Here is a 56,290-nt window from a genome sequence, read left to right on the forward strand (position 1 = left end):
ATCGTCCGGGCCCTGGACGGCGCCTGCCCCGACCTGCGCGAGCTGACCGGCCGCTGGAACGGCCGGCCCGACTCGGTGTGGCGCAAGCGGCTGGCCCGGCACATCCGGGGCTGCGGCTACTGCGGCGACCCCCGCGAGTCGGTCGTACCGGCGGAACGCCTCCTGGTCGGCATCGCGCTGGTCCCGCTGCCCGCGGGGTTCACGCTGTCGCTCGCCTTCGGCGGCAAGACCGCCGTGGCCGCCGGCTCCGCCGGGTGGTCCGCCAAACTGCTGGGCGCGCTCACCAAACCGGCCGTCGCGATGACGGCGGGCGCGACGATCGTCGCGGGCGGCGCCTACGTCGTCACCCAGCCTCCCGACACCCCGCCGCCCCGGGCCGAGGCCACGCCCACGGCCGCGGCCACCACCGGACCGCCCTCCCCCTCCGCCCGGCCCACGCCCAAGCCCAAGCCCGGTCCCACCCCGCCACCGTCGAAGAAGGCCGATGTGTACGGCACGGTCGTCGACGCCGTGGACCGCGCCCCCGACCCGGACACCCGGCCCGCCGCCCTGCCCCGCCGCCCCGAGACGGGCGTCACCAGCACCGGCGGACCCAAGGCGGTCATGCAGCACCGCGGCGACAGCGTCACCCTCACCGGCCGGGGCTACGTCCTGGTCCGCTGGCAGATCTCGCCGAAGTCCCGGCCCGGCGCCCTGGTCATGCCGTCCTGGACCGGCCTGAAGGGCAAGCTGTTCCACGTGGCGTCCGGCGGCTGGCGCCGCATGGACGACCCGCTGCCCGGCGCCCCGAACGGCTACGCGACCGGCATGGGCGGACCGGACATCGGCTACGCCGTGCTGCCGCCCGGCACCCAGCAGATGTGGCAGAACGAGTACTTCTACCTCGACGGCACCGTCACCCTCACCCAGAACGAACGGGGCTGCGACTACGGCCTGACCGTCTTCCCCTCGGACCGGCAGACCGTGGACGAGGACATCAACGAGGGCCCCGCCCAGGGCGCCGTCCGCTACGGCCTGGTCCGCGACACCGGCACGGACAGCGCGCCGGTGCCGCAGTACGTCACGCGGTCGACCCCGGCCGATCCGGCGACGGTGCCCCAGCGTTCGCGCGTGTAGCGCACAGCACGTCGACGCGGTTGGTCGTGATCGAGTCCACTCCCGCGTCCAGGAGCCGCCGCATGGAGCGGCGGGTGTCCGGGGTCCACACGGACAGCAGGTAGCCCTCGCGGTGCACGCGCTCGGCGAGGGGCCGGTCCACCAGCGGGAAACGGTAGTTGAGCCAGCGCGGCCGGATCGCCTTCAGCAGGACGGGCCGGGGCGGGGCCAGGGTCGTCCAGGTGAGGGCGATCTCGGTGGCCGGATCCGCCGCCCGCACGGCGAGCATCGCGTCGGCGCCCGCGCAGTAGTAGACGCGGTCCGCCGCCCCGCCCTCCCGTACGACGTCCATGACCCGGCGCACCGCCCGTGCGCCGGGCGAGCCGGGCAGGTCGATCATCACCCGGTGGCCGCCGGTCGCGGCCAGCGCCTCCGCCAGGGCCGGCACCCCGCCGCCGGTCAGCCCGCGCACCTCCGCCCAGGACAGCGCGCGCACCGGCCGCTCGTGCTCCCAGAGCCGCTTCAGCGTCTCGTCGTGCAGCAGTACCGGCACGCCGTCCCGGGTGAGCCGTACGTCGATCTCCACCGCGTCCGCGCCCCGGGCGAGCGCGGACCGCAGCGAGGCGACGGTGTTCTCGCGGACGCGGTAGGGGTCGCCCCGGTGGGCCACCGCGATCACGGGGCGCCCGGGGTGCTCGGGGGAGGGCGTCACCGGTCGAGCCACCGCACGGTGTAGGCGTCGATCTCGTCCCTGATCCGGGTCTTGCCCGCCTCGTCCAGGAAGGACGCCTCGACGGCGTTCTTCGCCAGCTCGGCCAGACCCCGCTCGTCGAGGCCGAGCAGCCGGGCGGCGACCGCGTACTCGTTGTCGAGGTCGGTGCCGAACATCGGCGGGTCGTCGGAGTTGATCGTGACGATGACCCCGGCCTTCACGAACTCCTTGATCGGGTGCTCGTCGAGCGTGGCGACCGCGCGCGTGGCGATGTTCGAGGTCGGGCAGACCTCCAGCGGGATCCGGTGCTCGGCGAGGTGCGCGAGGAGCTTCGGGTCCTGCGCGGAGCTGGTGCCGTGACCGATGCGCTCCGCCCGCAGATGGGTCAGGGCGTCCCACACCGTCTCCGGGCCGGTGGTCTCACCGGCGTGCGGCACGGAGTGCAGCCCGGCCGCGATCGCCCGGTCGAAGTACGGCTTGAACTGCGGCCGCGGCACACCGGCCTCGGGCCCGCCGAGACCGAAGGAGACCAGCCCCTCAGGGCGCAGCCGGTCGTCGGTGGCGAGCCGGACCGTCTCCTCCGCGGACACGAGGCCCGCCTCGCCGGGGATGTCGAAGCACCAGCGCAGCACGGTCCCGAACTCGGCCTCGGCCGCCTTGCGGGCGTCCTCGATCGCGTCCATGAAGGCACGCTCGTCGATGCCGCGGCGGGTGGAGGAGAACGGGGTGATGGTCAGCTCGGCGTACCGCACCTGCTGCCGCGCCAGGTCCCGGGCCACCTCGAAGGTCAGCAGCCTGACGTCCTCCGGGGTGCGGATCAGGTCGACGACCGACAGGTACACCTCGATGAAGTGGGCGAAGTCGGTGAAGGTGAAGTAGTCGACGAGGGCGGCGGGATCGGTCGGAACCTTGGAGTCGGGGTGCCGGGCGGCCAGCTCGGAGACGATCCGGGGAGACGCGGAGCCCACGTGGTGCACATGCAGCTCGGCCTTGGGCAGTCCGGCGACGAACGCCTTGAGGTCGCGCGAGGCGCGGGGATCGACGAGGTGCTCGGTCAAGGGTTCCTCCCCGGAACGGCGCCCAGGCCGGCACGAGGCGGCGGGCGCGGGTGATCGGCTGATCGGGTGACTCGGGTTCATCGTAGGCCGTCGGACAACAGCCCAGGGGCGCGGGGAACCGCGCGACCAGCCCCGACGGACCCGCACTGTGGAGCCTGCCTGACCGCCCCGTAGCATGGCGGCACGATCAACCCAGGGGGGATGCACGATGACGGACGCCACGCAGCCGGACGGTGGCGGCGGCCACGACCCGTGGGCGCCTCCGGAGAACAAGACCTCGCTCGACAAGAACCGGACGCCACAGCCGCCGTCGGTGCACGACCAGCCCACGGTCACGTCGATGCCGGGCTTCACCCCGCCCACCGGTACGCCTCAGTACGACTCGTCCGGTACCGGCACCGGCGCCGTCCCGCCCCCGCCCGCAGCCCCCACCGGCCCCGCCACCGGAGGCTACGGCTACCCCGGTTACCCGCAGAGCGGCTACGGCTGGCCCGGCATGCCCCCGGCCCCCCAGAACGGCATGGGCATAGCGGCGATGGTGCTCGGCATCGTCTCGTGCACGCTCTTCTGCCTGTACGGCGTGGTCTCCCTGATCACCGGCGTCCTCGCCGTGGTCTTCGGCATCAAGGGCCGCAAGCGGGCCGAGGCCGGAGTGGCCACCAACCACGGCCAGGCCCAGGCGGGTCTGATCATGGGCATCATCGGGATCATCCTCGGTATCGCGGTGATCGTCCTGATCGCCGTCGGCATCACGGCCGCCATCAACAGCGACGAGTACGACGGCGACTCGTCCTACGGCGCCCACGGCCCGGTCGCCATCGCCCCGTCCCACCGCTGAAACACCCGCTCTCCACTGCGGACTTGGCCACTACGATGCCCTGGTCTGACAACGGAGGGGAGAACGTCCATGTCCAACACCAATCCCGCACCCGGTGGTTTCGGCCCGCCGTCCCAGCCCCCGCAGCAGCCGCCCGGCACCCCCGGCTACGGCTACCCGCAGCAGCCCCCTGCCGCGCCGGGCTACGGCTACCCCCAGGGCAGCCCGGGCTACCCGGCCGCGCCGCCCGCGGCCTACCCGCAGGCGCCCGGCTACGGGATGCCCGCACAGCCGAGCAACGGCATGGGCACCACGGGACTGGTGCTGGGCATCATCGGCGTGGTGTGCAGCGTGACGTTCATCATGTGGTTCTTCGGAGTGATCCTGGGCATTCTCGCGATCATCTTCGGCGCCATCGGCCGCGGCAGGGCCACCCGCGGTGAGGCCACCAACAAGGGCGCGGCGACCGCCGGCCTGGTCTGCGGCATCATCGCCACGGTGATCCTGCCGCTGCTGGGTTTCCTGCTCTTCGCCAGCATCATGGGCGGGCTCGGCGCGGCTTCCTGAACGAGGCATCCGAGTGCGGGGCCGGTCCGCGGACCGGCCCCGCACCCATGCCCGGGTGCCTCATGCCGTGCGCAGTCGTTCTCGCGCCTCCATCAGCGCGAACCCCAGTAGGTTCGGCCCCCGCCACCGCTCCGGGTCCGCCGCCGCCTCGTCGTCCGCGGCCAGCCCGATGCCCCACACACGGTCCACGGGGCTCGCCTCCACCAGGACCCTTCCGCCGGTATCCAGCAGGAACCGGCGCAGCCCGGGATGCGCGCCGAACTTGTGGAGGCTGCCCTCCACGACGATCCGGAACCGCTCCCGCTCCCATGTCGCCTCGTCGAAACCGCGTACCAGCCGCCCGGCCTTCTTCGCCTCGGCGGGATGCCCGGCGGCCAGCACGGCACGCTCCGCGTCGGCGTCCTGGAACAGCCGGGCCTTGCCCGCCATCATCCAGTGCTCCGCCGTCGCGTACGCCACGCCGTCCACCGTGAACGGCGCGGGCCACCACTGGCTCAGACAGCTCGGGCCGATCCGGCCGTCCGGTCGCGGCCGGTGTCCCCAGAAGTACAGATACTTGATCTTCGCGCCGGCCCGGGCCGCCTCGATCAGGGCGTCCCGGGAGCCGACCGCCCCCGTGATCTTCTGCATGCGGGCGAGTCTGGCACGCACCACTGACACACCGTCCTGTCTTTCTCCGGCCGACTCGACACCTGGTCGACAGATTCCGTTGCGTAACCAAAAATCAACAACGGAATCCCTTGTTGGAGTGGCATACCTCTGTCAGGATCGGCACTCAAATCGAGCCTGAGCCACGCCGGCCCCACCGGGGACACGGAGGAGAGCCACATGCACAACCCGGGCAACGCCACCCCGGACCGATTCCCGGCCGAGGAGCGCTTCGCGGAGGGCGCGCAGTTCATCGCGGGCCGTCCGACCAGGGGCACCTCCGGCCGCACGCACACGGTCGTCGACCCGGCCTCGGGCGAGGAGGTCCTCACCTATGAGCTGGCCGGCACCGCCGACGTCGACCGGGCCGTCGCCGCCGCCCGTGCCGCCTTCCCGGGCTGGGCGGCGACCACGCCCGGCGAGCGTTCCGACGCGCTGCACCGGTTCGCCGCGGTCCTCGCCGACCGGGCCGAGGACTTCGCCCGCGCCGAGTCGCTCCAGTGCGGCAAGCCGCTGAAGCTGAGCCGCGAGTTCGACGTCCCGGGGACCATCGACAACACGGCTTACTTCGCGGGCGCCGCACGGCATCTCCAGGGCCAGTCGGCCGGTGAGTACTCCGGCGACCACACGTCGTACGTCCGGCGCGAGCCCATCGGAGTCGTCGGGTCGATCGCGCCCTGGAACTACCCCCTGCAGATGGCCGCCTGGAAGGTCCTCCCGGCGATCGCGGCGGGCAACACCATCGTGCTCAAGCCCGCCGAGCTCACCCCGCTGACCTCCCTGCTCTTCGCCCAGGCGGCCACGGACGCCGGCATCCCGGACGGCGTGATCAACATCGTCACCGGCACCGGGCGGGAGGCCGGTGAGCACCTCGTCGGCCACCCCGACGTGGCCATGACCTCCTTCACCGGCTCCACCGCCGTCGGCAAGCGCGTCGCGGAGATCGCCACGGCCACCGTCAAACGCCTCCACCTGGAGCTCGGCGGCAAGGCACCCTTCGTGGTCTTCGACGACGCCGACCCGGAGGCCGCCGCCCACGGCGCGGTCGCCGGCGCGCTCATCAACACAGGGCAGGACTGCACGGCCGCCACCCGCGCGTACGTGCAGCGGCCGCTGTACGAGGAGTTCGTCGCCCGGACCGCCGCCCTCATGGAGACCGTCCGGCTCGGCGACCCCTTCGCCCCCGGCACCGACCTCGGCCCGCTCGTCTCGCACGTCCAGCGCGACCGGGTCGCCGGCTTCGTCGACCGCGCGCGGGCCTACGCGCGCGTCGTGACCGGTGGAGAGGCGCCGGAAGGTGAGCTCGCCAAGGGCGCCTACTACCGGCCCACCCTGATCGCCGACGCCGCCCAGGACAGCGAGGTCGTCCGGTCCGAGATCTTCGGCCCGGTCCTGGTCGTGCTGCCGTTCGACACCGACGACGAGGGCATCGCGCTCGCCAACGACACCCCGTACGGGCTCGCCGCCTCCGCCTGGAGCCGGGACGTGTACCGGGCGAACCGCGCCACCCGCGAGATCAAGGCGGGCTGCGTGTGGGTCAACGACCACATCCCGATCATCAGCGAGATGCCGCACGGCGGCTACAAGTCCTCCGGCTACGGCAAGGACATGTCAGCGTACTCGTTCGAGGAGTACACCCAGATCAAGCACGTCATGTTCGACAACACCGCGGTGGCCGCGAAGGACTGGCACCGCACCGTGTTCGGGGACCGATAGCCGTTACGCAGGCCGCCTGACCAACGGCCGTCCACCCTCCGAAAGGGCACCACGCGCATGGAGCAGTACGAGCCCGACCGCCTCTCCCCGGCCCAGGTGGCCGCCATGCGGCGCAGTCTCAGGAACGGCAGGGCCGCCCTCAGCCGGCGGTCCCTGCTGCGCGCCTCCGCGGGCGGGGCGCTCGCGGCCGGCGGACTGGGCACGCTGAGCGCCTGCGGCATCCCGGCGGCGGGCCGGTCGCAGGGCGGCGTCTCGGCGCAGGACCACTCGGCCGCGGAGAAGACCGTCGCCTTCTCCAACTGGACCGAGTACATGGACGTCGACGACAGCGGCAAGCACCACCCGACGCTGGAGCAGTTCACGAAACGCACCGGCGTCAAGGTCAAGTACACCGAGGACATCAACGACAACAACGAGTTCTTCGGCAAGATCAAGCCGCAGCTCGCCGCGGGCCAGGACACCGGCCGCGACCTCATCGTCCTCACCGACTGGCTGGCCGCACGGCTCATCCGCCTCGGCTGGGTGCAGAAGCTCGACCCGAGCAACCTGCCGCACGCCTACGCCAACCTGTCGGCCCAGTTCCGCAGCCCCGACTGGGACCCGGGCCGCGCCTACTCCTACGTCTGGCAGGGCATCTCCACCGTCATCGCGTACAACAAGAAGGCCCTCGACGGCGTCGAGGTGAAGTCGGTCTCCGACCTGCTGGACAATCCCAAGCTCAAAGGCCGGGTCGGCTTCCTGTCGGAGATGCGCGACAGCATCGGCATGACGCTGCTCGACATGGGCAAGGACCCGGCCGACTTCACCGCCGACGACTACGACGCGGCCATCGCCCGGCTGCAGAAGGCCGTCGACAAGGGCCAGATCCGCCGCTTCACCGGCAACGACTACACCTCGGACCTCACCAGCGGCGACTTCGCGGCCTGCGTCGCCTGGGCCGGTGACGTCGTCCAGCTCAAGGCCGACAGCCCCGACATCGACTTCCTCATCCCGGACAGCGGCTACGTCACGTCGACCGACAACCTGCTGATCCCCAACAAGGCCCGGCACAAGACGAACGCCGAGCGGGTCATCGACTTCTACTACGAGCCGAAGCCGGCCGCCGAACTGGCCGCGTACATCAACTACGTGTGTCCCGTCGACGGCGTGAAGCCCGAGCTGGAGAAGATCGACAAGGACGCCGCGAACAACCCGCTGATCATTCCCGACAAGGCCATGGCCGCCAAGTCGCACGCCTTCCGCTCGCTGAGCTCGAAGGAAGAGACCGAGTTCGAAGCGAAGTTCGCGAAGCTGACGGGGGCGTGACCTCGATGACGACCAAGACGACCAAGACGACCCGGACAGACGCCACCGGCGACGTCCGCCTCACGGGCATAGCCAAGTCCTACGGCGCCTTCACCGCCGTCCACCCGCTCGACCTGACCGTGCCGCAGGGCTCCTTCTTCGCCCTGCTCGGCGCCTCCGGCTGCGGCAAGACCACCACCCTGCGCATGATCGCCGGCCTGGAGGAACCCTCCTCCGGGACGGTGTCGCTGGGCGACCAGGACGTGACCGCCCTGCCGCCGTACAAGCGCCCGGTGAACACCGTCTTCCAGTCGTACGCCCTCTTCCCGCACCTCGACATCTTCGAGAACGTCGCCTTCGGACTGCGCCGGCGCGGATGGAAGTCGGTGAAGAAGCAGGTCGAGGACATGCTGGAGCTCGTCCAGCTCGGCGAGCAGGCCCGCAAGAAGCCGCACCAGCTCTCCGGCGGCCAGCAGCAGCGCGTCGCCGTGGCCCGGGCACTCATCAACCACCCCAAGGTGCTGCTCCTCGACGAACCGCTCGGCGCCCTCGACCTCAAGCTGCGCCGCCAGATGCAGCTGGAGCTCAAGCGCATCCAGACCGAGGTCGGCATCACCTTCATCCACGTCACGCACGACCAGGAGGAGGCCATGACCATGGCCGACACGGTCGCCGTGATGAACGCGGGCCGCGTCGAGCAACTCGGCGCGCCGACCGACCTCTACGAGAACCCGCGCACCACCTTCGTCGCGAACTTCCTCGGCACCTCCAACTTCATCGAGGCCGAGATCGACTCCAGGAGCGGCGACGAGATCGTGCTGAAAGCGGGCGGCGGCAAACTCGTTCTGCCCGAGGCCCGGTGCGGGGCGTCCACCACCACCGGCGGCAAGGTACTGGCCGGCGTCCGCCCGGAGAAGATCTCCCTCACCCACGCGGACGACGCCGGCGAGATCCCCGACGGCCGCAACCGCATCACGGGGAAGATCGCCGACTCCAGCTTCATCGGCGTCTCCACGCAGTACGTCGTCGACAGCCCCGTCTGCTCCGACTTCGAGGTCTACGCCCAGAACATCGACCGCGACCCGCGGCTCGTGCCCGGCGCCGAGGTCGTCCTGCACTGGAACCCCGCGCACACCTTCGGCCTGGACGCGAGCCAGGACGCGGACGCCGGAGTGGAAGAGGCGGCCTGATGTCGACACTCACCGAGGCGCCACCGCCGCTCGCACCCGAAGCACCCGAGCCGAAGCCCCCGAAGCGCAGGGGCCGCTGGACGCCGTACTGGCTGCTGCTCCCCGGCATCCTCTGGCTGCTCGTCTTCTTCGCGCTGCCGATGATCTACCAGGCCTCCACGTCCGTGCAGACGGGCTCCCTGGAGGCGGGCTACAAGGTCACCTGGCACTTCGCCACGTACTGGGACGCGCTGTCCGCGTACTGGCCGCAGTTCGTCCGGTCCGTGCTCTACGCGGGCACCGCCACCATCCTGTGCCTGCTGCTCGGCTACCCGCTCGCGTATCTGATCGCCTTCCGCGCGGGCCGCTGGCGGAACCTGATCCTGATCCTGGTGATCGCGCCGTTCTTCACCAGCTTCCTGATCCGCACCCTCGCCTGGAAGACGATCCTCGCGGACGGCGGCCCGCTCGTCGGCGCCCTCGACACGCTGCACATCCTGGACGCCACCAACTGGCTCGGCTGGACCGCGGGCGACCGTGTCCTCGCCACCCCGCTCGCGGTGGTCTGCGGACTGACGTACAACTTCCTGCCGTTCATGATCCTGCCGCTCTACACCTCGCTGGAGCGCATCGACGGCCGGCTCCACGAGGCCGCCGGGGACCTGTACGCGAAACCCTCGACGACCTTCCGCAAGGTCACCTTCCCGCTGTCGATGCCGGGTGTCGTCTCCGGCACGCTGCTGACCTTCATCCCGGCGGCCGGCGACTACGTCAACGCCGACCTCCTCGGCTCCACCGACACCCGCATGGTCGGCAACGTCATCCAGACGCAGTTCCTCAGAGTGCTCGACTATCCGACGGCCGCGGCACTCTCCTTCATCCTCATGGCCGCCATTCTCCTCATGGTCACCCTCTACATTCGCAAGTCCGGGACGGAGGATCTGGTCTGAATGCCTCTCGTCAACTGGCTGAAAAGAAATCTCGTCGTCATCGCGGGACTGCTGACACTCGGCTATCTCCTGCTGCCGAACGTCATCGTGACGGTGTTCTCCTTCAACAAACCGAAGGGACGCTTCAACTACGAGTGGCAGAAATTCTCCCTGGACGCCTGGAAGGACCCGTGCGGCGTCTCGGACCTCTGCGGCTCGCTCTCCGTCAGCCTCCAGATCGCGGTCTGGGCGACCCTCGGCGCCACCCTCCTCGGCACCCTGATCGCCTTCGCACTGGTCCGCTACCGGTTCCGCGCCCGCGGCGCCGTGAACTCGCTGATCTTCCTGCCGATGGCGATGCCCGAGGTCGTCATGGCCGCCTCGCTGCTCACCCTGTTCCTCAACATGGGCGCCCAGCTGGGCTTCTGGACGATCCTCATCGCGCACATCATGTTCTGCCTTAGTTTCGTGGTCACCGCCGTCAAGGCCCGCGTCATGTCGATGGATCCCAAACTGGAGGAGGCGGCACGGGACCTGTACGCGGGACCGTTCCAGACGTTCGTCCGCGTCACCCTGCCGATCGCCGCCCCGGGAATCGCGGCGGGCGCGCTGCTCGCCTTCGCCCTCTCCTTCGACGACTTCATCATCACCAATTTCAACGCCGGCTCGACCGTCACGTTCCCCATGTTCGTCTGGGGCTCGGCGCAGCGCGGAACGCCCGTCCAGATCAATGTCATCGGCACGGCCATGTTCGTCGTCGCCGTACTGTTCGTCCTGACTTCCATGGTTGTCGGCAATCGCCGCAACAGACAAAAGGCATGACCGTAGGGAGTTGACATCATGGCCCCTGGCGCCATGAATCGCTGGACCCGTTCGCTTTCCGACGCCCAGCCGGTGCCGTACTGGCTGGACGACCCCGGCCGGCCCCGCCCCCAACCCGCCCTCACCACCTCCGAGACCTGCGACCTGCTGGTCGTCGGCGGCGGCTACAGCGGACTGTGGACGGCGCTGCTCGCCAAGGAACGCGACCCGGGACGGGACGTGGTGCTGGTGGAGGGCCGCGAGGTGGGCTGGGCCGCCTCGGGCCGCAACGGCGGTTTCTGCGCCGCCTCCCTCACCCACGGCCTGCCCAACGGCCTCGCCCGCTGGCCCGAGGAGATCCACCGGCTCCAGGAGCTCGGCGCCCGCAACCTCGACGCGATCGAGGCGGCGGTCGCCCGGCACTCCATCGACTGCGACTTCGAACGCACCGGCGAGATCGACGTCGCCACCGAGCCGTACCAGGCCAGGGAACTGCGCGACTGGCACGAGGAGACGGTCCGCCGCGGCCTCGCCGAGGACGTCGAGTACCTGGACGCCGAGGCGGTACGGGAGCAGGTGAACTCACCCACCTTCCAGGCCGGCCTGTGGGACCGCAGGGGCGTCGCCATGCTGCACCCGGCGAAGCTCGCCTGGGGCCTGAAACAGGCGTGTGTGAAGCTGGGTGTCCGCGTCCACGAGCACACCCCCGCGCTGACCCTGAAGCCCTACGGCGCCGGCATGGCCGTACGCACCCCCTACGGCCGGATCCGGGCCCGCCAGGTCGCCCTGGGCACCAACATCTTCCCCAGCCTGGTCCGGCGGGTCCGCTCGTACACCGTCCCGGTCTACGACTACGCCCTCATGACCGAGCCGCTCACCGAGGGACAGCTGGCGTCCATCGGCTGGAAGAACCGCCAGGGACTCGGGGACAGCGCCAACCAGTTCCACTACTTCCGGCTGTCCGCCGACAACCGCGTGCTCTGGGGCGGCTACGACGCGGTCTACCCTTACGGCGGCCGGGTCCGCGCCGAGTACGACGACCGGCCGGAGACCTACGCCAAGCTCGCCGGGCACTTCTTCACCTGCTTCCCGCAGCTGGAGGGCGTCCGCTTCACCCACGCCTGGGGCGGGGCGATCGACACCTGCTCCCGCTTCTCGGCGTTCTTCGGCACCGCCCACCAGGGCAAGGTGGCCTACGCGGCCGGGTACACCGGGCTCGGGGTCGGGGCCACCCGGTTCGGCGCCGACGTGATGCTGGACCTGCTCTCCGGTGAGCGCACCGAGCGCACGGAACTGGACATGGTCCGCAAGAAGCCCCTGCCCTTCCCGCCCGAGCCGTTCGCCTGGACCGGGATCGCCCTCACCAAGTGGTCGCTGGCCCGGGCGGACGCCCAGGGCGGTCGGCGCAACCTGTGGCTGCGCACGATGGACCGGCTGGGCCTGGGCTTCGACAGCTGAACCGGCGGGGTGTGAGCCGGTTCACTCCAACGAGGTGCCGGAACCCGCGTAATGACCACCAGGAGACCTCCTTCTCCCTCGTGACGCGCTGAGCGTGCGCGCGTTTCACGAGAGAAGGGGGTCTTCCCGATGACAGGGACGAACACGGCGGTCGAGTGGCTCGCATCCGTCGCACCCGATCCCGGGGCCTGCCGCCGGGAGTGGGAACGCAGCCCGCTCGGGGTGGCCCTGCTGCCGGCCGGCAGCGCCTGGGACGTGCTCATCCTGCCCGGCGAACTCGGCTACCGCACGCTCGACGTGCTCACCCGCGTCCTCGGCCGGCCGGGCCCCGTGCTCGTCGACTTCGGCGACCAGCGCATGGGGTTCTTCGTGCCGCCGGGCACCGCGAGCCGCTGGCTCGGTACGGGCATCCGCACGGCGGGCGCCGGCACCTGGATCGTCGTGCCGTACCCGGGCCGCGCGTCACCCGGCGGCGTCCGCTGGCTCGTCCCCCCGGACGGCTCGGGCACGCTGACGGACCCGGCCCTGCTGGAGCTGGCGATGCACGAGGCGGCGGCGGGAATGGCCCTGGGGAACGGCGATTAGGGCACCGCCGCGGTGGTGCGGGGGGAGTCGTCCGTCCGAGGGCCGGCCGCCGTTCGCCGGAGGAACAGCCACAAGGACGAGAGCAGCACCGCACACAGGCACCAGCTGGCCACCACGTCCAGTGGCCAGTGGTAGCCGCGGCGGACCAGACCGTAGCTGGTGCCGAGCACGAGGGCGACGCAGCAGGTGACGAGGGCGCGGCGGGCCAAGGCGGTGCGGAGCAGGGGGATCAGGAGCAGGGCGGCGCACCCGTAGGCGATGGCGGCGGTGGCGGTGTGGCCCGAGGGGTAGTAGCCGGTGCCCGGCGGAACGGCCGGGGTGCCCGGACGGTCCGTGAGTCTCTTGAGCGGGATGATCAGCGCCGGGACCAGGGCCATGAGGAGGGCCGCGGCGGTGACGGGCAGCCACCAGCGGGCCGTACGGCGGGTCCGCAGGGCGACGTACCCGAGGGTGATGACGAGGACCGGGACCGCGACCTGGACGTTGCCGAGGTCGGCGAGGAGTTCGGAGCAGCGGTCCGGGTCGATCAGGAGGCGGCTGAGGCGCTCGTCGGCCGCCACGAGCGGACCGTGCACGACCACCTGCCAGGTGACCAGGGCGAAGAGGAGGGCAGGGAAGCCGGCCAGGAGGGCGAGGAGGCCCGGCCGTGACGGCGTGCTCCTGTCCCGCGCGGTGCGGTCGTCGCGTTCCTGGTTCGCGGGGATCGGCATGGGGCACAGCTTGGCACGAGCACAGACGTCCACTCGCGGCCGCTGCGGAGGATCTCGTGAACCACCCGGAAAACGCCGACGGCCTCTTCGACCACTGCCCCTGGCTCTTCGCCGAGCAGGCCTCGGACGCGCAGCGCGCGGCACAGGAACGGAGACAGAAGGAGCTCACCGGGGCCGGTCGGGTGCGACTCGGCGAGAACTGCTTCATCGCCGGGACGGCCGCCGTGCACCCGGACGTCCTGCACCTGGGCGACCGTTCGTACATCGCGGCCCACGCCTATGTCACGGGCGACATACGCCTGGGCGCCGACTGCACGATCAACCCCTTCACGGTGGTGCGCGGCACCGTCACCCTCGGGAACGGGGTGCGCGTCGGCGCCCACAGCTCGCTGCTCGGCTTCAACCACGGGACCGCGCCCGGCCTGCCGGTGCATCAGCAGCCCGTCACCAGCCGCGGGATCACGGTCGGCGACGACGTGTGGATCGGCTCCCACGTGGTCGTGGTGGACGGCGTCACCATCGGCGACCACTGCGTCATCGGCGCCGGCGCGGTCGTCACGAAGGACCTGCCCGCGTGGACGGTGGCGGCCGGCAACCCGGCGCGGCGCATCCGGGACCGGCGGCAGCCACGCGGGGCCGCCGAGACGGGCTCGGCACTCGCCGAGGAACTGTCGGCCTTCGCGGCCACCGCCCGTGCGCAGGCCCCCGCCCTGCTCGACCGCTGCCGGCACCCCGGCACCGGCCGGTACGTCGACCGGCCCGGCGCCGAGCCGACCGTGCGGGCGCACTGCGACGCCGTCGAGATCGCCGACCTGCTCCTCGGGGAGGTGCCGCCCCAGCTGTCCGCGGCCGAGCACGTGGAGCGACTGCGCGCCCTCCAGGACCCGGCCACCGGTCTGGTCCCCGAGTACGGCGAGGCACCGCCGCTCCCCGGACCGGCGGGGATCCCGGACGACGGCGCCTCGGCCTATCACGTGCTGTGCGTCGGCTACGCGCTGGACCTGCTCGGCAGTTCCTTCGCCCACCCGGTCCACGCGGTGCGCACCACCACGGCGGACCGGCTGGTCCGGCAGCTGGCCGAACTGCCCTGGAACGACCGTGCCTGGCACGCGGGGGCGTGGGTCGACTCCTGGGCCACCGCCGCGCACTGGAACCTGCGCCTCGGTGCCGAAGCGGCCGCGCCCGGGGCGCTGGAGGCGCTGTTCGGCTGGCTGCACACGCACGCCGATCCCTGGACCGGGGTGTGGGGCTCACCCACCCCGGAGTCCGGACGCCTGCAGACGGTCAACGGCTACTACCGGCTCACCCGGGGCTCCTTCGCCCAGTTCGGCCTGCCCGTGCCGTACCCGGAGCGCGTGATCGACACGGTCCTCGACCACGCACGCGACCCCCGCTACTTCGCACCGGGCCGGGAGAACGCCTGCAACGTCCTGGACGTGATCCATCCCCTGTGGCTCTGCGGCCGCCAGAGCACCCATCGCGCCGAGGAGGCCCGGGCCTGGGCCACGACCCAGCTCACCGCCGCATGCCGCCGATGGCACCCGCACCAGGGCTTCGCTTTCGGCCCCACCCCCGACGGCACCGGCCCGGGCAGCCGCGTGCCCGGCCTTCAGGGCACGGAGATGTGGCTCGCCATCGTCTGGCTGCTGGCCGATCTCCTGGGCCTCGCCGACGCCCTGGGCCATCGCCCACGCGGCATCCACCGCCCGGACCCAGGCCCTCGGCCCGAATGAACTGTCAGTCCCGGGTGCGAGACTGCGCGGCATGACCGAACCCAACCCGAAAGCGGACCTGCTCCGCTATCTCCAGGACGCCCGTGACGCGCTGCTGTGGAAGCTCGAAGGGCTCTCCGAGTACGACGTCCGCCGCCCGCTCACCCCGACCGGGACCAATCTGCTCGGGCTGGTCAAGCACGTCGCCGGAGTGGAGCTCGGATACTTCGGCGACACGTTCGGACGGCCGTACTTCACCCAGGAACCGCCGCCGTCCTGGTGGTACACGGAGGACGCCGAACCCAACGCGGACATGTGGGCCACCGCCGACGAGTCACGCGAGCAGATCGTCGGGCTCTACCGCCAGGCGTGGCGGCACGCGAACCGCACGATCGAGACACTGCCGCTGGACGCCACCGGTCACGTCCCGTGGTGGCCCGAGGAACGGCGGGAGGTGACGTTGCACCACATCCTGGTGCGGGTCGTCTCCGACACGCAGCGGCACGCCGGGCACGCCGACATCGTGCGCGAACTCATCGACGGGAGCGTCGGCCTGACGAAGGCCACCGGCAGCGTGCCGGAGGGCGACCGGAAGTGGTGGGAGGAGCACCGGGCCCGGCTGGAACAGGTCGCGCGGGAAGCCGGCGACGGCCGGTCCCGCGCGGGTGCGTGAAGAGGAGGAAGAGGGAGGTCGGCCGCCCCGGAACAGGGGGGGGTGGTTCCGGGGCGGCCGATCGGACCGGAACGTCGCGCGCCCCGGGGGGTTTGGGGCGGGCGACCGTCCGATCGGTGAGGAGATCCAGAGCCTCAGGCTCCGTTTGTGTGCGCGAGGGCACGACCAGGTCGAAGCTGGGGAGGCCCCGGCCTGATGTCACCCACAGTCCCCTGTGGGCGGGGTGTATCTCTCATCTGGTTAGAACCTACGACAGGCGCCGGGGCGGAGGACAGGGCCAGGGCCTCCTGTCATCCACCTCGCACACCTTCTTCACACGCTCTGCCCGCGCGGCGAAGGCGTCAGATACGCGCGAATCCCTGTTCGATGATGTCGAGGCCCTCGTTCAGCAGGTCCTCGCCGATCACCAGCGGAGGCAGGAAGCGGAGCACGTTGCCGTAGGTGCCACAGGTCAGGACCAGCAGGCCCTCGGCGTGGCAGGCCTTGGCGAGCGCGGCGGTCGCCTCCGGGTTCGGCTCCTTCGTCGTACGGTCCTTGACCAGCTCGACGGCGATCATGGCGCCACGGCCGCGGACGTCGCCGATGATGTCGAACTTCTCCTGCATGGCGGACAGGCGCGCCTTCATCACGGCCTCGATGTCCTTGGCCCTGGCGTTGAGGTCGAGCTCCTTCATGGTCTCGATCGAGCCGAGCGCACCGGCACACGCGACCGGGTTGCCGCCGTAGGTGCCGCCCAGGCCGCCCGCGTGCGCGGCGTCCATGATCTCGGCACGCCCGGTGACCGCGGCGAGCGGCAGACCACCGGCGATGCCCTTCGCGGTGGTGATGAGATCCGGGACGATGCCCTCGTCCTCACAGGCGAACCACTGTCCCGTGCGGCAGAAGCCGGACTGGATCTCGTCGGCGACGAAGACGATGCCGTTGTCCTCGGTGAACTTGCGGAGCGCCGGCAGGAAGCCCTTGGCCGGCTCGATGAAACCGCCCTCGCCGAGCACCGGCTCGATGATGACGGCGGCGACGTTCTCCGCGCCGACCTGCTTGCTGATCTGGTCGATGGCCTGCGCGGCGGCCTCGGGCCCGGCGTTCTCGGGGCCGGTCGGCCACCGGTAGCCGTACGCCACGGGCACCCGGTAGACCTCGGGCGCGAACGGCCCGAAGCCGTGCTTGTACGGCATGTTCTTCGACGTCAGCGCCATGGTCAGGTTGGTGCGCCCGTGGTAGCCGTGGTCGAAGACCACCACGGCCTGCCGCTTGGTGTACGCCCGGGCGATCTTCACGGCGTTCTCGACGGCCTCGGCGCCGGAGTTGAACAGCGCGCTCTTCTTGGCGTGGTCGCCCGGGGTCAGCTCGGCGAGCGCCTCGGCGACCTCGACGTACCCCTCGTAGGGCGTGACCATGAAACAGGTGTGGGTGAAGTCGGCGAGCTGCGCGGACGCCCGCCGCACGACGGCCTCGGCGGAGGCGCCGACGGAGGTCACGGCGATGCCCGAGCCGAAGTCGATCAGCCGGTTGCCGTCGACGTCCTCGATGATCCCGCCCCCCGCACGCGCCGTGAACACGGGCAGCACGGATCCCACGCCCTGCGCGACCGCGGCGGTACGGCGGGCCTGCAGCTCCTGCGACTTCGGACCGGGAATGGCGGTGACGACGCGACGCTCCTGCGGAAGTGCGCTCATGCGGGGCTCCTGGGGTGGTGCGGACGGGAGTGTGGGGACACTTCGCTTCTTTTCTCGCAGGCTAGGGCGGGGGTAGGGGGATGGTCATGCTCCATGTGGGCGTTGTCGGTGGGACGGCTTGTCCGGGGTGGACATGGCGCTTCCCGTGACCGTGTGTCCCCTACCCGGCCGTGTAAGCGGTGAACTCCCCAGGGGAGGGCGTTAGATTGGCTCGCTGATGGTGGACGCAGCGGCTGGTCAGGGGGCAAGGGCGATGGACAGCGACGGGACGCAGGAGGCGCGGGGTACGCATGCGAATCCCGTGCCGCGTCCGGCGGGACCGCCGGAGGCGCCCGCGGTGCCGCCGAGCGGCCACAACGTGCCCCCCAACGGGCACAGCGCGACGCCGAGCGGGCACAGCGCGACGCCGAGCGGGCACCACGTGCCGCCGAGCGGGCACAGTGCCACGCCCGGCGGCAGGGACGCGTCGTCGGGAGGCTCCGCCGTGCCGCCCCGGCCGGACCGGGCTCCCGGCGTGCCGCCCATGCCCGACGGGTCCTCCTTCCTGACCTGGCTGCGCACCCCCCGCCCCGAGGCGTCGCCCGGCGTGTGGCGCTTCGGGCACCGGCCGCGGCCCGCGGAGGAGCCCGAGCAGATCCCCACCCGGCAGTTGCTCAGCGGAGCCCTGGTCGCCTTCCTGGTGGGGTGGCTGATCTGGTCGCTGCTGCAGAACGGTTACCTCGGCAACTGGTGGTGGGTCCCGTTCGACCTGATCGTTCCCGACGCCTGGCGCGGTGGCGACAGCGGCATCGGCGAGACCGGCACGTTCCTGGTGTACGAGGGGTACGAGCTGCTCGTCGCCCTCGCGATCATGGTCGGGGTGAGCCGGCTCGGCCGCTGGGGCGAGGTGTGGCGCCGGTTCGTCGTTCCCCGCTTCCGCAGGCAGGCGTCCCAGGAGACGCATCCGGCCCCGCAGGACGACCCGGCCGAGTGGAACGAGCTCCGCGCCGCCGGGATGGCGGACGCCGCCGAGCGGCTCTCCGCCGAGGCACGCTCCGGGCTGATGCGGGACGTCGACCACGCCCGGATCCTCCGCGCCTGGCAGGGTGTGCGCTCCGGGCGGCACAGCCTCGCCACCTTCAGCTCCACCGTCCTGCGGGACGGCGCGGCCGCCTGCCTCCACCCCTCCGGGGAGCGTGACCTCCCGTCCCGGCTCGCCCGGCACGACCTGATCACCGGGCAGGTGCGGCTGGGCACCGCCGTGGACGACCCCCGCAACCCGTACACGTACCGGGGAGCGGGGCTCGCCCTCGGGCCCGACCTGCTCGGCACCTCGCTCGTCGCCGTCGGCCCCGCCGGCTCCGGAAAGACCGGTGCCGTCGTGCGGCCGGTCGCCGAGTCGCTGTGTCTGCACGCTCTCGCCGGGCGGGCCGCCGTCGTCGTGGTGGGGGCCGCGGGGGCGGGGCTCGGGCCGGCCGACGCGTACGACGTGGTCGTGCGGATCGGGAACCAGGAGTCCGAGTACGACCTCGATCTGTACGGCGGGACCACCGACCCGGACGAGGCCGCCGCCGTGCTCGCCGAGGCGCTGGTCGGGGACCTCGCCGAACCGCACCCGGGCAGCGACAGCAGGCGTTCGACGACCGTCCTGGCCCAGTTGCTCGGGCCGTTCCGGGCGGTGCACGGGCGTTTCCCGTCCGTGCCGGAGCTGCGCCAGCTGCTGGACGGGTCGCCGGGCCCGTTCGCCGCTCTGCGGCAGGGGCTGCACGACGCCGGGCAGGAGTCGCTGCTGCGGGAACTCGACGCCCGGGAGCGGCAGATGGGGCAGCCCGGTGACGTCGGCGGGGTGCTCGCGGACCGGGTCGCGTTGCTGGACCGCCCGGCCTTCGCCTCGTTCTTCGACACCTCCGGCGCCACCCGGCCCTTCACCCTGAAGGCCCTCGACCACCCCGTCCGAGTGCGGATCGACCTGCCCGAGCGGGGGCACGCCGACGCCTCCCGGATGCTGGCGCGCCTCGTGCTCGCGCAGTTCACGGCGAGTGTCGCGGTCCGTGAGGACCGGTCGTTGTTCGCCTGCCTGGTGCTCGACGACGCGACCGGGGTCGTGACGCCCGAGGCCGTCCGCGGCATCCAGCGGCTGCGGTCCGGCAACGCCGGAGTCGTGCTCACCCTGCGCACCCTGGACGACGTGGCCCGGCCGCTGCGCGGACCGCTGCTCGGCGCCACCGGCTGCCGGATGGCCCTGTCCGGGCTCACCCCGTGGGACGGGCAGGACTTCGCCGAGGTGTGGGGCAAGGAGTGGACGGAGGCCCGGGACGTCACGGACCGGCAGATCATCGCGGAGACGCCTGCGGGCAAGGCCGTGCACATGCTGCGCCGGGTGATCACCGGCAAGGCCCCGACCGCGCGGGCGGTGACCGTGCGGCAGGTCGAGCGGGAGCGCTGGTCCGCGTCCGAGCTGGCGCACGGGGTGCCCGCCGGGCACGCCGTGCTGTCGCTCACCGACGTCAAGGGCGAGCACGCGCCACCGCTGCTGGTGGATCTCCGGGGCTGAGGTCCGCCGGGCGGTACGGGTACGCGGAGAACCGTACGGTGAGGCAGAATCGTCACAGGTCGTTCATACGCAGCGGCCAAAAGAGCACAAAGAACACACAGCCCTGACGTAGACCTGAAGGCCTCATGCCCCCGACGCTCGCCTCGCTCGTCCACCACTCCGCGCTGAAACTGACCGTGCGGGCGGGCGAAGACCGCCTCGACGTGCCGGTCCGCTGGGCGCACGTCAGCGAGCTCGCCGACCCCGTCCCCTACATGGAGGGCGGGGAACTGCTGCTGGTCACCGCGCTGAAACTGGACGCCGAGGACCCGGAGGCCATGCGCCGCTACGTACGGCGGCTGGCCGGGGCCGGGGTGGTCGGTCTCGGCTTCGCCGTCGGCGTCACCTACGAGGAGATCCCCAAGGCTCTCGTCGACGCGGCCGAGGAGGAGGGCCTGCCGCTTCTGGAGGTCCCGCGCCGCACTCCCTTCCTCGCCATAAGCAAGGCCGTGTCCGCCGCGATCGCCGCCGACCAGTACCGCGCCGTCACGGCGGGGTTCGCCGCCCAGCGCGAGCTGACCCGGCAGGCGCAGACGGGCGGGCCGGAGGGGCTGCTGGCCGCGCTGGCCGCCCAGGTCGACGGCTGGGCCGCGCTGTACGACGCCTCGGGCGCCGTCGTCGCCACGGCACCGGAATGGGCGGGGCGGCGGGCCGCTCGGCTCACCGGCGACGTGCAGCGGCTGCGGGACCGGCCCGCGCCCGCCTCGTCGGTGGTCGGCGGCCCCGAGAACGAGGACCGGGTCGAACTGCACACCGTCGGCACCGGCCGGCGCCCCCGGGCGGCCCTGGCCGTGGGCACGGCGGCCGCCCCCGGCACCGCCGAGCGCTACGCCGTCCACTCCGCCATCGCCCTGCTGACCCTGACCACGGAACGCTCCCGGTCCCTCCAGGCGGCCGAGCAGCGGGTCGGCGCGGCGGTGCTGCGGATGCTGCTGGCCGGGGAGCCGGACCACGCGCGTGCGGTCGCCGGGGACCTGTACGGCGGGCTGCTGGACGCGCCGTTCCGCATGCTGGTCGCGGAGCGCGTGCCGGTGTCGACGTCGGCCGCGCTGGCCCGCGCCGAGGCCCGGACGGGCGGTGCCCCGGCCGTCGAGCGGACGTCGGCCGCCGCGCTCGCCGCGGCCGACACGGGCGCGGACCCCCTGGCGGCGCTCACCGACGTGATGGAGTCCGCCGCGGCCCGGGCCGGCGAGGCCGTCCTGGTCGTGCCGGAGGGGGAGCGGCTGGTGGTGCTGGCCGCGGACCGCGGTGCCGCCGCGGCGGCCTGCGGGGAGTACGCGGCCGCCCTGGAGACGGCCCGGGCCGGCATACGCGAGAAGGCGCCCGGCGGCGAGGAGAGCGAGCTGGTCGTGGGTCTGTCGGCGCCGGCCGGGCCCATCGCCGCGTCCGCCGCCTACAAGCAGGCCGAGCAGGCGCTGTCGGTGGCGCGGCGGCGCGGGCGCGTCCTCGTGGAGCACGAGCAGATGGCGGCCGGATCCGTGCTGCCGCTGCTGGCGGACGACGCGGTGCGGGCCTTCGCCGACGGGATGCTGCGGCCGCTGTACGAGCACGACGCCACGGGCCGCGGCGATCTCGTCGCCTCCCTGCGCGCCTGGCTGTCCCGGCACGGCCAGTGGGACGCGGCGGCGGCCGACCTGGGCGTGCACCGCCACACCCTCCGCTACCGCATGCGGCGCGTCGAGGAGATCCTCGGCCGGTCCCTGGACGACGCCGACGCGCGGATGGAGCTCTGGCTCGCCCTGAAGGCCGCCTCCACCGAGTAGCCGAACCGTAGTATCCGCGCCCCGCATTGCTACGGGTTGGACAAACGACCTTCGGCCACCACCGGCCTACCGTGGACCCCGCAGCAACAGGACCACCCCCAACGCCGAAGGGCCGGAACCCGAATGACTTCCACCCACGCCTTCTGGCTCGCCGGCCGCCAGGCCACCGGCGAGGAGACCTTCGACGTCACCTCCCCGTGGGACGGGCGGCTCGTCGGCCAGGTCAGCGTGCCGACGGACGCTCAGGTCGAGGAGGCCGTGGCCGCCGCGCACGCCGTGCTGGACGAGTTCGCCGCCACCCCCGCCCACGTGCGGGCCGCCGCCCTCGACCACGTCAGCAAGCGCCTCGTCGAGCGCACCGAGGAGATCGCCCGGCTGATCTCCGCCGAGAACGGCAAGCCCCTGAAGTGGGCGCGCGGCGAGGTCGGACGGGCCGTGTCCGTGTTCCGGTTCGCGGCCGAGGAGGCCCGGCGCTTCAACGGCGGCGAGGCCCAGCGGCTCGACACCGACCTCGGGGGCCAGGGCCGGCTCGCCCTCACCCGCCGCTTCCCGAAGGGCGTCGTGCTGGGCATCGCGCCCTTCAACTTCCCGCTCAACCTCTGCGCGCACAAGATCGCCCCGGCCATCGCCGCCGGCGCCCCGATCATCCTGAAGCCGGCCCCGGCGACCCCGCTGTCCGGTCTGATCATCGGCGACCTCCTGGCCGAGACCGAGCTGCCCGAGGGCTCCTGGAGCATCCTGCCGGTCGCCAACGACAAGATGCCCGCCCTCGTCCAGGACGAGCGCCTGCCCGTCATCTCCTTCACCGGGTCCGAGAAGGTCGGCTACGCGATCATGGACTCGGTGCCGCGCAAGCACTGCACCCTGGAGCTGGGCGGCAACGGCGCGGCCGTCGTCCTCGCCGACTGGGCGAGCGACGAGGACCTGGACCGGGCGGCGAACCGTATCGCCACCTTCTCCAACTACCAGGGCGGCCAGTCCTGCATCTCCGTCCAGCGGGTCATCGCCGACGCCGCCGTCCACGACCGGCTGCTGCCGCGCATCGTCGCCGCCGTCGAGGCCCAGGTCACCGGCGACCCGTCCGACGACGCGACCGACGTCGGCCCGCTGGTCAGCGAGGACGCCGCCCAGCGCGTAGAGGCGTGGGTCCAGGAGGCCGTCGACGCAGGCGCCACGCTGCTCACCGGCGGCAAGCGCGACGGCGCCTCCTACGCGCCGACCGTCCTGGCCGACGTACCGGCCGGCGTCACCCTCTCCTGCGAGGAGGTCTTCGGACCGGTTCTCACCGTGCAGAAGGTGAACGGCGAGGCCGAGGCCTTCGCCGCGGTCAACGACTCCAAGTACGGCCTCCAGGCGGGCGTCTTCACCCACGACCTCCAGACCGCCTTCCGGGCCCACCGCGCCCTGGAGGTCGGCGGTGTCGTCATCGGTGACGTGCCGTCCTACCGCGCCGACCAGATGCCGTACGGCGGCGTCAAGCAGTCCGGCGTGGGCCGCGAGGGCGTGCGGTTCGCGATGGAGGACTACACGTACGAGCGCGTGCTGGTCCTGACCGGGATCAACCTCTAGTACATGAGAATCATTTTCATGTAGACTGGGTGAAGGGGCCCGGCACCGATGCCTTCCGGTGCCGGGCCCCTTCTGTGTGCCGGCCTGCTCCGGACCCTCAACCGGAGAAGCCGACGTGCGCGAGCCGCAGCGGACCGCGCAGCCTGAGGTGGACGTCGTGCACGCCCGCCGCGACGACGGACGCGCCGAGCGAGACGTAGTCGTACGGCCCTGACGTGGGCGAGGCGGGCGACAGCACCGCGAGGGCCGGGCCGCCGTCGAGGGACAGCTCGACCGACCCCTCGCCGGCCACCTCCACCGTCACCCCGGTGATGCCGCGCCCGAAGTCGCAGCAGCGATACACCAGTTCGCCGTGCACCCCGTCCGCCGGCGTCACCGCGTCGCCCGACACCTTCGTCCGGTCGACGATCTCTGTGCCGGACTGCTCGTCGAAGCCGGCCGCCGCCAGACCGCCCGCGACGACCGCTCGGGGCAGGGTGGGCTCGCCGTCGAGCGTGACGGTCGTACGCAGCCGGACGTCCTCGCTGGACGCCCCGGCCAGCAGCTCGTACCCGCCCGGTTCCACGCGCCACCGGTCCTGGGCCACGTCCCAGAACGCGAAGGCGGCGACCGGGATCTCGAAGTCCAGACCGGCCGACTCTCCGGGCGCGAGGGTGACGCGGCGGTGGTCCAGCAGCTCGCGGCGCGGACGCGGCACGGACGCATCCACGGCCCGGGCGTAGAGCTGGGCGACCTCGTCGGCGGTGACGTCACCCGTGTTGGTGACCGTGAAGGAGACGTGCACCGACCCGCCCTCGGTCCGGGCCGTCAGGCCGCCGTACGAGAACGACGTGTACGACAGGCCGTGCCCGAAGGGGAACAGGGGCGTGCCCTCGAAGTAGAGGTAGGTCTGACGGCTGCCGATCACGTCGTAGTCGAGGAGGCCGGGAAGGTCGGCGTCGTCGGCGTACCAGGTCTGCGGGAGACGGCCGGCGGGGGAGACGTCACCGGCCAGCACACGGGCCAGGGCGGTACCGGCCGCCTGGCCGCCGTGCGCCGTCCACAGCACGGCCGGGAGTTCGGCCGGGTCGACCGCGTACGGGTACGCGGACACCAGCGCCAGCACGGTCGCCGGGTTCGCCGCCCGGGCCGCCCGCAGCAGCCGCTCCTGGTGCTCCGGCAGCCGCAGGGTCGTACGGTCCTCGGTCTCGCGGCCGTTGATGTGCGGGTCGTTCCCCGCGACCACGACGACCACGTCGGCCGCCGCGGCGGCCCGCGCCACCGCCTCCTCGCCGCGCTCGGCGACGACCAGCTCGAACACCTCGGGATCTTCGTCGGCAACCTTCACGCCGTCGGCGGAGACACACACATGGCGACCCGTTCCCAGGTGCTTCAGGAGGTGCCCGTTCCCGTGCGGTTCCAGGCGGAAGGTCTCCTGGACGACCCAGCCGCCCGGCTGGTCGGCGGAGGCCCGGACCCGGCCGTCGCCGGCGACCGACAGGTAGCGGCCGTCGGGCGCGCGCAGGGTCAGCACGCCCTCGCCCCAGTCGGCCAGGGCCAGTTCGGTGCCGGTCGCGTCGGTGGTGAGCGGCGGCAGGTCGGTGCGGCCGGCGAGCAGTGCCGGGTCGAGCGCACCCTCGGCGCCACGCGCCTCGTCGGCGGCCCCCTCGGCCACCGGCACGTGCAGGAACGCACCCGTGGAGGTCCTCAGCCGGACCCGGTCCACGCCCTCCGCGAACTCCACGCGCTCCGCGCCGAACCGCTCGTACAGGCCCTCCAGCGGGGTCGAACGGTGGATCAGCGTGCCGCTGTACCAGTCGAGCTTGCACTCGTCGGCGAGCAGCCCCACCACCGCGACCCGGGTGTCCGGGGCGAGCGGCAGCACCCCGTCGTTCTTGAGCAGCACGACCGCCTGCTCGGCGGCCTCCTGCGCGAGGGCGCGGTGCGCCGGGGTGTCGAACTCGCTGGTGGCGCCGTGCGGGTCGTACTCCGGGTCGAACTCGCCGAGCCGGAAGCGGACCGAGAGCTGACGGCGGACGGCCGTGTCGAGGTCGGCCTCCTTCAGCAGGCCCCGCTCCAGCGCCCCGCGCAGGCGCCCGGTCATCTGGGAGGAGTCCGTGCCGTGGTCGGTGAAGCTGTCGACGCCCGCCACGAGCGAGGCCGCGGTGGCTTCCTCGTGCGTGTCGAAGTAGTGCTCGGAGTCGACCAGGTTGCTCGGCGCCCCCGCGTCCGAGCAGACCAGCAGCTCCTCCTCGGTCCAGGCCCGCAGCTGCTCGCGCAGGTACGGCGAGACGTGGTTCGGGCGGCCGTTGACCAGGTTGTACGCCGGCATCACCCCGGCCACCGCACCGGCCTCGACGGCCTCGCGGAAGGCCCGCAGGTCGTACTCGTGCAGCACGCGGGGGCGCACCGAGCTCGACGTCGTGGACCGGTCCGTCTCGTTGTTGTGGGCCAGCCAGTGCTTCAGCACGGGCGCGGTGCGCCAGTAGGTCGGGTGGTCGCCGCGCAGGCCCCGTGTGTAGGCGGTGGCGATCGCCGAGGTGAGCTTCGGGTCCTCGGAGTAGCCCTCCTCGTTGCGGCCCCACAAGGGGTGGCGCAGCAGGTTGACGGTCGGGGCCCAGACGTTGAGGCCGACCCGGTCGTCCCGGGCGCGCATCGCGCGGATCTCCTTGGACACCGCCTCGCCGACCCGGCGTACGAGGTCGGTGTTCCAGGTCGCGCCGAGACCCACGGCCTGCGGGAAGACCGTCGCCGGGCCCATCCAGGCGACGCCGTGCAGCGCTTCCTGGCCGGTGCGGAAGGCGGCGATGCCGAGCCGCTCCACGGCCGGGGCGAACTGGTGCAGGAAGGAGATCTTCTCGTCGAGGGTGAGCCGCCCCAGCACATCGTCGACGCGCTTCGCGAAGGGCAGCCGCGGATCGCGGAACGGTGGGGTGGGAGGCGTGTGTGCGGTCACGTGGGGATCCCTTGCGGTGGATCGGCGAGGCGCTTTCGAAGCGCTTCGATGCTCATTCGACAAGGGGTCGGGTGTCAAGACACCGACGCCGTCACTTCAAGCGGTGCATGAGGAAAGGTCCTTTCTGGTGCCTAGGAGGAAGTTTGGGGACGACCCTTGTGCACCCTGGGGCGTTCACTTAACCTCACACCAACATCGAAGCGCTTCGACTAGGGAAACCCCGGTTCACGGGTCGAAGTCTCGCTTCAGCTCAGCCAGTTCCACTCGAGACACCGCAGCCGACGGCCCTCCGCCGGGTGTCCTGGTGTGCCATGAAGGGTTGACGCAATGACGCCGAACGCCGCCTCCGCCTCCTCCGGACCGAGCCGGAGATCCTTCCTCGCCTCCACGGCGGTCGCCACCGCCGCGGTGGCCGGGGGAATGCCGCTGCTCGCAGCCTGCGGCGGTTCGGACGGCGGGTCGCGGGACGGCACGACCTCGGGCAAGGACGCCAAGAAGATCCTGCCCAGCTACGTGGCCAGCAGCGTGGTGAAGCCGGACATCCCGTCCAGGAACGGTTCGTCGATGGGCTTCACCACCAAGCTCGACGTCGACACCCTCAAGACCTCGGTCGCGAAGAAGCTCGGCAAGGGCGGCAAGGTCACCGTCATGTCGCCGTTCTGGGGCTCGCCCCCGAAGCAGAACAACCCCTACTACACGTCGATGAACGACCTGATCGGCGTCGACGTCCAGTGGCGGAACCAGGACGGCAACACCTACGACCAGAAGCTCGGCGCGGTCCTCGCCTCCAGCGACGTCCCGGACGTGGTGGTCGTCCCCAGCTGGAACATGATGGGCAAGATACCCAGCGCCATCATCAGCAAGTTCGCCGACCTCGGCCCGTACCTGTCCGGGGACAAGGTCAAGGAGTACCCCAACCTCGCGGCGATCCCCAGCGACGCCTGGCAGCGCTCCATCTTCGGCGGCAAGCTGATGGGCCTGCCGCAGCCCGCCCCGTCCGTCCAGACCATCGTGCCCCTCTACCGCCAGGACCTCTTCGACAAGGAGGGCTACGAAGTCCCGCGGTCCGCGGACGAGTTCATGGCCCTGTGCAAGGAGATCACCAGCCCCAGGGCCAAGCGCTGGGCCTGCGGTGACATGAAGTGGACCGCCATGAACACCTTCGGTGTCCTCGGGGGCGGGGAGAAGCCCCTCTGGTGGAACCTGGTCGACGGCAAGCTGATCAACCGCATCGAGACCCCCGAGTACCTCGAAGCCATCGAGTGGACGCGCAAGCTGTTCGCGGCCGGAGTCGTCCACCCCGACTTCAAGCTGGGCAAGAGCCAAGCGACCGACCCCGCCCCCAAGTTCGCCGCCGGCGAGTTCCTGATCTGGAACAACAACATCGTCAACTGGTACGGCCAGCAGGCCTCCCAGGCCACCCAGAACCCCGACTTCAAGATCTGGGGCATGGACATCTGGAACCACGACGGCGGTGACCCGACGCTGTACGCCCAGAACCCGGCCGGCATCTTCGCCTTCGTCAACAAGAAGGCCTCCGAGTCCGTCATCCGCGACGCCCTGGCGGTCGCCAACGTCACCGCGGCGCCGTACGGCACCAAGGAGTGGATGATGACCAACTACGGCGTGGCGGGCACCCACTACACGATCAAGGACGGCGTCCCCGTCAAGAACGACAAGGGCAACAACGAGGTCATCAACGCCTTCGTCATGGTGGCGAGCCCCGCCGCGACCACCGCACACCCCGACCTCCCGGACTACACCAAGGCCATGGTCGAGTGGGAGCAGCGGATGGGCGGCTTCACCAAGAAGTCGTCGTTCTGGGGCCTGCAGATCACCGAGCCCTCCCGCTGGACCAACCTCGCCAACAACTTCGAGCAGCTCGAGGACGACATCATCCGCGGGCACAAGAAGATCAGCGACATGCAGCAGGCCGTCTCCGACTGGAAGAGCAAGGGCGGCGACAAACTGCGCGACTGGTACAAGAAGCTTCTCGACGAGAACGGCCCGGCGGCGAGCTGACCAGGTTCCGAGGCAAGGAGAACAGCCGTGTCCCACAGCACGGTGCCTCGGAGCAGAACCGAGGCCAGCACGCCGGTCAAGACCCCGGTGGCGTCCGGCGGCGCCCCCGGGGACCGGAAGGAACGAGGCTCGGGCAAGCTGAGCCTGAGGCTCAGGTTCAGACGCGACCGCGCCCTGATCCTCATGACGCTGCCGGCCGTCGTGCTGGTCCTGGTCTTCAACTACCTGCCGATCCTCGGCAACGTCGTCGCCTTCCAGGACTACGACCCCTACATCAGCGACAACGGCATCATCTCCATCCTGAACAGCCCCTTCGTGGGTCTGGAGAACTTCCAGCGGATCTTCGAGGACTCCGCCTTCTGGAACGCCGTCGAGAACACGCTGGTGCTGTTCTTCGTCCAGCTCGTGCTGTTCTTCCCGATCCCGGTGCTGCTCGCGCTGCTCATCAACAGCGTGGTCCGGCCCCGGGTGCGGGCCGTCGCGCAGGCCGTGCTCTACCTGCCGCACTTCTTCTCGTGGGTGCTGGTCGTCGCCGTCTTCCAGCAGATGTTCGGCGGCGCCGGGATGCTGTCCCAGCTGCTGCGCCAGAACGGGTACGACGGCCTCAACATCATGACCAACCCGGACACCTTCCCCTTCCTGATCACCGCGCAGAGCGTGTGGAAGGACGCCGGGTGGGGGATCATCGTCTTCCTCGCCGCCCTGGCCTCGGTCAGCCCGGACCTGTACGAGGCCGCCGCGATGGACGGCGCCGGTCGCTGGCGCCGTATGTGGCACGTCACGCTGCCCGCGCTGCGCCCGGTGATCGCGCTCCTGCTCGTGCTGCGCGTCGGCGACGCCCTGACCGTCGGGTTCGAACAGATCCTGCTGCAACGCGACGGCGTCGGACCGGGCGCGGGCGAGGTCCTCGACACCTTCGTGTGGTGGAACGGCGTACGCAACCAGGACTTCGGCTACGCGGCCGCCGCCGGTCTCGTCAAGGGCGTGGTCAGCATCGGCCTGGTCCTCGCCGCGAACAAGGTGGCCCATCTCATGGGCGAGCAGGGGGTGTACAAGAAGTGACCGCCGTCATCGACGAACCGGCGAGCAAGTCGCGCCCGTGGGCCGCCCCGCCGCGCCCTGCGTGGGAGGAGGAGCCCTCGAAGGCCGGCCTCGCGGGCAAGGGCGTCGCCCTGGCGTTCGCCTGCCTGGCGATCCTCTTCCCGATCTGGATCGTGGTCGTCACGAGCCTCTCCTCGCGGAAGACCATCGACGAGGCGGGTGGCCTGGTGATGGTGCCCAAGGGCATCACCTTCATCGCCTACCGCGAACTGCTCAGCGGCGGCCAGGTCACCCGCGCCGCGATCATCAGCATCCTCGTCACCCTGGTCGGCACGCTGTTCTCGATGGCGGTGTCCGTCCTGTGCGCCTACGGACTGTCCCGCAGCGGGACCCTCGGCCACCGCTGGATCCTGATGACGCTGCTGGCGACCATGTTCTTCAGCGCCGGCCTCATCCCCACGTACCTGCTGGTGCAGTCCCTCGGCCTCACGGACAGCTATCTCGCGCTGATCCTGCCGAGTGCCATCAGCGTCTTCAACATCCTGGTGCTGCGGGGCTTCTTCATGGGGATCTCGCAGGAGCTCATCGACAGCGCGCGCATCGACGGAGCCGGGGACCTCCGGATTCTCTGGCGGATCGTCATGCCGCTGTCGCGGGCGGTGCTCGCGGTGATCACGCTGTTCTACGCCGTCGGGTACTGGAGCGCCTGGTTCAACGCGTCGATCTACCTGAACGACCAGGACATGATGCCGTTGCAGAACGTCATGATCCAGCTCGTGCAGCGGCAGGAGGCGCCGGTGGGTCTGGGGCAGGCCATCAAGACCGGGCAGCTGTCGGGGCTGGCCATTCAGATGGCGGTGATGGTGATGGCGCTGCTGCCGGTGGCCGTTCTGTCGCCGTTCGTCCAGAAGCACTTCAGGAAGGGCATGCTCACCGGAGCCGTCAAGGGCTGACCGTAGGGCTGTCCTTCGATTGTCGTCCGCGGCTGCGTCGTGGCTTGTCGCGCAGTTCCCCGCGCCCCCGAGAGGGCATCTTTCTTCCCCGTCTTTGCAAGAACCGAGGTATGTCATGCGCGCGTTTCGCCTCAGCAGACGTTCTGTGCTCGCCGCCACCGCCGGGGCCGCCGTTCTTCCGGTCGTCCAGGGACGTGCGCAGGCCGCCGTCACCGAGGGGGCCGGGTACCGGTGGCGCAATGTCGTCCAGGGCGGTACGGGGTTCGTCACCGGCGTGCTCTTCCATCCGTCGGTGCGGGGGCTCGCCTACGCCCGGACCGACATCGGGGGTGCCTACCGCTGGGACGACCGCACCGACCGGTGGATCCCGCTGACCGACCACATCGGCTGGGACGACTGGAATCTGCTCGGCGTGGAGGCCATGGCCGTCGACCCGGCCCACCCGGACCGGCTGTACCTCGCCCTCGGTACGTACGCGCAGTCCTGGGCCGGCAACGGGGCCGTGCTGCGGTCCGAGGACCGGGGCGCCACCTGGCGGCGGACCGACCTCACCGTGAAGCTCGGGGCCAACGAGGACGGGCGTGGGTGCGGGGAACGGCTGCTCGTCGACCCCAGGGACAGCGACACCCTGTGGCTCGGCACCCGGCACGACGGGCTGCTCAGGTCGACCGACCGGGGCGCGAGCTGGCAGCCCGTGAGCTTCCCGGCCACCCCCGGAGCCACCGGCCAGGGCATCACCCTCCTGGTCGCGGCGGGGCGTACCGTCTACGCCGGCTGGGGCGACTCCGACGGGACCGCCGGCAAGCCCAACCTGTACCGCACCTCCGACGGCAGGACCTGGGAGGCCGTCCCCGGGCAGCCCACCGGCACGGCCGCCAAGGTGCCGATCCGTGCCGCCTACGACCGGCACACCCGCGAGCTGTACGTGACGTACGCCGACGCCCCAGGACCCAACGGCCAGTCCGACGGCAGCGTGCACAAGCTGCGCACCGGCAGCGGGAAGTGGAGCGAGGTCACCCCGGTGAAGCCGGGCGGCACGACGGCCGGCGGTTCCGCCGACACCTTCGGCTACGGCGGTGCCGCCGTCGACGCCCGCCGCCCCGGCACGCTCGTCGTCTCGACCAACAACCGCTGGGCCGACATCGACACCGTGTACCGCTCCACCGACGGCGGCCGCACCTGGACGTCCCTGAAGGACAAGGCCGTCTTCGACGTCTCCGAGACGCCCTACCTCAAGTGGGGCGCCGACAAGCCCAAGTTCGGCTGGTGGATCCAGGCCTTGGCCCTCGACCCGTTCGACTCCGGGCACGTCGTCTACGGCACCGGCGCGACCCTGTACGGCACGCGTGACCTCAAGCACTGGGCCCCGCAGATCCGCGGCCTGGAGGAGGCGTCCGTACGCCAGCTGGTCTCGCCCCCGACCGGGGAGGCGCATCTGATCAGCGGGTCGGGGGACATCGGCGTGATGTACCACGAGCGGCTCACCGCCTCCCCGTCGCGCGGCATGGCGTCGAACCCGGTGTTCGGCACGTCGACGGGACTCGCGCTGGCCGCGGACAAGCCGTCCTACGTCGTCCGCGCAGGGTGGGGCGACCACGGCAACGGCGCCTGGTCGAACGACGGCGGGAAGACCTGGACGCCCTTCAGGGCCCAGCCGGACGTGGCCAAGTCAGAGCCGGGGCCGATCACCACCAACGCCGACGGCAGCGTGCTGCTCTGGTCCTTCGGCACCGCCAACCCGGGCTACCGCTCGGCGGACAACGGCACCACCTGGTCCGAGATCGCTTCCTTCCCGAAGGGAGCCACCCCGGTGGCGGACCCCAAGGACCCGGCCCGCTTCTACGCCTTCGACACCACCACCGGCACACTCCACGCCAGCACCGACGGCGGCCGCACCTTCACCGCGCGGGCCACCGGCCTCGACTCGGGCGACAGCGAGTTCCAGCTGGCCGTGGCGCCCGGACGCTCCGGCGACCTCTGGCTCAGCTTGAAGTGGAACGGTCTGTACCGCTCGACGGACGGCGGCGCGACCTTCAGCAAGGTGAGCAGCTGCTGGGCCTCGTACACCCTCGGCTTCGGCAAGGCCGCCGAAGGCGCCGGATACCCGGCGCTCTACATGGTCGGCTCCACCGAGAGCATCACCGCCGTGTACCGCTCCGACGACGAGGCGAAGACCTGGACGCGGATCAACGACGACCGGCACCAGTGGGGCTGGATCGGCGCCGCCGTCGCCGGTGACCCGCGCGTGTACGGCCGGGTCTACATCGCGACCAACGGACGCGGCGTGCAGTACGGGGAGCCCACCCGATGACCGGGAGGAAACGGCCCGGCCTGAGCGACGCCACCCGGGGCCGTCTCCTCTTCGGCGGTGACTACAATCCGGAGCAGTGGCCGGAGGAGACCTGGCACGAGGACGTCCGGCTCATGAAGGACGCCGGCGTCAACTCCGTCACCCTCGGGGTGTTCTCCTGGTCGAAGCTCGAACCGGAGCCCGGGGCCCGGGAGTTCGGCTGGCTGGACACGCTGATGGACCTGATGCACGAGAACGGCATCGGCGTCGTCCTCGCCACCCCGACCTCCTCGCCCCCGCCCTGGATGGGCCGGCTGCACCCCGACACCCTGCCCGTCACCGAGGACGGCCGCACCGAGTGGTGGGGCGGCCGCCAGCACTTCTCGCACTCCAGCGCCACCTACCGGCGTTACGCCGCCGCCATCACCGAGGACCTGGCCGCCCGCTACGGCGGCCACCCGGCCCTGACGATGTGGCACATCAACAACGAGTACTGCACCTACGACCACGGCGACGAGGCCGCGGCCGCCTTCCGGCGGTGGCTGCGCGAGAAGTACGGCACGCTCGACGCCCTCAACGAGGCCTGGGGCACCGCCTTCTGGAGCCAGGGCTACGACACCTGGGACGGGATCCTGCCGCCCCGCCTGCCCCACTACCTGCGCAACCCCACCCAGGTCCTGGACTTCCGGCGCTTCACCTCCGACATGCTCCTGGAGTGTTACACCGCCGAACGGGACATCGTCCGGCGGCACACCCCGCACATCCCGGTCACCAGCAACTTCATGCCGCTGTGGTCCGGGCAGGACGCCTGGCGCTGGGCCGCGGAGGAGGACGTCGTCTCCGTCGACCTCTATCCCGACCCGCGTGATCCGCTCGGCGCCCAGAACGGCGCGCTCGTCCAGGACATGACCCGCTCCCAGGCACGCGGTCCGTGGATGCTCATGGAGCAGGCCGCCGGGCCGGTCAACTGGCGGGGCGTGAACCACCCCAAGCCGCGCGGCCTCAACCGGCTGTGGTCCCTCCAGGCCGTGGCCCGGGGCGCCGACGCCGTCTGCTACTTCCAGTGGCGGCAGTCCCGGCAGGGCGCGGAGAAGTTCCACTCCGGCATGGTCAGTCACGCGGGGGAGGAGGGCCGTACCTTCCAGGAGGTGAAGCGGCTCGGCGCGGACCTGGCGCGGATCGCCCCGGAGGTCACCGGCCGGCGCATCACCGCGGACATCGCCGTCCTGCACGACTGGGACGCCTGGTGGGCCGGCGCCCAGGACGGCCGCCCGTCCACCCGGGTGGACTACCCGGACGTCCTGCGCGCCTGGCACCGGGCTCTCTGGCAGGCGCACCTCACCACCGACTTCGCCCACCCCGAGCACGACCTGACGCCGTACCCGATGGTCGTCGTGCCTCAGCTGTACCTGCTCACCGACGCGGCGATCGGCAACCTCCTCGCCTACGTCCGGCAGGGCGGCACCCTGGTCTGCGGCTTCCTGACCGGCGTCGCCGACGAGGACGACCGGGTGCGGCCCGGCGGCATGGATGCCCGGCTGCGGGAGCTGTTCGGCATCCGCACGCTGCACGAGTGGTGGCCGCTGGACACGGGGGAGACCGTCGCGTGCGCGGGCTTCGACGGCACGCTCTGGTCCGAGGAGATCGAGCCCGCCGACCCCGACCACACGACCTGCTACGAGGGCGGCGAGCTGGACGGCATGCCCGCCGTGCTGCGCAAGGGCCGGGCCTGGTACGTCTCCACGCTCCCGGAGCCCGGGGCGCTGCGCGACCTGCTGGCCCGGATCGCCGACGGCGCGGGCGTACGGCCGGTGCTCGACGACCTCCCCGAGCAGGTCGAGGCGGTACGCCGGGGCGAGCTGCTGTTCGTGCTCAACCACGGCCGCGAGCCGGTGACCGTCGAGGTGCCCGGCACCCACCACGACCTGCTGACGGACACGGCCGTCACCGACCGGGTCACCCTCGGCCGCTATGGGACGGCCGTGCTCCGGCCATGACCGGCACCGCACCCCTCCACGGCGCCGACCTCACCGAGACGACCACGTCCTCACCCTGAGGGCGCGGTACCACCCCATCCCCCCACCCATGGAAGGGACACCATGGCATCACGCACCTTGAGCAGGGTGACGAAGGCCCTGCTCGCCCCCGCGCTGGCACTCGGCGTCACCGTCGGACTCGCCTCCGCCCCCGCCTCCGCCGCCGTCTGGAGCTCCTGCGACCAGTGGGGCAACACCAGCCTCAACGGCTACACGCTCTACAACAACATCTGGGGCGGCGGCGCCGGCGCCCAGTGCATCTGGGCCAACTCCGGCACCAACTGGGGCGTCAACGCCAACCACCCCAACACCGGGGGCATCAAGTCCTACCCGAACGCCAAGAAGGTGGTGAACAAGTCCATCACCTCGCTCGGGTCGCTCAACAGCAGCTACAACGTCACCGTCCCGTCCTCGGGCTCGTACAACACCTCGTACGACGTCTGGGACACCGACCACGACTACGAGATCATGCTCTGGGTCAACTACAACGGGGCCGTCGGCGCGCTCGGCAGCTACCAGGAGCGCGTCTCGGTCGGCGGCCACACCTGGGACGTCTACAAGGGCCGGGCCCAGCGGTCCGACGGCACGTACTGGGACGTCTTCTCGTTCCTGCGTACCTCCGACTCCACCTCGGGGTCCGTGCAGATCCTGCCCGTCCTGAAGTGGCTCAAGGACACCAAGCGGTGGATGGGCAACGAGACCATCGGTGACGTCCAGTTCGGCTTCGAGATCACCTCGTCGTCCGGTGGGCTGGACTTCCGCGCCAACAGCATGAGCATCACCAGCAGCTGACCGCGAGGGGTGGCCGGAAGACCTCCATCAGTCCGGCCACCCCTCGACGCGGCTACTCCGCTACGGGCAGCCGCGCCCCGTCCCGCAGAAACAGCGGGATCCGGTCCAGTGGGGCGTCGACCGTCACGGCCTGCCCGCCCTCGTACGTCTCGCCCGTCCACGCGTCCGTCCAGGTCGCCCCCGCCGGCAGGTACGCCGTACGGGCGGTGGCGCCGGCCGTCAGCACCGGGGCGACCAGCAGGTCCGGGCCGAAGAGGTAGGCGTCGTCGACCGACCAGGCCGCCTGGTCGGCCGGGAACTCCAGGAACAGCGGCCGCATCACCGGCAGCCCCTCCTCGTGGGCCGCGCGCATGACGTCCAGCACGTACGGCTTCAGACGCTCGCGCAGCCGCAGGTACTTCTCCAGGATCGCCCCGGCCTCCTCGCCGTACGACCACACCTCGTTCGGGCCGCCCGTCATCTCCGGGCCCAGCGGCATCCCCGGGTCGCGGAAGCCGTGCAGCCGCATCAGCGGGGACAGCGCGCCGAACTGGAACCAGCGGACCATCACCTCCCGGTACGCCGGGTCGTCCGGGTCGCCGCCGTGGAAGCCCCCGATGTCGGTGTTCCACCACGGGATGCCCGACAGGGCCGTGTTGAGTCCGGCCGCGATCTGGCGGCGCAGGGTCGGGAAGTCGGTGCCGATGTCGCCGGACCACAGGGCGGCCCCGTAGCGCTGACTGCCCGCCCACGCCGAGCGGTTGAGGGTGACGATCTCATCCTCGCCGGTGGCGACGAGGCCCTCGTAGAACGTGCGGGCGTTCTCCGCCGGGTAGGCGTTGCCGACCTCCAGGCCCGGGCCCGCCCAGTAGCGCAGGTTCTCCTGGAAGCCCGGCTTCAGCTCCGGCTCGCAGGCGTCCAGCCAGAACGCCGTGATGCCGTACGGGTCGAGGTAGTTCTCCTTCACCTTCGACCACACGAACTCCCGGGCCTCCGGGTTGGTGGCGTCGTAGAAGGCGACCTGGACCGTGGACGCCACCTCCTTGTCGGGCCAGTCGGCGTGCGCCATCGGCCCGTACTGGGTGCCGATGAAGTACCCGCGCTGCTCCATGACCGGGTGGTTCTCGCTCAGCGGCGACACCGAGGGCCAGACGCTCACCACCAGCTTGATGCCGAGCTCCTCCAGCTCGCGCACCATCGCCGCAGGGTCCGGCCACTCCGCCGGGTCGAACTTCCACTCGCCGAGGTGGGTCCAGTGGAAGAAGTCGCAGACGATCGCGGAGATGGGCAGGCCCCGCCGCTTGTACTCCCGGGCCACCGCCATGAGTTCGTCCTGGGTGCGGTAGCGCAGCTTGCACTGCCAGAAGCCCGCAGCCCACTCCGGCAGCATCGGCGTCCGGCCGGTCACCGCGCTGTAGCGGCGCTGGGCGGCGGCCGGGTCGCCCGCCGTGACCCAGTAGTCGATCTGCCGGGCCGAGTCGGCGACCCACCGGGTGCCGTTGTGCGCCAGCTCCACCCGGCCGATCGCCGGGTTGTTCCAGAGCAGCGTGTAGCCGCGGCTGGAGGTCAGCACCGGGATGCCGACCTCGGCGTTGCGCTGCACCAGGTCCAGGACCAGGCCCTTCTGGTCGAAGCGCCCGTGCTGGTGCTGGCCGAGGCCGTACAGCTTCTCGTCGTCGTACGCGGCGAAGCGCTGCTCCAGGCGGTGGTGGCCGTTGCCGACGGCCGTGTAGAGGCGGGAGCCGGGCCACCAGAAATGGGCGCGGTCCTCGGCGAGCAGCTCGGCGGAGTCCTCCGTCCGCAGGAAGCGGACCAGGCCCTCGGCGTTCACCTCGACGGTGAGCGTTCCGACGGTCAGCTGCCCGCGACCGTCCTCGATCTTCACGGTGGACGGCGTCGCGGGAGCCTCGTCGAGGAGCGCGCCCGGGAGCCCGTCGAGCACCGGGCCGCCGAGCCGGGCCCGTACCCGGACCGCGTCCGGACCCCACGGCTCGATCCGTACGGTCTCCTGGCGACCGCTCCACTCCAGCGCGCCGTCCCGCTCGCGGAACGTGCCGACGGTGGGGGAGGACTGCGCCAGGCTCACCTGGGGCTGGGTTTCAGCAGGCTGATTCACGTGGCGGGCTCCTGTGCTCCTGGAGGAGTGCAGACATGGGGGTGCCCTGGGAGGAGGGCGGTGTTCGAGAAGGACGGGGTGAAAAAGGACGGGAGGGGAGGGGGTGCGGGGGTCAGGACCGGCTGGGCGCCGGTCCCGTGCTGGCCCGGACCGTCAGCTCGGGCGCGATCAGCACGACCTCGTCGCTGCCGCGCCCCGCCAGCTTGGCGACCAGGTGTTCCACGGCGTGCCGGCCCATCTCCTGCGCGGGGAGGGCGACCGAGGTGAGCCGCACCGAGGCCTGCGTCGCGACCTGGTCGGGGCAGATCGCGACCACCGACACGTCCTCCGGCACGGCCCGGCCCTGCTGCCGCAGCAGCGCGAGCAGCGGCTCGACCGCCGACTCGTTCTGCACGATGATCCCCGAGGTGTCCGGGCGTTCGTCGAGGATCCGGGCGAGGGTCACCGCCATCGCGTCGTACCCGCCCTCGCACGGCCGGTGCAGCAGCCGCACGCCCAGCTCCCGCGAACGGGACCGGAGCCCGTCGAGGGTGCGCTCGGCGAAGCCGGTGTGGCGTTCGTAGACGGCCGGGGCCTCCCCGATGACGGCGATGTCCTGGTGCCCCTGCTTCGCGAGGTGCTCCACACACAGCGCCCCCGTCGCCCTGAAGTCCAGATCGACGCAGGTCAGACCGGTGGTGTCGGCGGGCAGCCCGATCAGCACGGACGGCTGGTCCGTCGCACGCAGCAACGGCAGCCGCTCGTCGTCGAGTTCGACGTCCATCAGGATCATCCCGTCGGCGAGCCCGCTGCCCGCGACACGGCGCACCGCGTCGGGCCCCTCCTCACCGGTGAGCAGCAGCACGTCGTACCCGTGCGTGCGGGCGGAGGTCGCCACCGCGATGGCGATCTCCATCATCACGGGCACGTACATGTCCGTGCGCAGCGGGACCATCAGCGCGATGATGTTGGACCTGCTGCTGGCCAGGGCACGGGCCCCGGCGTTCGGGTGGTACCCGAGCTCGCGGATGCTCTGCTCGACCCGCTGCCGGGTGTTCGCGGAGATGGACCGCTTGCCGCTGAGGACATAGCTCACCGTGCTCGCCGAGACTCCGGCGTGCTGGGCGACCTCGGCGAGGGTGACCATCCAGCTCTCCAAGCTTTGTGAAGCGCTTCGACAATGCGCGTTGCTGATGCGGGCGGGTGAGGGTGGTTCGACAGTAGCTCCAGCGGGAGTGGGTGTCCATAGGTTGTCGAAGCGCTTCGATACCTATTTCCGCAAGGGGTGGCGCGCTCCGGATCGGCCCTGCGATGCAACACCGCCGTCAGACGCCCGACAAGTCCGGACGCACCCCGTCCCTTCGGCCGAACGGACGCGCGAGGACTGGTGGGGGCGTCCGGTTTCGGGTACCAACGATCCAGTAGCACTGGTCGGTAACGTACAGTCCTCAATAAACCTAGATGCGGCGAGGTGACCCTCATGTCCGCTTCCACCACTCCCTCATCCCGTCCCGCCGTCACCGAGCGGGAGGCACGTGAGGTGGCGGAGGCCGCCCGGGAACAGCACTGGCGCAAGCCCAGCTTCGCCAAGGAGCTGTTCCTCGGCCGCTTCCGGCTCGACCTCATCCACCCCCACCCCCTCCCTGCCGACGAGGCGGCCCAGCGCGGCGAGGAGTTCCTCGCCAAACTCCGCGACTTCGTCGAGACCAAGGTCGACGGGGCCCTCATCGAGCGCGAGGCCCGGATCCCCGACGAGGTGATCGACGGGCTGAAGGAGCTCGGCGCCTTCGGCATGAAGATCGACACCAAGTACGGCGGGCTCGGCCTCGGGCAGGTGTACTACAACAAGGCCCTCGGGCTGGTGGGCTCCGCCAGCCCCGCGATCGGCGTGCTGCTCTCCGCGCACCAGTCGATCGGGGTGCCGCAGCCGCTGAAGCTGTTCGGCACCCAGGAGCAGAAGGAGCGCTTCCTGCCGCGCTGCGCCCGCACGGACATCAGCGCCTTCCTGCTCACCGAGCCCGACGTCGGCTCCGACCCGGCCCGTCTCGCCACCACCGCCGTGCCCGACGGGGACGACTACGTCCTCGACGGGGTGAAGCTGTGGACCACCAACGGTGTCGTCGCCGACCTGCTGGTCGTCATGGCCCGGGTGCCGAAGAGCGAGGGCCACCGGGGCGGCATCACCGCCTTCGTCGTGGAGACCAACTCACCCGGGGTCACCGTCGAGAACCGCAACGCCTTCATGGGCCTGCGGGGCATCGAGAACGGCGTCACCCGCTTCCACCAGGTCCGCGTCCCCGCCGCCAACCGCGTCGGTGAGGAAGGCCAGGGCCTGAAGATCGCCCTGACCACGCTGAACACCGGGCGGCTCTCCCTGCCCGCCTCGTGCGTCGCGGCCGGCAAGTGGTGCCTGAAGATCGCCCGGGAGTGGTCGGCCGCCCGCGAGCAGTGGGGCAAGCCCGTCGCGCACCACGAGGCGGTCGGCTCCAAGATCTCCTTCATCGCCGCCACCACCTTCGCCCTGGAGGCCGTGACGGACCTGGCCTCGCAGATGGCCGACGAGGACCGCAACGACATCCGCATCGAAGGCGCCCTGGCCAAGCTGTACGCCTCCGAGATGGCCTGGACGATGGCCGACGAGCTCGTCCAGATCCGCGGCGGCCGCGGCTTCGAGACCGCCGATTCCCTCCGGGCCCGCGGCGAGCGCGGGGTCCCCGCCGAGCAGCTGCTGCGCGACCTGCGCATCAACCGCATCTTCGAGGGCTCCACCGAGATCATGCACCTCCTCATCGCCCGCGAGGCCGTCGACGCCCACCTGACGGTCGCGGGGGACCTCATCGACCCGGGGAAGTCCCTGGGCGACAAGGCCAAGGCCGGCGCGAACGCGGGCGCCTTCTACGCCAAGTGGCTCCCCAAACTGGTCGCGGGGCCCGGCCAGCTCCCCACCTCCTACGGCCAGTTCAAACACGGCGTGGACCTCTCCGGGCACCTGCGCTACGTCGAACGCACCGCCCGCAAGCTGGCCCGCTCCACCTTCTACGGCATGTCCCGCTGGCAGGGCCGGATGGAGTCCAAGCAGGGCTTCCTCGGCCGGATCGTCGACATCGGGGCCGAGCTGTTCGCCATGAGCGCGGCCTGTGTCCGTGCCGAACTCCTGCGCAGCCAGGGCGACCACGGACGCGAGGCCTACCAGCTCGCCGACGTCTTCTGCCGCCAGGCCCGGATCCGCATCGAGGAACTCTTCAACCGCCTGTGGGCCAACACCGACGACCTCGACCGCAAGGTCGTCAAGGGCGTCCTCTCCGGCACCTACGAGTGGCTGGAGCAGGGCATCGTCGACCCGTCGGGCGACGGCCCCTGGATCGCGGACGCGACGCCGGGACCGTCCCAGCGGGAGAACGTGCACCGGCCGATCCGATAACCCGGCCTCCATGGGGGCGCGAGCCGATCCGGCGCGCGCCCCCCCCCACGAAGGGGATGCGCTGTCCGCACACACGATGCTTACGGCAACAATGGAGGGATGAGCGACAGTCCAGCCCCACTCGCCGACCCGCACCTCGTCTACGACCCACTGGCGGGCGACGGCCCGAAGGACGTGGTGATCCTCGGCTCCACCGGGTCCATCGGCACCCAGGCCATCGACCTCGTGCTGCGCAACCCCGACCGCTTCCGGGTCACCGGCCTGTCCGCCAACGGCGGCCGGGTCGCCCTCCTCGCCGAGCAGGCCTACCGGCTGCGGGCGGGCACGGTGGCGGTCGCCCGCGAGGACGTCGTACCGGCCCTGCGCGAAGCGCTCACCGCGCAGTACGGCACGGGCGAGCCGCTCCCCGAGATCCTCGCCGGCCCGGAGGCGGCCACCCAGCTGGCGGCGTCCGACTGCCACACCGTCCTGAACGGCATCACGGGCTCCATCGGCCTCGCCCCGACCCTGGCCGCCCTGGAGGCGGGCCGCACCCTCGCGCTCGCCAACAAGGAATCGCTCATCGTGGGCGGCCCGCTGGTCAAGGCCCTCGCCAAGCCCGGGCAGATCATCCCGGTCGACTCCGAGCACGCCGCCCTCTTCCAGGCCCTGGCCGCCGGCACCCGCGCCGACGTCCGCAAGCTGGTCGTCACCGCCTCCGGCGGCCCCTTCCGCGGACGCACCAAGGCCGAACTCGCGAGCGTGACCGTCGAGGACGCCCTCGCCCACCCCACCTGGGCCATGGGGCCGGTCATCACGATCAACTCCGCGACCCTCGTCAACAAGGGCCTGGAGGTCATCGAGGCGCACCTCCTCTACGACATTCCCTTCGACCGCATTGAGGTGGTCGTGCATCCCCAGTCGTATGTCCACTCGATGGTTGAGTTCACGGATGGATCGACACTGGCCCAGGCGACCCCGCCCGACATGAGCGGGCCCATCGCCATCGGCATCGGCTGGCCCGAGCGCGTGCCCGACGCGGCGCCCGCCTTCGACTGGAGCAAGGCCACGACCTGGGAGTTCTTCCCGCTCGACAACGAGGCCTTCCCGTCGGTGAACCTCGCCCGGCACGTCGGCGAGCTCGCGGGCACCGCCCCGGCGGTGTTCAATGCGGCCAACGAGGAGTGCGTGGAGGCGTTCCGCCGGGGGGCACTGCCCTTCAACGGAATCATGGACACCGTCACGCGGGTCGTGCACGAGCACGGCACCCCACGCTCGGGAACCTCACTCACCGTGTCGGACGTCCTCGAAGCGGAGACCTGGGCGCGGACCCGGGCCCGGGAACTGGCGGCACAGACGGCGGAGGCCCGTGCATGACGACCCTGATGTTCATCCTCGGCATAGTCCTCTTCGCGGTCGGCCTGCTGTTCTCGATCGCGTGGCACGAGCTGGGACACCTGTCGTTCGCCAAGCTGTTCGGCATCCGCGTGCCGCAGTACATGGTCGGCTTCGGCCCGACGATCTGGTCACGCAAGAAGGGTGAGACCGAGTACGGCGTCAAGGCCATCCCGTTCGGCGGCTACATCCGCATGATCGGCATGTTCCCGCCCGGCCCCGACGGCCGGCTGGAGGCCCGCTCCACCTCACCATGGCGCGGCATGATCGAGGACGCCCGTTCCGCCGCCTACGAGGAACTCGGGCCGGGCGACGAGAAACGCATGTTCTACACGCGCGCGCCCTGGAAGCGCGTGATCGTGATGTTCGCGGGCCCCTTCATGAACCTGGTCCTGGCCGTGGCCCTGTTCCTCAGCATCCTGATGGGCTTCGGCATCACCCAGCAGACCAACACGGTCAGCTCGGTCTCCCAGTGCGTCATCGCCCAGAGCGAGAACCGCGACAAGTGCGAGAAGGGCGACGCGCCCTCCCCGGCCGCGGCCGCCGGCCTCAAGGCGGGCGACAAGATCGTCTCCTTCGACGGCGTGAAGACCGACGACTGGAACAAGCTGTCCGACCTCATCCGCGCCACCCCCGGCAAGGAGGTGCCGATCGTCGTCGAGCGCAAGGGCCAGGACGTCACCCTGCACGCGAAGATCGCCACCAACCAGGTCGCCAAGAAGGACTCCGGCGGACAGATCGTCCAGGGCCAGTACGTCCAGGCCGGCTTCCTCGGCTTCAGCGCCGCCACGGGCGTGGTCAAGCAGGACTTCGGCGAGTCCGTGACCTGGATGGGAGACCGGATCGGCGATGCCGTCGACTCCCTCGCCGACCTCCCCGGCAAGATCCCGGCCCTGTGGAACGCGGCCTTCGACGGCGCCCCGCGCGAGGCCGACTCCCCGATGGGCGTGGTCGGCGCGGCCCGCGTCGGCGGCGAGATCTTCACGCTGGACATCCCGCCGACCCAGCAGCTGGCCATGGCCCTCATGCTGGTCGCCGGCTTCAACCTCTCCCTGTTCCTCTTCAACATGCTCCCGCTGCTGCCGCTCGACGGCGGCCACATCGCGGGCGCCCTGTGGGAGTCGCTGCGCCGCAACATCGCCAAGGTGCTGCGCCGGCCGGACCCGGGCCCCTTCGACGTGGCGAAGCTCATGCCGGTGGCGTACGTGGTCGCCGGGATCTTCATCTGCTTCACGATCCTGGTGCTGATCGCGGACGTGGTGAACCCGGTGAGAATCTCCTAGTCACAAGGAGTCCGAGGCGGCCCGGCACCATGGGGGTCCCCCCGCTCGAGCGAAGCCGAGAGCGGGGGAGTGCCGGGCCGCCTCCCCTTGGGTGGGAATGCGGGCGGGATGTGCCCGGGCCGAGGCACGTGCCGTAATCTCGGAGCTCGGAGCCCGCTGCTCACGGGACCGGACCTTGATCCACGACTTGGGGTTGCACAGCAGATGACTGCGATTTCTCTCGGCATGCCGTCCGTACCGACCAAGCTCGCCGAGCGCCGGAAGAGCCGGCAGATCCAGGTCGGGCCCGTGGCGGTCGGCGGAGACGCCCCCGTCTCGGTGCAGTCGATGACGACGACCCGCACCTCCGACATCGGCGCGACCCTCCAGCAGATCGCCGAACTCACCGCCTCCGGCTGCCAGATCGTCCGCGTCGCCTGCCCGACGCAGGACGACGCCGACGCCCTCGCGACCATCGCCCGCAAGTCGCAGATCCCGGTCATCGCCGACATCCACTTCCAGCCCAAGTACGTCTTCGCCGCGATCGAGGCGGGCTGCGCCGCGGTCCGGGTCAACCCGGGCAACATCAAGCAGTTCGACGACAAGGTCAAGGAGATCGCCAAGGCGGCCCGCGACCACGGCACCCCGATCCGCATCGGCGTCAACGCCGGCTCCCTCGACCGGCGCCTCCTCCAGAAGTACGGCAAGGCCACCCCCGAGGCCCTGGTCGAGTCGGCCCTGTGGGAGGCGTCCCTCTTCGAGGAGCACGACTTCCGGGACATCAAGATCTCCGTCAAGCACAACGACCCGGTCGTGATGATCGAGGCCTACAAGCAGCTCGCCGCGCAGTGCGACTACCCGCTGCACCTCGGCGTGACGGAGGCGGGCCCGGCCTTCCAGGGCACGATCAAGTCGGCGGTCGCCTTCGGCGCGCTCCTCTCCCAGGGCATCGGCGACACCATCCGCGTCTCCCTCTCCGCGCCCCCCGCGGAGGAGGTCAAGGTCGGCATCCAGATCCTGGAGTCCCTGAACCTCAAGGAGCGCGGCCTCGAGATCGTCTCCTGCCCCTCCTGCGGCCGCGCCCAGGTCGACGTCTACAAGCTCGCCGAAGAGGTCACCGCCGGCCTCACCGGCATGGACGTCCCCCTCCGCGTCGCCGTCATGGGCTGCGTCGTCAACGGCCCCGGCGAGGCCCGCGAGGCCGACCTCGGCGTCGCCTCCGGCAACGGCAAGGGCCAGATCTTCGTCAAGGGCGAGGTCATCAAGACCGTCCCCGAGTCGAAGATCGTGGAGACCCTCATCGAGGAGGCCATGAAGCTGGCCGAGCAGATGGAGAAGGACGGCGTGACCTCGGGCGAACCTTCGGTCGCGGTGGCGGGCTGAGCCTTCGCCTTTTCCACGCCATGGGCGGCGGCGGGCGTTTTTTGGGGCGCGGGGAACTGCGCGATCAGCCACAGACCATCCGCAGTCGCCCGCCGGCCAGTACGCCCGAGCTCCGAGGCGCCCCGCACAAACAGCGCAGCTATAGTGCGGGGATCAGCCGACCCCAGTGTGTGAGGCCCCGCACGTGTTGACGCAGACCACCTCCCGGGTCCTCGAACCGGGCGACCTGGACGCCGCGCTCGCCATACTCGACCGCGAGCCGGTCGCGAACGCCTTCGTGGCGTCGCGGGTGCAGATCGCCGGTCTCGACCCGTGGCGGCTCGGCGGAGAAATGTGGGGCTGGTACGAGGACGGCATGCTGACGTCCCTGTGCTACGCCGGTGCCAACCTCGTCCCGATCTGCGCCACTGAGCGCGCCGTGCGCGCCTTCGCCGACCGCGCCCGCCGGGCCGGCCGCCGCTGTTCCTCCATCGTCGGCCCCGCCGAGTCCACCGCCGACCTGTGGCGGCTGCTGGAACCCCAGTGGGGCCCGGCCCGCGAAGTCCGCCGTCACCAGCCGCTCATGGTCGCCGACCGGCTGCCGGACGCCGTCGCCCCCGACCCCTACCTCCGCCGCGTCCGCAAGGACGAGCTGGAGAAGATCATGCCGGCGTGCGTCGCCATGTTCACCGAAGAGGTCGGCGTCTCCCCACTGGCCGGTGACGGCGGCCTCCTCTACCAGGCCCGGGTCGCCGAACTCGTCGGCTCCGGCCGGGCCTTCGCCCGCTTCGACGCGGACGGCAAAGTCGTCTTCAAGGCCGAGATCGGCGCCGCGACGGACCGCGCCTGCCAGATCCAGGGCGTATGGGTGGCCCCCGAGTACCGCGGCACGGGCCTGGCCGCCCCCGGTATGGCGGCCGTGCTGCGCTACGCCCTGGCCGACGTCGCCCCGGTCGCCAGCCTGTACGTCAACGACTTCAACACAGCGGCCCGCAGGGCGTACCAGAGGGTGGGCTTCCAAGAGGTCGGGGCGTTCATGAGCGTGCTGTTCTGAAACGCCCCCCGAAGGGGCGCGGGGAACTGCGCGATCAGCCACATTGATCCCGCGCCCGGCAACGAACTGGGGCCCCCTGTAGGCTCCCCGCATGGACCTCGTGATCGGCCCACTCGACCTCCCCGCCCACGTCGACGAGGCCCTGGCCGTCCAAGCCGTAGCCTTCGGTCTCGGCCCCGACGAAGTCGCAGTCCGCCGCCAGATCGTCCTCCGCCACATGACCTACCCGGGGGCGAGGGCCCTCGGCGCCACCGCCGGCGGCAACCTCGTCGGATTCGTCTACGGCATGCCCAACGACCGCACCCACTGGTGGTCCACCGTCGTGGAGCCGTACCTCAGAGCCAACCGCCACGACGACTGGCTGGACGACTCCTTCGTGATCACCGAACTCCACGTCCACCCCGGCCACCAGAACCGCGGCATCGGCCGCTCCCTGATCACCACGATCACCGACGGCGCCGCCGAACCCCGTTCGATCCTCTCCGCGATCGACACCGAGAGCCCCGCCCGCGCCCTCTACCGCTCCCTCGGCTACCAGGACCTCGCCCGCCAGGTCCTCTTCCCGAGCGCCCCGAAGCCGTACGCCGTGATGGGCGCTCCGCTCCCGCTGCTGCGCCGTTAACGGATTTCCACCGCCCCCCGCCCCCCGGCTAACCTCCTGCCATCACCCACACGTAGCAGGAGCAGAAGAACCATGGCGAACGCACCGGTCCAGCGCATGTCCCAGTTGTTGGCGAAGACGTTGCGCGACGACCCGGCGGACGCCGAGGTCCTCAGCCACAAGCTCCTCGTCCGCGCCGGGTACGTCCGCCGTACCGCCGCCGGCATCTGGAGCTGGCTGCCCCTCGGCAAGAAGGTTCTGGCCAACGTCGAGCGGATCGTCCGCGAGGAGATGGACGCCGTCGGCGCCCAGGAGGTCCTGCTCCCCGCCATCCTGCCGCGCGAGCCCTACGAGGCCACCGGCCGCTGGGAGGAGTACGGCCCCGAGCTGTTCCGCCTCCAGGACCGCAAGGGCGGCGACTACCTCCTCGGCCCCACCCACGAGGAGATCTTCACCCTGCTGGTGAAGGACCAGGCGTCCTCCTACAAGGACCTGCCGGTGATCCTCTACCAGATCCAGAACAAGTACCGTGACGAGGCCCGCCCCCGCGCCGGCATCCTGCGCGGCCGCGAGTTCCTCATGAAGGACTCCTACTCCTTCGACACCGAGGACGAGGGCCTCGCCAAGTCCTACGCCCTGCACCGCGAGGCCTACCAGAAGATCTTCGCGCGCCTCGGCCTCGACTACCGCATCTGCGCGGCGACCGCGGGCGCCATGGGCGGGTCCAAGTCCGAGGAGTTCCTCGCCCCCGCCGAGGCCGGCGAGGACACCTTCGCCGACTGCCCGAACTGCGACTTCGCGGCCAACACCGAGGCGATCACCTACGAGCTGAAGCCCGTCGACGCCTCCGGCGTGCCGGCCGCCGAGGACATCCCGACCCCCGACACCCCGACCATCGAGACCCTCGCCGCCCACCTCGGCGTCCCGGCCTCGGCCACGCTGAAGAACCTCCTCGTGAAGGTCGACGGCGAGATCGTCGCCGTCGGCGTCCCCGGCGACCGCGAGGTCGACATGGACAAGGTCGAGGCGCACTTCGCCCCGGCCACCGTCGAGCTGGTCACCGAGACCGACTTCGCGGCCCGCCCCGACCTGGTCCGCGGCTACGTCGGACCGCAGGGCCTGGACAAGGTCACGTACATCGCCGACCCGCGCGTGGCACCCGGCACGGCGTGGATCACCGGCGCCAACAAGCCGGGCACGCACACCAAGAACGTCGTCGCGGGCCGTGACTTCGAGGTCGACCGGTACGTCGACGTCGTGGTCGTGCAGGAGGGCGACCCCTGCCCGAAGTGCGGCACCGGCCTCGTGCTCGACCGGGCCATCGAGATCGGCCACATCTTCCAGCTGGGCCGCAAGTACGCCGACGCCCTCAAGCTCGACGTCCTCGGCCAGAACGGCAAGCCGGTCCGCGTCACCATGGGCTCCTACGGCATCGGCGTCTCCCGCGCGGTGGCCGCCCTGGCCGAGCAGAGCGCCGACGACAAGGGACTGTGCTGGCCCAAGGAGGTCGCCCCGGCCGACGTCCACGTGGTCGCCGCCGGCAAGGCCCTCCAGACCGAACTGGCCCTCGACATCTCCGGGAAGCTGGCCGCGGCCGGTGTCCGCGTCCTGGTCGACGACCGGGCCGGTGTCTCCCCGGGCGTCAAGTTCACCGACTCCGAGCTGATCGGCGTCCCGCAGATCCTGGTGGCCGGGCGGCGCGCGGCCGACGGCGTGCTGGAACTGAAGGACCGCCGCACCGGCGAGCGCGAGGAACTGACGATCGAGGAGGCCGTCGCCCGCCTCACGGCGTAGCCCTGCGGGGACGCTGCCGCGGACCCCGGCTTGCCCGGCCGTCGGTGTGAGGCGGGGTGCCCGTCCCGCGGACCTGTCCCGCTCGCGGGGTGGTGAGGGCGGCTGTCACGGGACCCTCCCTCCGGCTCCCGGTGTGGGGTCCGCGCGGGCCGTCGGGGCGCGTCCGGCCCCCGGTGTGGTGTTCGGGGGTCGCCGTCGGGGCGCGTCCAGCCCGCGGTGCGATGGCGTAGGAGCCCATAGCGCCCGAGCGCGACCGGCTCACGCATGCGTGGCCCCCGGGGCCGCTACCGCGCGGGCCCGGCCCGTTCCCCGGGCAGGTCTCTCCCGCGCGGCGGCCCCAGGCCCGTGTCCCGTACCGGTCCGCGCGTGAGTGCCACCCCGGCCGCAGCGCTCAGAGCCAGCTCGCGAACTCCAGGAGCAGCTCCGCGTCCCGCGGCCGCCCTACCCGTCGAGCCCGCACGCCCGACTCCACGGCCCGGAACAGCGTCCACCCCCGCAGCCGTTCCTGGTCCACGTCGAGCGACTCCGCGAGCCGTTTGACCCGCCGCCGGGTCGTCGCGGCACCGGACGGCTGGGCGATCAGGTCCTCCACCCGGTCACGGACCAGGCGGGCCAGGTCGAACGCCGGCTCGCCGACCACCGGGTCGGGGCCCACGGCGAGCCACGGCATACGTTCCCCGGACAACACCTTGCTCTGCCGGAACGTGCCGTGCAGCAGCCGGTGGTCGGGCGGCGCGGCCAGCAGCTCCGTACGTGCCCCGAGCGCAAGGTCGACGAGCTGGGCCACCTCCGAGTCGGCCCGCGCGCTCGCCCGCATGGCCTCGGCCTGACGCCCGGTCCGCTCGGCCACGGTCTCGAAGGGGAAGTCGGCGGGCGGCTCGACCCACAGCCGCCGCAACGTCCCCGCCGCCTCCAGCAGCGCCTTCGCCTCCGGCAGCGACCGCACCGACACATCCGGATGCAGCCGCTCCAGCAACAGCACCCCCTCGGCCGACGGGGAAGGCCGGGGAGGCTCCAGCAGCTGAACAGCGCCCCGCCCGCCCCAGTGCGCGAGTGCGGCCCGTTCCGCCCCGGGCCGGGCCCGGCCCGGCGCCAGCTTGAGCACGGCGGGCGTCCCGTCGGCCCTGCGCACCAGCACGACCAGGCTGCTGCGCCCGCCGGGCACCTGCACCCGCTCCACGGTCAACTCGCGCAGCGCGACGGCCTGCCCCGCCGTCTCGGGCAGCTTCTCCAGCCAGCCGTCACCGTCGGGGGTCGTCTCACCGAGCGCCCTGACCAGACGCGTCGGCGGTTCGAAAACCATGCGCGAGTCGTTCCCTTCGTGCTGTCCGCGGTGCGTGCCCGCCCCTGCGCGTCACGCCGTCGGCGCCGCCCGAGGCGGAGCCGTGTCCGCCCGCTCGACGAGCCCAGGGAAGGCTACGCTCTCGCCGCGCCAGCGCACCGCCCGCACCGCCGCCTCCCGCAGCGCCGCGGCGGCCAGGGCCCGCCGCGGGCCGCCCGCCGCGCGCACCAGGTCCGAGTACACCCCGGCCACCCGGTCCTCCAGTTCGGCGGCGAACCGCACGGCCGCCGCCGCGTCCGGCACCGGGAACGGCAGCGCGTACCCGGCGGACGCCGCGACGGGCCTGCCCCCCAGGTCCTTGACCTCACGCACCAGCGCATCCCGGCGCGCCCGGTGCGCGTCGTACGCCGTCCGTGCCTCGGCGCGCCGCCTGTCACCGATCCGCCCGCCGACGACGCCGTATCCGTACACCGCGGCGTGCTCGGCCGCCAGCGCCGCCTGGAGGGCCCGCAGCTCCCGGTCCTTCGCCTGGCTCACGCGCCACCCTCCGTCAGCAGATACACATGGGCCGCCCCGGCCGCCGACACCGAGGCCAGCAGCCGCGCCAGCTCGCCCGGCACGTCGAGCAGCGTCCTGGCCCGCCGGTCGGCCAGCTCCCGCTCCGCCGCAGCCAGCACCGCGAGTGCGTCCTTGTCGTTCCCCGGCACGGCAGCGGCCGAAGAGGAAGCGGGAGAAGCGGGAGAAGCGGAAGGGGAGGACGGGGCAGAAGAGGCAGAGGGGGCTGTGGAGGACGGCGCCTTCCGGCGGTCCTCTCCGAAGACGCGCGCATGCCGCGCGGCCTCCTCACGCAGCGGCCGCAGCAGCCCCGCCAGCGCCGGACGGGCGGCGATCACCGCGTCGTACCGCTCCACCAGCCCCTCGCTGTCCCGCGCCGCACGCGCGCGTGCCCGGCGTTCGGCGGCCGACCGGCCGTCGCTTCCGCCACCGGGGTCCTCGGATCCGGCGGTGCAGCCCGCCAGGGCGAGTGCCGTCGAGCCGACGGCGAGCAGACTCCTTCTGCGCGGCCCCGAACGGGCGCGCGGAGATGAGGGGAACGGCACGTCAGACGTCCTCAGGGTGCTCGAACGAGAAGGAAGCGACTCTCAGGGCTGCACGCCCGTGATCACGGTACCCGGGCTCCGGCCCGGGACCACTCAGCGGCACCGTTCGTCACCGGGTGGACGGCAACACCCCCCGCGACCGGATACCCTTTGACCAGACACGCGCCCCATCCCACAACAGCACACGCGGCCGAGGAGTCACCCGGATGAGCACCACCCAGAGCGAGAGGCTGCGAGAGCTACTGGAACCGCTCGTCAGCTCCCAGGGCCTGGATCTCGAGGAGATCGAGGTGGACTCCGTCGGACGCAAGCGTGTGCTGCGCGTCGTCGTCGACTCGGACACGGGCGCCGACCTGGACCGGATCGCCGATGTGAGCCGCGCGCTCTCGGCGAAGCTCGACGAGACGGACGCGATGGGCGAGGGGGAGTACACCCTCGAGGTCGGCACCCCGGGCGCGGAGCGCCTCCTCACCGAACAGCGGCACTACGTCCGCGCCACGGACCGGCTGGTGAAGTTCCAGCTGGCCGAGGGCGGCGAGCTGGTCGCCAGGATCCTGAAGGTCGACGACGAGGGCGTCGACACCGAGGTGCCCGGGGTGAAGGGGCGCAAGGCCACCGCGCGCAGACTCGCCTTCGACGACATCGTCCGGGCGCGCGTCCAGGTCGAGTTCGCCCGCAAGGACAACAAGGACAACAAGAAGGAAGAGGAGGCGTAGCCGTGGACATCGACATGAGCGCCCTGCGGGGCTTGGTTCGGGAGAAGGAGATCTCCTTCGACCTGCTGGTCGAGGCGATCGAATCGGCCCTCCTCATCGCCTATCACCGCACCGAGGGAAGCCGCCGTCACGCGCGCGTGGAGCTCAACCGGGAGACCGGCCATGTGACCGTGTGGGCGAAGGAGGACCCCGACGACCTCGAGGAGGGCCAGGAGGCCCGCGAGTTCGACGACACCCCCACCGGGTTCGGCCGTATCGCCGCCACCACGGCCAAGCAGGTCATCCTGCAGCGCCTGCGCGACGCCGAGGACGACGCGACGCTCGGCGAGTACGCCGGCCGTGAGGGCGACATCGTCACCGGCGTGGTCCAGCAGGGCCGCGATCCGAAGAACGTGCTCGTGGACATCGGCAAGCTCGAGGCCATCCTGCCGGTGCAGGAGCAGGTGCCGGGCGAGACGTACGGGCACGGCATGCGGCTGCGGTCGTACGTCGTCCGGGTGGCCAAGGGTGTCCGTGGCCCGTCCGTGACGCTCTCCCGGACGCACCCCAACCTGGTGAAGAAGCTCTTCGCCCTGGAGGTGCCGGAGATCGCCGACGGGTCGGTGGAGATCTCCGCGATCGCCCGTGAGGCCGGCCACCGCACGAAGATCGCCGTACGGTCCACCCGGTCCGGCCTGAACGCCAAGGGCGCCTGCATCGGCCCCATGGGCGGCCGGGTGCGCAACGTGATGGGCGAGCTGAACGGTGAGAAGATCGACATCGTCGACTGGTCGGAGGACCCGGCCGAGATGGTGGCGAACGCGCTGTCGCCGGCCCGGGTCTCCAAGGTGGAGATCGTGGACATGGCGACCCGGTCGGCCCGTGTCACGGTCCCCGACTACCAGCTGTCCCTGGCCATCGGCAAGGAGGGGCAGAACGCCCGCCTCGCCGCCCGTCTGACCGGCTGGCGGATCGACATCCGCCCGGACACGGAACCGGCCGGGGAACAGGCCGGGGAGCGGGCCGGGGAATAGATCCAAGCCGCGCGCCGTTCAGATCACGACAGGTTTGGGCGCGGCAACTGTTCGAATCCTGCCCCAAAGGGGTGAGGGGCGTACGGGGAGGTAGACTTAACTGTGTCTGGCCGGACGCGCGCCCGCGCATGCCCTGAACGCACCTGTGTGGGGTGTCGGGAGCGAGCGGTCAAGGCCGATCTGTTGCGGATCGTAGCGATCAAGGACGCATGCGTTCCTGATCCACGCGGTACGCTGCCCGGCCGGGGTGCGTACGTACACCCCTCCCCGGTCTGTCTCGACCAGGCGGTACGCCGCCGGGCGTTCACGAGGGCACTGCGCGCCCCGGGAGCGCTCGACACAAAGGCGTTGCGCCGGTACGTCGAGCAGACGACAGTTGCCGAGCAGGCAACACGGTAAGAACGTGCCGCACGAAACCCCGTGCGGTCTAGGTACCTCGCGAGTCGAAAGCAGGTCGAGATTGCGATGAGCACTCGATGAGTACGCGATGAGTACGCCCATGAACTAGCGACGGTCCGGCTTCACCCGGACCTCAAAGGAGCGAAGTGGCTAAGGTCCGGGTCTACGAACTCGCCAAGGAGTTCGGTGTCGAGAGCAAGGTCGTCATGGCCAAGCTCCAGGAGCTCGGTGAATTCGTCCGTTCGGCGTCTTCGACCATCGAAGCGCCCGTGGTACGCAAGCTGACTGACGCCTTCCAGCAGGGCGGTGGCAACGGCAGGTCCGCCGCGAAGCCCGCAGCCCCCAAGAAGGCCGCCCCCCGTCCCGCCGCGCCTTCTCCGGCGCAGGCTGGGGGCACCTCCCACGGCGTTAAGCCAGGGGGGGAACGTCCGGCCGCGCCCAAGCCGCCGGCCGCACCCACTCCCAAGCCTGCGGCCCAGCAGCCGTCGGCCCCGTCGGCGCCCGCGCCGGCTCCGGGTCCGCGTCCGACGCCGGGCCCCAAGCCCGCGCCGCGTCCGGCTCCGGCCGCGCCCGAGTTCCAGGCGCCGCCCTCGACGCCGTCTCCGGCCGCGCCGAAGCCCGGCGCGCGTCCCGGTGCCCCCAAGCCCGGTGGCCGTCCCTCCGGCGGTCCGGGCCAGGACCGTGGCGGTCAGGGCCAGCGTCCTGGTGGCCAGGGCCCGCGTCCCGGCGCCCCGGCGCCGCGTCAGGGCGGTCGTCCGGCCGGTCCGCGTCCCGGTAACAACCCCTTCACCTCGGGTGGCTCCACCGGTATGGCGCGCCCGCAGGCGCCCCGTCCGCAGGGTGGCCGTCCCGGCCCCGGTGGTCCCGGCGGCGGCGGTCCCCGTCCCCAGGCGCCCGGCGCCCAGGGTGGCGGTCCGCGTCCGCAGGCTCCGGGCGGCAACCGTCCGAACCCGGGTTCGATGCCGCGTCCGCAGGGCGGCGGCCCGCGTCCCGGCGGCGGTTCCGCCGGTCCTCGTCCGAACCCCGGCATGATGCCGCAGCGTCCCGCTGCCGGTCCGCGTCCCGGCCCTGGTGGCGGCGGTCGTGGTCCGGGTGGTGCGGGTCGTCCCGGCGGTGGCGGTCGTCCCGGTGGCGGCGGCTTCGCCGGCCGTCCCGGAGGCGGCGGTGGCGCCGGTCGTCCGGGTGGCGGCGGCGGTTTCGCCGGTCGTCCCGGCGGTGGCGGCGGCTTCGGTGGCGGCGGTGGCCGTCCCGGCTTCGGCGGTCGTCCCGGCGGTCCCGGTGGCCGTGGTGGCACGCAGGGTGCGTTCGGCCGTCCCGGCGGTCCCGCGCGTCGTGGCCGCAAGTCGAAGCGGCAGAGGCGCCAGGAGTACGAGGCCATGCAGGCCCCGTCGGTCGGCGGTGTGATGCTGCCTCGCGGCAACGGCGAGACCGTTCGCCTGTCGCGCGGTGCCTCGCTCACCGACTTCGCTGAGAAGATCAACGCCAACCCGGCGTCGCTCGTCGCGGTCATGATGAACCTCGGCGAGATGGTCACGGCCACGCAGTCCGTCTCCGACGAGACGCTGCAGCTCCTCGCCGACGAGATGAACTACACGGTTCAGATCGTCAGCCCGGAGGAGGAGGACCGCGAGCTCCTCGAGTCCTTCGACATCGAGTTCGGCGAGGACGAGGGCGACGAGGAGGACCTGATGGTCCGCCCGCCGGTCGTCACCGTCATGGGTCACGTCGACCACGGTAAGACCCGGCTCCTCGACGCCATCCGCAAGACGAACGTCATCGCGGGCGAGGCCGGCGGCATCACCCAGCACATCGGTGCCTACCAGGTCGCGACCGAGGTCAACGAAGAAGAGCGCAAGATCACCTTCATCGACACCCCGGGTCACGAGGCGTTCACCGCCATGCGTGCCCGTGGTGCGCGGTCGACGGACATCGCGATCCTGGTCGTCGCGGCCAACGACGGCGTCATGCCGCAGACGGTCGAGGCGCTCAACCACGCCAAGGCGGCCGAGGTCCCGATCGTCGTCGCGGTCAACAAGATCGACGTCGAGGGCGCCGACCCGACCAAGGTGCGCGGTCAGCTGACCGAGTACGGCCTGGTGGCCGAGGAGTACGGCGGCGACACGATGTTCGTCGACATCTCCGCCAAGCAGGGTCTGCACATCGACTCCCTGCTGGAGGCCGTGATCCTCACGGCCGACGCCTCGCTCGACCTGCGGGCCAACCCGAACCAGGACGCGCAGGGCATCTCGATCGAGTCCCGCCTCGACCGCGGCCGTGGCGCCGTGTCGACGGTCCTCGTCCAGCGCGGCACGCTGCGGGTCGGCGACACCATGGTGGTCGGCGACGCGTACGGCCGAGTCCGGGCGATGCACGACGACAACGGCAACAGCGTGGCCGAGGCCGGCCCGTCGACGCCGGTTCAGGTCCTCGGCCTGACCAACGTCCCGGGTGCGGGCGACAACTTCCTGGTGGTGGACGAGGACCGTACGGCCCGTCAGATCGCCGAGAAGCGCGCCGCCCGTGAGCGCAACGCCGCGTTCGCCAAGCGCACGCGCCGCGTGTCGCTGGAGGACCTGGACAAGGTGCTGAAGGCCGGCGAGGTCCAGCAGCTGAACCTGATCATCAAGGGTGACGCTTCCGGATCCGTCGAGGCGCTCGAGTCCTCGCTGCTCCAGCTGGACGTCGGCGAAGAGGTCGACATCCGCGTCCTGCACCGTGGTGTCGGTGCGGTCACGGAGTCCGACATCGACCTGGCCATGGGCTCCGACGCCATCGTCATCGGCTTCAACGTGCGCGCCGCCGGGCGTGCGCAGCAGATGGCCGAGCGCGAGGGTGTCGACGTCCGGTACTACTCGGTCATCTACCAGGCGATCGAGGAGATCGAGGCGGCCCTCAAGGGCATGCTCAAGCCGGAGTTCGAGGAGGTCGAGCTCGGTACGGCGGAGATCCGCGAGGTCTTCAAGTCGTCCAAGCTGGGCAACATCGCGGGTGTTCTCATCCGCTCCGGCGAGGTCAGGCGGAACACCAAGGCCCGCCTGCTGCGCGACGGCAAGGTCGTCGCGGAGAACCTCAACATCGAGGGCCTGCGTCGCTTCAAGGACGACGTCACCGAGATCCGCGAAGGGTTCGAGGGCGGTATCAACCTCGGCAACTTCAACGACATCAAGGTCGACGACGTCATCGCGACGTACGAGATGCGCGAGAAGCCGCGGGTGTAACCCACGGTTCCCCGGTCGGCCGACGCGGCACCCACCG

43 protein-coding genes and 2 pseudogenes (1 of these 45 running past the window's edge) are annotated in these 56,290 nt (G+C 71.4%); 32 read left to right on the forward strand and 13 right to left on the reverse strand.

Annotated elements, in window-relative coordinates:
• Positions 1 to 1,116: the 3' portion of a sigma-70 family RNA polymerase sigma factor gene (locus tag ABZ016_RS24270; RefSeq protein ID WP_356918754.1), read on the forward strand. 531 nt of this gene lie to the left of the window's left edge; 1,116 of the gene's 1,647 nt are visible here — the last part of the coding sequence; its start codon lies off the left edge, out of view; it ends in the stop codon at positions 1,114 to 1,116.
• Here the strand turns inward: ABZ016_RS24270 and ABZ016_RS24275 are convergent.
• A complete protein-coding gene (locus ABZ016_RS24275) occupies positions 1,061 to 1,807 on the reverse strand; it encodes a glycerophosphodiester phosphodiesterase (RefSeq protein ID WP_356918755.1) in 747 nt (248 codons plus the stop codon). The two genes, ABZ016_RS24270 and ABZ016_RS24275, sit on opposite strands and share 56 nt — an antisense overlap.
• Positions 1,804 to 2,971 (reverse strand): annotated as a pseudogene (locus ABZ016_RS24280) (adenosine deaminase). Before ABZ016_RS24280 ends, ABZ016_RS24275 begins: the two are co-directional and overlap by 4 nt.
• Positions 2,972 to 3,073: 102 nt before the next feature.
• On the opposite strand from ABZ016_RS24280, the gene ABZ016_RS24285 reads away from it, so the two are divergent.
• Together ABZ016_RS24285 and ABZ016_RS24290 are read left to right on the forward strand one after the other, a co-directional pair.
• Positions 3,074 to 3,703, forward strand: coding sequence for a DUF4190 domain-containing protein (locus tag ABZ016_RS24285; RefSeq protein WP_356918756.1), 630 nt, complete (start codon positions 3,074 to 3,076; stop codon positions 3,701 to 3,703).
• Positions 3,704 to 3,772: 69 nt separating this feature from the next.
• Positions 3,773 to 4,249 carry a DUF4190 domain-containing protein gene (locus tag ABZ016_RS24290; RefSeq protein ID WP_356918757.1) on the forward strand — a complete coding sequence of 159 codons (477 nt, stop codon included), beginning with the start codon at positions 3,773 to 3,775 and terminating at the stop codon, positions 4,247 to 4,249.
• Positions 4,250 to 4,309: 60 nt separating this feature from the next.
• On the opposite strand, the gene ABZ016_RS24295 is transcribed toward ABZ016_RS24290, so the two are convergent.
• Positions 4,310 to 4,879 carry an NADAR family protein gene (locus ABZ016_RS24295; RefSeq protein WP_356918758.1) on the reverse strand — a complete coding sequence of 190 codons (570 nt, stop codon included), beginning with the start codon at positions 4,877 to 4,879 and terminating at the stop codon, positions 4,310 to 4,312.
• 198 nt (positions 4,880 to 5,077) lie between these two features.
• Between ABZ016_RS24295 and ABZ016_RS24300 the strand changes: the two genes are divergently transcribed.
• The 7 genes from ABZ016_RS24300 (at position 5,078) to ABZ016_RS24330 (ending at position 12,839) form a co-directional block, all read left to right on the forward strand.
• Positions 5,078 to 6,613, forward strand: a complete 1,536-nt coding sequence (locus ABZ016_RS24300; RefSeq protein ID WP_356918759.1) for a gamma-aminobutyraldehyde dehydrogenase — start codon at positions 5,078 to 5,080, stop codon at positions 6,611 to 6,613.
• Between the two features lie 57 nt (positions 6,614 to 6,670).
• A complete protein-coding gene (locus tag ABZ016_RS24305) occupies positions 6,671 to 7,918 on the forward strand; it encodes a spermidine/putrescine ABC transporter substrate-binding protein (RefSeq protein WP_356918760.1) in 1,248 nt (415 codons plus the stop codon).
• Positions 7,919 to 7,923: 5 nt separating this feature from the next.
• Entirely contained in the window at positions 7,924 to 9,087 is a 1,164-nt protein-coding gene (locus ABZ016_RS24310; protein ID WP_356918761.1) for an ABC transporter ATP-binding protein, read from the forward strand.
• On the forward strand, positions 9,087 to 10,016 hold the full coding sequence (locus ABZ016_RS24315) for an ABC transporter permease (protein WP_356918762.1): 930 nt from the start codon (positions 9,087 to 9,089) through the stop codon (positions 10,014 to 10,016). Before ABZ016_RS24310 ends, ABZ016_RS24315 begins: the two co-directional genes overlap by 1 nt.
• Positions 10,017 to 10,817, forward strand: coding sequence for an ABC transporter permease (locus ABZ016_RS24320; protein ID WP_356918763.1), 801 nt, complete (start codon positions 10,017 to 10,019; stop codon positions 10,815 to 10,817).
• An 18-nt stretch (positions 10,818 to 10,835) separates the two neighbouring features.
• Complete coding sequence (locus ABZ016_RS24325) at positions 10,836 to 12,254, forward strand: FAD-dependent oxidoreductase (RefSeq protein ID WP_356918764.1); 1,419 nt, start codon at positions 10,836 to 10,838, stop codon at positions 12,252 to 12,254.
• A 129-nt stretch (positions 12,255 to 12,383) separates the two neighbouring features.
• Positions 12,384 to 12,839: a hypothetical protein gene (locus ABZ016_RS24330; protein WP_356918765.1), complete on the forward strand. Its 456-nt coding sequence runs from the start codon at positions 12,384 to 12,386 to the stop codon at positions 12,837 to 12,839.
• Here the strand turns inward: ABZ016_RS24330 and ABZ016_RS24335 are convergent.
• Positions 12,836 to 13,549 (reverse strand): phosphatase PAP2 family protein, encoded by a 714-nt coding sequence (locus ABZ016_RS24335; RefSeq protein ID WP_356918766.1) that lies wholly within the window; start codon positions 13,547 to 13,549, stop codon positions 12,836 to 12,838. The two genes, ABZ016_RS24330 and ABZ016_RS24335, sit on opposite strands and share 4 nt — an antisense overlap.
• 56 nt (positions 13,550 to 13,605) lie before the next feature.
• On the opposite strand from ABZ016_RS24335, the gene ABZ016_RS24340 reads away from it, so the two are divergent.
• Together ABZ016_RS24340 and ABZ016_RS24345 are read left to right on the forward strand one after the other, a co-directional pair.
• Positions 13,606 to 15,282, forward strand: a complete 1,677-nt coding sequence (locus ABZ016_RS24340) for an acyltransferase (protein ID WP_356918767.1) — start codon at positions 13,606 to 13,608, stop codon at positions 15,280 to 15,282.
• A gap of 31 nt (positions 15,283 to 15,313) precedes the next feature.
• Positions 15,314 to 15,934, forward strand: a complete 621-nt coding sequence (locus tag ABZ016_RS24345) for a DinB family protein (protein WP_356918768.1) — start codon at positions 15,314 to 15,316, stop codon at positions 15,932 to 15,934.
• Positions 15,935 to 15,969: 35 nt separating this feature from the next.
• Here ABZ016_RS24345 and ABZ016_RS24350 read toward each other — a convergent pair.
• From ABZ016_RS24350 to ABZ016_RS24360, 3 genes and pseudogenes are all read right to left on the reverse strand, one after another.
• Positions 15,970 to 16,170: pseudogene (locus ABZ016_RS24350) on the reverse strand (phosphoesterase); the annotation flags it as partial.
• A gap of 105 nt (positions 16,171 to 16,275) precedes the next feature.
• Complete coding sequence (gabT, locus tag ABZ016_RS24355) at positions 16,276 to 17,610, reverse strand: 4-aminobutyrate--2-oxoglutarate transaminase (protein WP_356918769.1); 1,335 nt, start codon at positions 17,608 to 17,610, stop codon at positions 16,276 to 16,278.
• A gap of 237 nt (positions 17,611 to 17,847) precedes the next feature.
• Positions 17,848 to 18,135, reverse strand: a complete 288-nt coding sequence (locus ABZ016_RS24360; protein WP_356918770.1) for a hypothetical protein — start codon at positions 18,133 to 18,135, stop codon at positions 17,848 to 17,850.
• On the opposite strand from ABZ016_RS24360, the gene ABZ016_RS24365 reads away from it, so the two are divergent.
• From ABZ016_RS24365 to ABZ016_RS24375, 3 genes are all read left to right on the forward strand, one after another.
• Complete coding sequence (locus tag ABZ016_RS24365; protein WP_356918771.1) at positions 18,134 to 20,143, forward strand: ATP-binding protein; 2,010 nt, start codon at positions 18,134 to 18,136, stop codon at positions 20,141 to 20,143. The two genes, ABZ016_RS24360 and ABZ016_RS24365, sit on opposite strands and share 2 nt — an antisense overlap.
• A 125-nt stretch (positions 20,144 to 20,268) precedes the next feature.
• Positions 20,269 to 21,945: a PucR family transcriptional regulator gene (locus ABZ016_RS24370; RefSeq protein WP_356918772.1), complete on the forward strand. Its 1,677-nt coding sequence runs from the start codon at positions 20,269 to 20,271 to the stop codon at positions 21,943 to 21,945.
• Positions 21,946 to 22,068: 123 nt separating this feature from the next.
• Positions 22,069 to 23,514 (forward strand): aldehyde dehydrogenase family protein, encoded by a 1,446-nt coding sequence (locus ABZ016_RS24375; RefSeq protein WP_356918773.1) that lies wholly within the window; start codon positions 22,069 to 22,071, stop codon positions 23,512 to 23,514.
• Between the two features lie 97 nt (positions 23,515 to 23,611).
• Here the strand turns inward: ABZ016_RS24375 and ABZ016_RS24380 are convergent, their stop codons facing one another.
• On the reverse strand, positions 23,612 to 26,449 hold the full coding sequence (locus tag ABZ016_RS24380) for a glycoside hydrolase family 3 C-terminal domain-containing protein (RefSeq protein ID WP_356918774.1): 2,838 nt from the start codon (positions 26,447 to 26,449) through the stop codon (positions 23,612 to 23,614).
• A gap of 327 nt (positions 26,450 to 26,776) precedes the next feature.
• On the opposite strand from ABZ016_RS24380, the gene ABZ016_RS24385 reads away from it, so the two are divergent.
• The 6 genes from ABZ016_RS24385 (at position 26,777) to ABZ016_RS24410 (ending at position 35,583) form a co-directional block, all read left to right on the forward strand.
• On the forward strand, positions 26,777 to 28,471 hold the full coding sequence (locus ABZ016_RS24385; protein WP_356918775.1) for an extracellular solute-binding protein: 1,695 nt from the start codon (positions 26,777 to 26,779) through the stop codon (positions 28,469 to 28,471).
• A gap of 27 nt (positions 28,472 to 28,498) precedes the next feature.
• Positions 28,499 to 29,533: an ABC transporter permease subunit gene (locus ABZ016_RS24390; protein WP_356918776.1), complete on the forward strand. Its 1,035-nt coding sequence runs from the start codon at positions 28,499 to 28,501 to the stop codon at positions 29,531 to 29,533.
• Positions 29,530 to 30,465: a carbohydrate ABC transporter permease gene (locus ABZ016_RS24395; protein ID WP_356918777.1), complete on the forward strand. Its 936-nt coding sequence runs from the start codon at positions 29,530 to 29,532 to the stop codon at positions 30,463 to 30,465. Before ABZ016_RS24390 ends, ABZ016_RS24395 begins: the two co-directional genes overlap by 4 nt.
• A gap of 115 nt (positions 30,466 to 30,580) precedes the next feature.
• Positions 30,581 to 32,776: a 1,4-beta-glucanase gene (locus tag ABZ016_RS24400; RefSeq protein ID WP_356918778.1), complete on the forward strand. Its 2,196-nt coding sequence runs from the start codon at positions 30,581 to 30,583 to the stop codon at positions 32,774 to 32,776.
• Complete coding sequence (locus ABZ016_RS24405; protein ID WP_356918779.1) at positions 32,773 to 34,752, forward strand: beta-galactosidase; 1,980 nt, start codon at positions 32,773 to 32,775, stop codon at positions 34,750 to 34,752. The genes ABZ016_RS24400 and ABZ016_RS24405 overlap by 4 nt, the downstream gene beginning before the upstream one ends.
• Positions 34,753 to 34,854: 102 nt before the next feature.
• Entirely contained in the window at positions 34,855 to 35,583 is a 729-nt protein-coding gene (locus ABZ016_RS24410) for a hypothetical protein (protein WP_356918780.1), read from the forward strand.
• 52 nt (positions 35,584 to 35,635) lie between these two features.
• On the opposite strand, the gene ABZ016_RS24415 is transcribed toward ABZ016_RS24410, so the two are convergent.
• The gene (locus ABZ016_RS24415) at positions 35,636 to 37,678 is read right to left on the reverse strand and encodes a glycoside hydrolase family 31 protein (RefSeq protein ID WP_356918781.1); all 2,043 of its coding nucleotides are present in this window, start codon (positions 37,676 to 37,678) and stop codon (positions 35,636 to 35,638) included.
• A 112-nt stretch (positions 37,679 to 37,790) separates the two neighbouring features.
• On the reverse strand, positions 37,791 to 38,804 hold the full coding sequence (locus ABZ016_RS24420; RefSeq protein WP_356918782.1) for a LacI family DNA-binding transcriptional regulator: 1,014 nt from the start codon (positions 38,802 to 38,804) through the stop codon (positions 37,791 to 37,793).
• 333 nt (positions 38,805 to 39,137) lie between these two features.
• Here ABZ016_RS24420 and ABZ016_RS24425 point away from each other — a divergent pair, with 333 nt between their 5' ends.
• The 7 genes from ABZ016_RS24425 (at position 39,138) to ABZ016_RS24455 (ending at position 48,525) form a co-directional block, all read left to right on the forward strand.
• On the forward strand, positions 39,138 to 41,078 hold the full coding sequence (locus ABZ016_RS24425) for an acyl-CoA dehydrogenase family protein (protein ID WP_356918783.1): 1,941 nt from the start codon (positions 39,138 to 39,140) through the stop codon (positions 41,076 to 41,078).
• 99 nt (positions 41,079 to 41,177) lie between these two features.
• On the forward strand, positions 41,178 to 42,434 hold the full coding sequence (dxr, locus tag ABZ016_RS24430; protein WP_356918784.1) for a 1-deoxy-D-xylulose-5-phosphate reductoisomerase: 1,257 nt from the start codon (positions 41,178 to 41,180) through the stop codon (positions 42,432 to 42,434).
• Positions 42,435 to 42,442: 8 nt separating this feature from the next.
• Positions 42,443 to 43,735 carry a site-2 protease family protein gene (locus tag ABZ016_RS24435; protein WP_356918800.1) on the forward strand — a complete coding sequence of 431 codons (1,293 nt, stop codon included), beginning with the start codon at positions 42,443 to 42,445 and terminating at the stop codon, positions 43,733 to 43,735.
• A gap of 204 nt (positions 43,736 to 43,939) precedes the next feature.
• The gene (gene ispG, locus ABZ016_RS24440) at positions 43,940 to 45,097 is read left to right on the forward strand and encodes a flavodoxin-dependent (E)-4-hydroxy-3-methylbut-2-enyl-diphosphate synthase (protein ID WP_356918785.1); all 1,158 of its coding nucleotides are present in this window, start codon (positions 43,940 to 43,942) and stop codon (positions 45,095 to 45,097) included.
• A gap of 184 nt (positions 45,098 to 45,281) precedes the next feature.
• Complete coding sequence (locus tag ABZ016_RS24445; protein ID WP_356918786.1) at positions 45,282 to 46,130, forward strand: GNAT family N-acetyltransferase; 849 nt, start codon at positions 45,282 to 45,284, stop codon at positions 46,128 to 46,130.
• 91 nt (positions 46,131 to 46,221) lie between these two features.
• Positions 46,222 to 46,752, forward strand: coding sequence for a GNAT family N-acetyltransferase (locus ABZ016_RS24450; RefSeq protein ID WP_356918787.1), 531 nt, complete (start codon positions 46,222 to 46,224; stop codon positions 46,750 to 46,752).
• Between the two features lie 72 nt (positions 46,753 to 46,824).
• On the forward strand, positions 46,825 to 48,525 hold the full coding sequence (locus tag ABZ016_RS24455) for a proline--tRNA ligase (protein WP_356918788.1): 1,701 nt from the start codon (positions 46,825 to 46,827) through the stop codon (positions 48,523 to 48,525).
• Between the two features lie 391 nt (positions 48,526 to 48,916).
• Here ABZ016_RS24455 and ABZ016_RS24460 read toward each other — a convergent pair whose 3' ends face one another.
• The 3 genes from ABZ016_RS24460 to ABZ016_RS24470 are packed head-to-tail and all read right to left on the reverse strand — an operon-like array spanning position 48,917 to position 50,907.
• On the reverse strand, positions 48,917 to 49,828 hold the full coding sequence (locus ABZ016_RS24460; RefSeq protein WP_356918789.1) for an aminoglycoside phosphotransferase family protein: 912 nt from the start codon (positions 49,826 to 49,828) through the stop codon (positions 48,917 to 48,919).
• A 51-nt stretch (positions 49,829 to 49,879) separates the two neighbouring features.
• A complete protein-coding gene (locus tag ABZ016_RS24465; protein ID WP_356918790.1) occupies positions 49,880 to 50,344 on the reverse strand; it encodes a ferritin-like domain-containing protein in 465 nt (154 codons plus the stop codon).
• Positions 50,341 to 50,907: a hypothetical protein gene (locus tag ABZ016_RS24470; RefSeq protein ID WP_356918791.1), complete on the reverse strand. Its 567-nt coding sequence runs from the start codon at positions 50,905 to 50,907 to the stop codon at positions 50,341 to 50,343. The genes ABZ016_RS24465 and ABZ016_RS24470 overlap by 4 nt, the downstream gene beginning before the upstream one ends.
• Before the next feature lie 206 nt (positions 50,908 to 51,113).
• Here ABZ016_RS24470 and rimP point away from each other — a divergent pair, with 206 nt between their 5' ends.
• The 4 genes from rimP to infB all read left to right on the forward strand — a co-directional run bounded on the left by rimP (position 51,114) and on the right by infB (position 56,253).
• Positions 51,114 to 51,623 (forward strand): ribosome maturation factor RimP, encoded by a 510-nt coding sequence (gene rimP, locus ABZ016_RS24475; protein ID WP_356918792.1) that lies wholly within the window; start codon positions 51,114 to 51,116, stop codon positions 51,621 to 51,623.
• A gap of 2 nt (positions 51,624 to 51,625) precedes the next feature.
• Positions 51,626 to 52,636 (forward strand): transcription termination factor NusA, encoded by a 1,011-nt coding sequence (gene nusA, locus ABZ016_RS24480; protein WP_356918793.1) that lies wholly within the window; start codon positions 51,626 to 51,628, stop codon positions 52,634 to 52,636.
• A 102-nt stretch (positions 52,637 to 52,738) separates the two neighbouring features.
• Entirely contained in the window at positions 52,739 to 53,035 is a 297-nt protein-coding gene (locus ABZ016_RS24485) for a YlxR family protein (protein ID WP_356918794.1), read from the forward strand.
• Between the two features lie 146 nt (positions 53,036 to 53,181).
• Positions 53,182 to 56,253: a translation initiation factor IF-2 gene (gene infB / locus ABZ016_RS24490; RefSeq protein ID WP_356918795.1), complete on the forward strand. Its 3,072-nt coding sequence runs from the start codon at positions 53,182 to 53,184 to the stop codon at positions 56,251 to 56,253.
• Positions 56,254 to 56,290: the final 37 nt, after the last annotated feature.

This window comes from Streptomyces sp. NPDC006372, assembly GCF_040612515.1.
Taxonomy (GTDB): Bacteria; Actinomycetota; Actinomycetes; order Streptomycetales; family Streptomycetaceae; genus Streptomyces.

Bases quoted from the DNA above. Each gene is read 5' to 3' on its own strand.
- ABZ016_RS24285 (WP_356918756.1), top strand. From the start codon at position 3,074: ATGACGGACGCCACGCAGCCGGACGGTGGCGGCGGCCACGACCCGTGG.
- ABZ016_RS24290 (WP_356918757.1), top strand. From the start codon at position 3,773: ATGTCCAACACCAATCCCGCACCCGGTGGTTTCGGCCCGCCGTCCCAG.
- ABZ016_RS24295 (WP_356918758.1), bottom strand. From the start codon at position 4,879: ATGCAGAAGATCACGGGGGCGGTCGGCTCCCGGGACGCCCTGATCGAG.
- ABZ016_RS24300 (WP_356918759.1), top strand. From the start codon at position 5,078: ATGCACAACCCGGGCAACGCCACCCCGGACCGATTCCCGGCCGAGGAG.
- ABZ016_RS24305 (WP_356918760.1), top strand. From the start codon at position 6,671: ATGGAGCAGTACGAGCCCGACCGCCTCTCCCCGGCCCAGGTGGCCGCC.
- ABZ016_RS24310 (WP_356918761.1), top strand. From the start codon at position 7,924: ATGACGACCAAGACGACCAAGACGACCCGGACAGACGCCACCGGCGAC.
- ABZ016_RS24315 (WP_356918762.1), top strand. From the start codon at position 9,087: ATGTCGACACTCACCGAGGCGCCACCGCCGCTCGCACCCGAAGCACCC.
- ABZ016_RS24320 (WP_356918763.1), top strand. From the start codon at position 10,017: ATGCCTCTCGTCAACTGGCTGAAAAGAAATCTCGTCGTCATCGCGGGA.
- ABZ016_RS24325 (WP_356918764.1), top strand. From the start codon at position 10,836: ATGGCCCCTGGCGCCATGAATCGCTGGACCCGTTCGCTTTCCGACGCC.
- ABZ016_RS24330 (WP_356918765.1), top strand. From the start codon at position 12,384: ATGACAGGGACGAACACGGCGGTCGAGTGGCTCGCATCCGTCGCACCC.
- ABZ016_RS24335 (WP_356918766.1), bottom strand. From the start codon at position 13,549: ATGCCGATCCCCGCGAACCAGGAACGCGACGACCGCACCGCGCGGGAC.
- ABZ016_RS24345 (WP_356918768.1), top strand. From the start codon at position 15,314: ATGACCGAACCCAACCCGAAAGCGGACCTGCTCCGCTATCTCCAGGAC.
- gabT (WP_356918769.1), bottom strand. From the start codon at position 17,610: ATGAGCGCACTTCCGCAGGAGCGTCGCGTCGTCACCGCCATTCCCGGT.
- ABZ016_RS24365 (WP_356918771.1), top strand. From the start codon at position 18,134: ATGCCCGACGGGTCCTCCTTCCTGACCTGGCTGCGCACCCCCCGCCCC.
- ABZ016_RS24360 (WP_356918770.1), bottom strand. From the start codon at position 18,135: ATGGGCGGCACGCCGGGAGCCCGGTCCGGCCGGGGCGGCACGGCGGAG.
- ABZ016_RS24370 (WP_356918772.1), top strand. From the start codon at position 20,269: ATGCCCCCGACGCTCGCCTCGCTCGTCCACCACTCCGCGCTGAAACTG.
- ABZ016_RS24375 (WP_356918773.1), top strand. From the start codon at position 22,069: ATGACTTCCACCCACGCCTTCTGGCTCGCCGGCCGCCAGGCCACCGGC.
- ABZ016_RS24385 (WP_356918775.1), top strand. From the start codon at position 26,777: ATGACGCCGAACGCCGCCTCCGCCTCCTCCGGACCGAGCCGGAGATCC.
- ABZ016_RS24400 (WP_356918778.1), top strand. From the start codon at position 30,581: ATGCGCGCGTTTCGCCTCAGCAGACGTTCTGTGCTCGCCGCCACCGCC.
- ABZ016_RS24405 (WP_356918779.1), top strand. From the start codon at position 32,773: ATGACCGGGAGGAAACGGCCCGGCCTGAGCGACGCCACCCGGGGCCGT.
- ABZ016_RS24410 (WP_356918780.1), top strand. From the start codon at position 34,855: ATGGCATCACGCACCTTGAGCAGGGTGACGAAGGCCCTGCTCGCCCCC.
- ABZ016_RS24420 (WP_356918782.1), bottom strand. From the start codon at position 38,804: ATGGTCACCCTCGCCGAGGTCGCCCAGCACGCCGGAGTCTCGGCGAGC.
- ABZ016_RS24425 (WP_356918783.1), top strand. From the start codon at position 39,138: ATGTCCGCTTCCACCACTCCCTCATCCCGTCCCGCCGTCACCGAGCGG.
- dxr (WP_356918784.1), top strand. From the start codon at position 41,178: ATGAGCGACAGTCCAGCCCCACTCGCCGACCCGCACCTCGTCTACGAC.
- ABZ016_RS24435 (WP_356918800.1), top strand. From the start codon at position 42,443: ATGTTCATCCTCGGCATAGTCCTCTTCGCGGTCGGCCTGCTGTTCTCG.
- ispG (WP_356918785.1), top strand. From the start codon at position 43,940: ATGACTGCGATTTCTCTCGGCATGCCGTCCGTACCGACCAAGCTCGCC.
- ABZ016_RS24450 (WP_356918787.1), top strand. From the start codon at position 46,222: ATGGACCTCGTGATCGGCCCACTCGACCTCCCCGCCCACGTCGACGAG.
- ABZ016_RS24455 (WP_356918788.1), top strand. From the start codon at position 46,825: ATGGCGAACGCACCGGTCCAGCGCATGTCCCAGTTGTTGGCGAAGACG.
- ABZ016_RS24460 (WP_356918789.1), bottom strand. From the start codon at position 49,828: ATGGTTTTCGAACCGCCGACGCGTCTGGTCAGGGCGCTCGGTGAGACG.
- rimP (WP_356918792.1), top strand. From the start codon at position 51,114: ATGAGCACCACCCAGAGCGAGAGGCTGCGAGAGCTACTGGAACCGCTC.